61 protein-coding genes and 1 tRNA gene (2 of these 62 cut by a window edge) are annotated in these 57671 nt (G+C 38.6%); 22 read left to right on the top strand and 40 right to left on the bottom strand.

From position 1 onward, the window contains the following. Positions 1 to 1095: the 3' portion of a porin gene (locus tag H5115_RS09705; protein WP_182754976.1), read on the top strand. Its footprint begins 51 nt before the window's first position; only the last 1095 of its 1146 coding nucleotides appear in the window; its start codon lies beyond the left edge, outside the window; the stop codon is at positions 1093 to 1095. A gap of 12 nt (positions 1096 to 1107) precedes the next feature. Beyond that, positions 1108 to 1515: a hypothetical protein gene (locus tag H5115_RS09700; RefSeq protein ID WP_002962772.1), complete on the top strand. Its 408-nt coding sequence runs from the start codon at positions 1108 to 1110 to the stop codon at positions 1513 to 1515. Positions 1516 to 1741: 226 nt separating this feature from the next. Here the strand turns inward: H5115_RS09700 and H5115_RS09695 are convergent, their stop codons facing one another. The 8 genes from H5115_RS09695 to rlmE form a co-directional block, all read right to left on the bottom strand. Next, positions 1742 to 3367: a methyl-accepting chemotaxis protein gene (locus H5115_RS09695; RefSeq protein WP_002962771.1), complete on the bottom strand. Its 1626-nt coding sequence runs from the start codon at positions 3365 to 3367 to the stop codon at positions 1742 to 1744. Between the two features lie 208 nt (positions 3368 to 3575). Further along, positions 3576 to 3660 (bottom strand) — tRNA-Leu (locus H5115_RS09690). A gap of 80 nt (positions 3661 to 3740) precedes the next feature. Then, positions 3741 to 4094, bottom strand: a complete 354-nt coding sequence (gene secG / locus H5115_RS09685) for a preprotein translocase subunit SecG (RefSeq protein WP_182754974.1) — start codon at positions 4092 to 4094, stop codon at positions 3741 to 3743. 1 nt (position 4095) lies between these two features. Then, complete coding sequence (gene tpiA, locus H5115_RS09680; protein ID WP_182754972.1) at positions 4096 to 4845, bottom strand: triose-phosphate isomerase; 750 nt, start codon at positions 4843 to 4845, stop codon at positions 4096 to 4098. A gap of 71 nt (positions 4846 to 4916) precedes the next feature. Then, the gene (glmM, locus tag H5115_RS09675) at positions 4917 to 6266 is read right to left on the bottom strand and encodes a phosphoglucosamine mutase (protein ID WP_182754970.1); all 1350 of its coding nucleotides are present in this window, start codon (positions 6264 to 6266) and stop codon (positions 4917 to 4919) included. Then, on the bottom strand, positions 6266 to 7111 hold the full coding sequence (gene folP, locus H5115_RS09670) for a dihydropteroate synthase (protein ID WP_039484489.1): 846 nt from the start codon (positions 7109 to 7111) through the stop codon (positions 6266 to 6268). The genes glmM and folP overlap by 1 nt, the downstream gene beginning before the upstream one ends. A gap of 79 nt (positions 7112 to 7190) precedes the next feature. Next, on the bottom strand, positions 7191 to 9134 hold the full coding sequence (gene ftsH, locus H5115_RS09665) for an ATP-dependent zinc metalloprotease FtsH (RefSeq protein WP_033022256.1): 1944 nt from the start codon (positions 9132 to 9134) through the stop codon (positions 7191 to 7193). A gap of 66 nt (positions 9135 to 9200) precedes the next feature. Then, the gene (rlmE, locus tag H5115_RS09660; protein ID WP_002963155.1) at positions 9201 to 9830 is read right to left on the bottom strand and encodes a 23S rRNA (uridine(2552)-2'-O)-methyltransferase RlmE; all 630 of its coding nucleotides are present in this window, start codon (positions 9828 to 9830) and stop codon (positions 9201 to 9203) included. Positions 9831 to 9918: 88 nt separating this feature from the next. Here rlmE and yhbY point away from each other — a divergent pair, with 88 nt between their 5' ends. Further along, positions 9919 to 10215 carry a ribosome assembly RNA-binding protein YhbY gene (gene yhbY / locus H5115_RS09655; RefSeq protein ID WP_002963153.1) on the top strand — a complete coding sequence of 99 codons (297 nt, stop codon included), beginning with the start codon at positions 9919 to 9921 and terminating at the stop codon, positions 10213 to 10215. Between the two features lie 82 nt (positions 10216 to 10297). Here yhbY and H5115_RS09650 read toward each other — a convergent pair whose 3' ends face one another. Both H5115_RS09650 and H5115_RS09645 read right to left on the bottom strand, forming a co-directional pair. Then, positions 10298 to 10798: a histidine phosphatase family protein gene (locus tag H5115_RS09650; protein ID WP_002963152.1), complete on the bottom strand. Its 501-nt coding sequence runs from the start codon at positions 10796 to 10798 to the stop codon at positions 10298 to 10300. Continuing rightward, complete coding sequence (locus tag H5115_RS09645; protein WP_182754968.1) at positions 10795 to 11949, bottom strand: serine hydrolase; 1155 nt, start codon at positions 11947 to 11949, stop codon at positions 10795 to 10797. The genes H5115_RS09650 and H5115_RS09645 overlap by 4 nt, the downstream gene beginning before the upstream one ends. 112 nt (positions 11950 to 12061) lie before the next feature. Between H5115_RS09645 and H5115_RS09640 the strand changes: the two genes are divergently transcribed. The 6 genes from H5115_RS09640 (at position 12062) to H5115_RS09615 (ending at position 18065) form a co-directional block, all read left to right on the top strand. Then, positions 12062 to 12865: a hypothetical protein gene (locus H5115_RS09640; protein WP_002963149.1), complete on the top strand. Its 804-nt coding sequence runs from the start codon at positions 12062 to 12064 to the stop codon at positions 12863 to 12865. Between the two features lie 443 nt (positions 12866 to 13308). Continuing rightward, on the top strand, positions 13309 to 14091 hold the full coding sequence (locus H5115_RS09635; protein ID WP_259396366.1) for a MipA/OmpV family protein: 783 nt from the start codon (positions 13309 to 13311) through the stop codon (positions 14089 to 14091). Next, positions 14081 to 14464 carry a DUF3019 domain-containing protein gene (locus H5115_RS09630; protein WP_182754964.1) on the top strand — a complete coding sequence of 128 codons (384 nt, stop codon included), beginning with the start codon at positions 14081 to 14083 and terminating at the stop codon, positions 14462 to 14464. Before H5115_RS09635 ends, H5115_RS09630 begins: the two co-directional genes overlap by 11 nt. 24 nt (positions 14465 to 14488) lie before the next feature. Further along, positions 14489 to 15193, top strand: a complete 705-nt coding sequence (locus H5115_RS09625) for a response regulator transcription factor (RefSeq protein WP_039484510.1) — start codon at positions 14489 to 14491, stop codon at positions 15191 to 15193. Positions 15194 to 15212: 19 nt separating this feature from the next. Next, positions 15213 to 16505 (top strand): HAMP domain-containing sensor histidine kinase, encoded by a 1293-nt coding sequence (locus tag H5115_RS09620; RefSeq protein ID WP_182754962.1) that lies wholly within the window; start codon positions 15213 to 15215, stop codon positions 16503 to 16505. Positions 16506 to 16709: 204 nt separating this feature from the next. Further along, positions 16710 to 18065: a sodium-dependent transporter gene (locus H5115_RS09615; protein ID WP_182754960.1), complete on the top strand. Its 1356-nt coding sequence runs from the start codon at positions 16710 to 16712 to the stop codon at positions 18063 to 18065. Positions 18066 to 18144: 79 nt separating this feature from the next. On the opposite strand, the gene H5115_RS09610 is transcribed toward H5115_RS09615, so the two are convergent. Next, on the bottom strand, positions 18145 to 18594 hold the full coding sequence (locus H5115_RS09610; RefSeq protein WP_182754958.1) for a GNAT family N-acetyltransferase: 450 nt from the start codon (positions 18592 to 18594) through the stop codon (positions 18145 to 18147). Between the two features lie 69 nt (positions 18595 to 18663). Continuing rightward, positions 18664 to 19407 carry a sporulation protein gene (locus H5115_RS09605; RefSeq protein WP_182754956.1) on the bottom strand — a complete coding sequence of 248 codons (744 nt, stop codon included), beginning with the start codon at positions 19405 to 19407 and terminating at the stop codon, positions 18664 to 18666. A gap of 266 nt (positions 19408 to 19673) precedes the next feature. Between H5115_RS09605 and H5115_RS09600 the strand changes: the two genes are divergently transcribed. Continuing rightward, positions 19674 to 21248 carry a cation:proton antiporter family protein gene (locus H5115_RS09600; RefSeq protein ID WP_004335737.1) on the top strand — a complete coding sequence of 525 codons (1575 nt, stop codon included), beginning with the start codon at positions 19674 to 19676 and terminating at the stop codon, positions 21246 to 21248. Positions 21249 to 21598: 350 nt separating this feature from the next. Next, positions 21599 to 21820, top strand: a complete 222-nt coding sequence (locus H5115_RS09595; protein WP_024594942.1) for a DUF3820 family protein — start codon at positions 21599 to 21601, stop codon at positions 21818 to 21820. 91 nt (positions 21821 to 21911) lie between these two features. Here H5115_RS09595 and H5115_RS09590 read toward each other — a convergent pair whose 3' ends face one another. The 6 genes from H5115_RS09590 to ilvY all read right to left on the bottom strand — a co-directional run bounded on the left by H5115_RS09590 (position 21912) and on the right by ilvY (position 27556). After that, complete coding sequence (locus H5115_RS09590) at positions 21912 to 23159, bottom strand: ATP-binding protein (protein WP_182754954.1); 1248 nt, start codon at positions 23157 to 23159, stop codon at positions 21912 to 21914. A 25-nt stretch (positions 23160 to 23184) separates the two neighbouring features. Next, positions 23185 to 23877 carry a response regulator gene (locus H5115_RS09585; protein ID WP_004335729.1) on the bottom strand — a complete coding sequence of 231 codons (693 nt, stop codon included), beginning with the start codon at positions 23875 to 23877 and terminating at the stop codon, positions 23185 to 23187. Between the two features lie 14 nt (positions 23878 to 23891). Further along, entirely contained in the window at positions 23892 to 24272 is a 381-nt protein-coding gene (locus H5115_RS09580) for a DUF3019 domain-containing protein (RefSeq protein WP_024594944.1), read from the bottom strand. Between the two features lies 1 nt (position 24273). Then, the gene (locus H5115_RS09575) at positions 24274 to 25086 is read right to left on the bottom strand and encodes a MipA/OmpV family protein (RefSeq protein WP_182754952.1); all 813 of its coding nucleotides are present in this window, start codon (positions 25084 to 25086) and stop codon (positions 24274 to 24276) included. 401 nt (positions 25087 to 25487) lie between these two features. Then, positions 25488 to 26534, bottom strand: coding sequence for a GGDEF domain-containing protein (locus H5115_RS09570; RefSeq protein WP_024594946.1), 1047 nt, complete (start codon positions 26532 to 26534; stop codon positions 25488 to 25490). Positions 26535 to 26650: 116 nt separating this feature from the next. Continuing rightward, positions 26651 to 27556, bottom strand: coding sequence for an HTH-type transcriptional activator IlvY (ilvY, locus tag H5115_RS09565; protein WP_182754950.1), 906 nt, complete (start codon positions 27554 to 27556; stop codon positions 26651 to 26653). Positions 27557 to 27694: 138 nt separating this feature from the next. Here ilvY and ilvC point away from each other — a divergent pair, with 138 nt between their 5' ends. Further along, on the top strand, positions 27695 to 29167 hold the full coding sequence (gene ilvC, locus H5115_RS09560) for a ketol-acid reductoisomerase (protein ID WP_004335714.1): 1473 nt from the start codon (positions 27695 to 27697) through the stop codon (positions 29165 to 29167). Positions 29168 to 29359: 192 nt separating this feature from the next. Beyond that, complete coding sequence (locus H5115_RS09555) at positions 29360 to 31279, top strand: methyl-accepting chemotaxis protein (protein WP_182754948.1); 1920 nt, start codon at positions 29360 to 29362, stop codon at positions 31277 to 31279. A gap of 94 nt (positions 31280 to 31373) precedes the next feature. Here H5115_RS09555 and H5115_RS09550 read toward each other — a convergent pair whose 3' ends face one another. Then, on the bottom strand, positions 31374 to 31703 hold the full coding sequence (locus H5115_RS09550) for a GIY-YIG nuclease family protein (protein ID WP_182754947.1): 330 nt from the start codon (positions 31701 to 31703) through the stop codon (positions 31374 to 31376). Between the two features lie 107 nt (positions 31704 to 31810). Between H5115_RS09550 and H5115_RS09545 the strand changes: the two genes are divergently transcribed. Then, positions 31811 to 32170: an outer membrane protein assembly factor BamE gene (locus H5115_RS09545; RefSeq protein ID WP_004335706.1), complete on the top strand. Its 360-nt coding sequence runs from the start codon at positions 31811 to 31813 to the stop codon at positions 32168 to 32170. Positions 32171 to 32303: 133 nt separating this feature from the next. Here the strand turns inward: H5115_RS09545 and H5115_RS09540 are convergent, their stop codons facing one another. After that, entirely contained in the window at positions 32304 to 32627 is a 324-nt protein-coding gene (locus H5115_RS09540) for an RnfH family protein (protein ID WP_004335703.1), read from the bottom strand. After that, entirely contained in the window at positions 32624 to 33064 is a 441-nt protein-coding gene (locus tag H5115_RS09535; protein WP_024594788.1) for a type II toxin-antitoxin system RatA family toxin, read from the bottom strand. The genes H5115_RS09540 and H5115_RS09535 overlap by 4 nt, the downstream gene beginning before the upstream one ends. Positions 33065 to 33210: 146 nt before the next feature. On the opposite strand from H5115_RS09535, the gene smpB reads away from it, so the two are divergent. Both smpB and H5115_RS09525 read left to right on the top strand, forming a co-directional pair. Continuing rightward, entirely contained in the window at positions 33211 to 33690 is a 480-nt protein-coding gene (gene smpB, locus H5115_RS09530; RefSeq protein ID WP_004335699.1) for an SsrA-binding protein SmpB, read from the top strand. Positions 33691 to 34116: 426 nt separating this feature from the next. After that, complete coding sequence (locus H5115_RS09525; protein ID WP_182754945.1) at positions 34117 to 36708, top strand: TonB-dependent receptor; 2592 nt, start codon at positions 34117 to 34119, stop codon at positions 36706 to 36708. A gap of 87 nt (positions 36709 to 36795) precedes the next feature. Here H5115_RS09525 and H5115_RS09520 read toward each other — a convergent pair whose 3' ends face one another. Together H5115_RS09520 and fadR are read right to left on the bottom strand one after the other, a co-directional pair. Continuing rightward, on the bottom strand, positions 36796 to 37401 hold the full coding sequence (locus H5115_RS09520; protein ID WP_007378637.1) for a peroxiredoxin: 606 nt from the start codon (positions 37399 to 37401) through the stop codon (positions 36796 to 36798). Positions 37402 to 37763: 362 nt separating this feature from the next. After that, a complete protein-coding gene (fadR, locus tag H5115_RS09515) occupies positions 37764 to 38477 on the bottom strand; it encodes a fatty acid metabolism transcriptional regulator FadR (protein ID WP_182672321.1) in 714 nt (237 codons plus the stop codon). 528 nt (positions 38478 to 39005) lie between these two features. On the opposite strand from fadR, the gene dsbB reads away from it, so the two are divergent. Both dsbB and H5115_RS09505 read left to right on the top strand, forming a co-directional pair. Continuing rightward, a complete protein-coding gene (gene dsbB / locus H5115_RS09510) occupies positions 39006 to 39524 on the top strand; it encodes a disulfide bond formation protein DsbB (protein ID WP_182754943.1) in 519 nt (172 codons plus the stop codon). A gap of 1 nt (position 39525) precedes the next feature. Next, entirely contained in the window at positions 39526 to 39828 is a 303-nt protein-coding gene (locus H5115_RS09505; RefSeq protein ID WP_182754941.1) for a DUF6170 family protein, read from the top strand. A gap of 24 nt (positions 39829 to 39852) precedes the next feature. On the opposite strand, the gene H5115_RS09500 is transcribed toward H5115_RS09505, so the two are convergent. Next, positions 39853 to 40149 (bottom strand): helix-hairpin-helix domain-containing protein, encoded by a 297-nt coding sequence (locus H5115_RS09500; RefSeq protein ID WP_024595349.1) that lies wholly within the window; start codon positions 40147 to 40149, stop codon positions 39853 to 39855. A 314-nt stretch (positions 40150 to 40463) separates the two neighbouring features. Between H5115_RS09500 and H5115_RS09495 the strand changes: the two genes are divergently transcribed. After that, positions 40464 to 40781 (top strand): YebG family protein, encoded by a 318-nt coding sequence (locus tag H5115_RS09495; protein WP_004335683.1) that lies wholly within the window; start codon positions 40464 to 40466, stop codon positions 40779 to 40781. Positions 40782 to 41054: 273 nt separating this feature from the next. On the opposite strand, the gene putP is transcribed toward H5115_RS09495, so the two are convergent. Next, complete coding sequence (gene putP, locus H5115_RS09490; protein WP_149602304.1) at positions 41055 to 42533, bottom strand: sodium/proline symporter PutP; 1479 nt, start codon at positions 42531 to 42533, stop codon at positions 41055 to 41057. Positions 42534 to 42864: 331 nt separating this feature from the next. Between putP and H5115_RS09485 the strand changes: the two genes are divergently transcribed. After that, positions 42865 to 44091 carry an EAL and HDOD domain-containing protein gene (locus H5115_RS09485; RefSeq protein ID WP_182754939.1) on the top strand — a complete coding sequence of 409 codons (1227 nt, stop codon included), beginning with the start codon at positions 42865 to 42867 and terminating at the stop codon, positions 44089 to 44091. 148 nt (positions 44092 to 44239) lie between these two features. Here H5115_RS09485 and H5115_RS09480 read toward each other — a convergent pair whose 3' ends face one another. The 10 genes from H5115_RS09480 to ccmA are packed head-to-tail and all read right to left on the bottom strand — an operon-like array spanning position 44240 to position 51960. Further along, a complete protein-coding gene (locus tag H5115_RS09480; protein WP_002959276.1) occupies positions 44240 to 44971 on the bottom strand; it encodes a VacJ family lipoprotein in 732 nt (243 codons plus the stop codon). A gap of 9 nt (positions 44972 to 44980) precedes the next feature. Then, positions 44981 to 46234: a c-type cytochrome biogenesis protein CcmI gene (gene ccmI / locus H5115_RS09475; protein ID WP_024595353.1), complete on the bottom strand. Its 1254-nt coding sequence runs from the start codon at positions 46232 to 46234 to the stop codon at positions 44981 to 44983. Next, the gene (locus tag H5115_RS09470) at positions 46235 to 46696 is read right to left on the bottom strand and encodes a cytochrome c-type biogenesis protein (protein WP_002959280.1); all 462 of its coding nucleotides are present in this window, start codon (positions 46694 to 46696) and stop codon (positions 46235 to 46237) included. Then, positions 46696 to 47265, bottom strand: a complete 570-nt coding sequence (locus H5115_RS09465; protein ID WP_138488719.1) for a redoxin family protein — start codon at positions 47263 to 47265, stop codon at positions 46696 to 46698. The genes H5115_RS09470 and H5115_RS09465 overlap by 1 nt, the downstream gene beginning before the upstream one ends. Continuing rightward, complete coding sequence (locus H5115_RS09460; protein ID WP_182754937.1) at positions 47262 to 49232, bottom strand: heme lyase CcmF/NrfE family subunit; 1971 nt, start codon at positions 49230 to 49232, stop codon at positions 47262 to 47264. The genes H5115_RS09465 and H5115_RS09460 overlap by 4 nt, the downstream gene beginning before the upstream one ends. Positions 49233 to 49234: 2 nt before the next feature. Then, a complete protein-coding gene (gene ccmE / locus H5115_RS09455; protein WP_002959283.1) occupies positions 49235 to 49714 on the bottom strand; it encodes a cytochrome c maturation protein CcmE in 480 nt (159 codons plus the stop codon). Continuing rightward, on the bottom strand, positions 49711 to 49914 hold the full coding sequence (gene ccmD / locus H5115_RS09450; RefSeq protein WP_002959284.1) for a heme exporter protein CcmD: 204 nt from the start codon (positions 49912 to 49914) through the stop codon (positions 49711 to 49713). Before ccmD ends, ccmE begins: the two co-directional genes overlap by 4 nt. A 2-nt stretch (positions 49915 to 49916) precedes the next feature. After that, a complete protein-coding gene (locus tag H5115_RS09445; protein ID WP_007377928.1) occupies positions 49917 to 50654 on the bottom strand; it encodes a heme ABC transporter permease in 738 nt (245 codons plus the stop codon). Continuing rightward, entirely contained in the window at positions 50654 to 51340 is a 687-nt protein-coding gene (gene ccmB / locus H5115_RS09440; protein WP_002959286.1) for a heme exporter protein CcmB, read from the bottom strand. Before ccmB ends, H5115_RS09445 begins: the two co-directional genes overlap by 1 nt. After that, a complete protein-coding gene (gene ccmA, locus H5115_RS09435; RefSeq protein WP_152609331.1) occupies positions 51340 to 51960 on the bottom strand; it encodes a cytochrome c biogenesis heme-transporting ATPase CcmA in 621 nt (206 codons plus the stop codon). Before ccmA ends, ccmB begins: the two co-directional genes overlap by 1 nt. Before the next feature lie 103 nt (positions 51961 to 52063). Here ccmA and H5115_RS09430 point away from each other — a divergent pair, with 103 nt between their 5' ends. Further along, entirely contained in the window at positions 52064 to 54517 is a 2454-nt protein-coding gene (locus H5115_RS09430) for a flagellar hook-length control protein FliK (protein WP_182754935.1), read from the top strand. Positions 54518 to 54519: 2 nt separating this feature from the next. Further along, entirely contained in the window at positions 54520 to 54828 is a 309-nt protein-coding gene (locus H5115_RS09425; protein ID WP_182754933.1) for an EscU/YscU/HrcU family type III secretion system export apparatus switch protein, read from the top strand. A 29-nt stretch (positions 54829 to 54857) separates the two neighbouring features. Here the strand turns inward: H5115_RS09425 and H5115_RS09420 are convergent, their stop codons facing one another. The 5 genes in view from H5115_RS09420 to H5115_RS09400 are tightly spaced (at most 24 nt apart) and all read right to left on the bottom strand, a layout consistent with a single transcriptional unit that may run on beyond the window. Beyond that, entirely contained in the window at positions 54858 to 55259 is a 402-nt protein-coding gene (locus tag H5115_RS09420) for a DUF2802 domain-containing protein (protein ID WP_024595394.1), read from the bottom strand. 17 nt (positions 55260 to 55276) lie between these two features. Further along, positions 55277 to 55774, bottom strand: coding sequence for a chemotaxis protein CheW (locus H5115_RS09415; protein WP_002959294.1), 498 nt, complete (start codon positions 55772 to 55774; stop codon positions 55277 to 55279). 24 nt (positions 55775 to 55798) lie between these two features. Continuing rightward, positions 55799 to 56590 (bottom strand): chemotaxis protein CheW, encoded by a 792-nt coding sequence (locus H5115_RS09410; RefSeq protein ID WP_024595393.1) that lies wholly within the window; start codon positions 56588 to 56590, stop codon positions 55799 to 55801. Positions 56591 to 56593: 3 nt separating this feature from the next. Then, positions 56594 to 57364, bottom strand: coding sequence for a ParA family protein (locus H5115_RS09405; protein WP_002959298.1), 771 nt, complete (start codon positions 57362 to 57364; stop codon positions 56594 to 56596). 12 nt (positions 57365 to 57376) lie between these two features. Beyond that, positions 57377 to 57671: the 3' portion of a flagellar motor protein MotB gene (locus H5115_RS09400; protein WP_024595392.1), read on the bottom strand. It continues 665 nt past the right edge of the window; only the last 295 of its 960 coding nucleotides appear in the window; its start codon lies beyond the right edge, outside the window; its stop codon occupies positions 57377 to 57379.

Here is a 57671-nt window from a genome sequence, read left to right as displayed (position 1 = left end):
TATGCAAGCGCTGAAGTACGTATTAATGGTTTTGCATCTATAGTGGGTGGTAAAAGCCTAGACAGTGATCAAACCTTATACGGATATGACGATGATATCTCATTTAAAAATGAGAGTGTATTTGCATTACAATTATCTGCCGATCTTCAGGAAAAGCTCAGCGCAACAGCGCAAATTGTGGCTCGCGGCGAGAATGATTTTGATGCCGATTTTGAGTGGGCGTATTTAACTTATGAGTTTAGTGATGAATTACAACTCAGCGCTGGTAAAATGCGTGCGCCATTTTACAAATACTCTGACTTTCTAGATGTAGGTTACACTTATCGCTGGGTTCGCCCTCCTCAATCGGTTTATAATTTACCATTTTCTACTTACGAAGGGTTGAGCTTACTATATACCTCACAAATCGGTGATTGGGACTCAAGTCTTCAAGTCATATATGGTAGCTTTGAAGATAATATCTCAGTAGTGTCGGTCAATGGCGAAACTGAGCTTAATGATATCGCTGGTCTTAACTGGTCACTTAGTTACGATTGGTTTAGCGCACGTGTTGCCTATTTTGTAGCAGAGACCACCATTGACATTGAAAATGATACTGATGCAGGTATCGCCCTTAATGGCCTAGAGGCAACTCTTCGCAGCTCGGGTTTCACAGATCAAGCTGATAGCATTGCTGTAAATGAAGACGATGGGGCATTTTTCGCACTTGGCTTTTCAATTGACTACAACAATATTTTATTTGATGCAGAGTATACTCAGTTTGAAGTCGATAACAGCGCTTTAGCTGAGCAAACTCAATACTATACCTCTCTAGGCTATCGTATGGATGAGTGGCTTGTTCACGTTACCTATGAAAACAACGACGATAAACACGATAACAACCGTTATGATTCACTTACAGCTGTGCCGCAATTAAATGCAGGTATAAATTCAGCATTAGAAGGCTCTAAAGCAAAAAGTAATGTTTACACAATTGGCGCACGTTATGACTTCCACCCTTCAGCTGCATTTAAAATTGACTTTAGTCGATTTGATGATGACATCACTGACACTGAAACGGATATAGTCGCCGTTGGTGTTGATTTAGTATTTTAATTGGAGCGGAATATGAAAAAATTAATCCTAGCTAGTGCGCTTTCATTATGTTCTTTCGGTGCTTTGGCTGAAGTTGCAGTAATTGTAAATCCTGGTAATGCAAATGCACTTGATGCAGAGACTATTAAGAAAATTTACTTAGGAAAGGCCAAGTCGTTTGATAACGGCAATAAGGTCAACCCAGCAACTCAAAACGGTACCGCTATTGCTGATGAATTCAATTCTAAAGTGGTAGGTAAATCGAGCAGCCAATTAAATGCCTATTGGTCAAAACTTGTTTTTACAGGTAAAGGGACACCGCCTGAAAAGTTTGATTCAGATCAAGCTGTCATTGACTTTGTTGCCGCTAATGGTGATTCAATCGGCTATATAGATAGCAGTAAAGCAACTGATAAAGTTAAAGTAATTGCTACCTTTTAATTGCTATTATTAAATAAAAAAAACCACCTAATCGGTGGTTTTTTTATAACTTAACTTTAATAACAATACGCTCAATTAAGTGAGATATTTTGAAGGAGAAAAACGGTGTCGATAGCAAGGCAAAAAAATTCTTATTTAGTATTCTAAATAAGAAATTTTAACGCGGCTAGCGTCTGACCTGCCCTCTCAAATTGAATAAGCATTACTTCGAATTGATTTAGCTACGTTACTCAATTTTAAATTTAGCCGTGGCATCTAATAGGTTGTCTGAAAGGTAATGAAGGTTTTTAGCTACATCCCTCACAGCCGTTAGCGAGTCCATTGTATCTTCAAATGATACGTGCATATTTGTCACGTTTTCTACAACCATAGCAGCAACTGATGTTTGCTCTTCTGTGGCAGCAGCAATTTGTGAGTTCATTCCATTTATTTCTAACATTTGCTCTGCAATTTTCTCTATAGAAATACCCGTTTTTTCTGCTGCAGTTGCATTATCTGTAGCCATATCTCTTGCAGTCGTCATTGCAGTAACTGATTCGTTAGCCGCTTCAGTTAAAGTAGTCAACAGCTCTCGAATCTCATTTGTAGAATGAGCAGTTCGCGATGCAAGCTCTCTAACTTCATCAGCGACAACAGCAAAGCCTCGGCCATGCTCACCAGCACGGGCAGCCTCAATGGCAGCATTAAGTGCAAGTAAATTTGTTTGCTCCGCTATTGATGTAATAACATTTAATATTTGCGACACATTTTTTGTATCGTCTGCTAATTTATTGATAGTTGTAGCAGCGTGATTAATCTCATCACTTAACGTACGAGAAGCGGTTACTGATGTTTGTACTTGAGTTCTACTTTGCTCAACTTCTTTCTCTGCCGTTTGCGCTGCATGAGAAGCACTTGCAGCTGATTGAGAGATATCTCCTACACTCTGTTTCATTTCTTCCATTGATTGCTTTACAATCTCAGCATCAGTGGTTTGTTTAGTCGTTGCACGCTCCGCTTGTTCCATCCCCTGCACTAAACGAGTAGAGTTTTCCATTAACGGTTCGCAAACTGCTATAATTTCTAACACCGTTTTTTTCAATATGCCAATAAAAGAGTTGAAATTTATAGATACTTGACCTATTTCATCTTCAGAGTTAACTGTCAATTTAGTGCTTAGCGAGCCTTTACCGCTTGCTAATAAGCTTAAATTATTTGCCGCATCACTTGCCGAAGAAGCAATTCGCTTAGCTATCCAAATAGCCATAAAGAGTAATAAAATAAGCGATACAATAGAAACAGCTAACATTAACGTAAGGGCGTAATCAGAACGGTCCTTTGTGCTTGCAACAAGTTCAAAAAAGCGATCGTCAGCTTTTACTTGTGCTGCCTTAAACTTTTCTAAGACATCGGTATAAAGCGCTGTTTTCCTCTGTGCTTGTTGTTGAATTTTACTAAAATCTGCTGTTCCATTTACCATGCCATTTGCGATAGTCGCTGATATTTTTTCGTAATTTGCGAGCTGCTCTTTAGTGTCACTGTGAATGTAAGAGGCATTTATTTTTTCTATCGCAATAATATTCAACTCAAGTTGCTTGTATGTGTCAGATGCTTTCTCGACTAAATCTTGCTCACCAAATGTTACGGCTTGGGTGTAAAGTTCGTCCAGCTTCTCTAAAATGCCAACATTAGCAGATGTTAACTTAACAACTTTGTAGGATGATTTTTCCATTTCATCAAGTGCAATTCTATTATCATTCATAGCAAAATAGTTGATCAGAACAATCACTAAAAATGCAACGACAGCAATACTCGTAATCGCATGTATTTTTTTACTTATGCTGAGATTTTGAAAAGTGAAGCCTGAAGCCATTGTGAATACCTTATTTTATTGTCTAAATCTATTATCGGCTTATTACTCATAAGTGTTAACTAAATTTGTAAAATTTCTAGTTTTTTTACAAACAATTCAAAATTCTACATAACTAATTGCCCTTTAAAAAAAGAAAGTACAAATAACATTCAATTTAAATCGCAGGCACAAAAAAACCAGTAACATTTCTGTTACTGGTTTCTAAATTTGGTGCGGATGGGGGGACTTGAACCCCCACGCCCGAAAGCACCACCCCCTCAAGGTGGCGTGTCTACCAATTCCACCACATCCGCATTTTTAAGCTTTCGCTTATTTGTTAAACATATGATTTATTTGAGGAGTATAAATCGTTTAACGATAGCATTACGCTAAATTAGTTCGGTACGTCAGAGCTTTGCTCTTTCGTAGAAGTTACCGGAACATCTTCTTCAACAGGAAATACAGTTTCCACTGCAGGAGCTGCTTCTAGGTTTTCCCACTCGTCAGTCTTTTTAATTTGACCTGCAGTTAGGTTACCTAGCACAATGCTTAAAACAAAAAATACTGTTGCTAAGCTTGTGGTTGTTTTTGTCATAAAGTTACCAGCACCTGATGAACCAAAAACCGTGCCTGATGCACCAGCGCCAAATGAAGAACCCATATCTGCGCCTTTACCTTGTTGAATTAAAACCATTCCAACTAGAGCTAAAGCCACAACTAAATAAACTACTAATAAAATTTCGTACATCTTATACAGTCCCTTTTGCACTGTTACAGATTGCAGAAAAAGATTCTGCTTTTAGACTTGCGCCGCCAATTAAGCCGCCATCTATATCTGTTTGTGCAAATAATAATTCGCTATTTTTTTCATTAACGCTACCACCATATAAGATGGTAAGCCCTTGTGCTAAAGTGCTATCAAGTGCAGCAATTTTATCACGGATAAATTTATGAACAGTTTGTGCCTGCTCTGGCGATGCAGTCTTACCTGTGCCTATGGCCCAAACGGGCTCGTATGCTATCACAGAATCTTTCAGTGCTGCTACACCTAATTTTTCAATTACTGCATCAATTTGTGCAGCAACTACTTGTTCGGTTTGACCGTTTTCTTGCTCACTTTCACTTTCGCCAACACATAAAATTGGTGTTAACCCAACTTCTTGTGCTCTAGCAAACTTTTCAGCGACAGTTTCATTACTTTCGTTATAAATACTGCGGCGTTCAGAGTGACCAACGAGTACGTAAGTTGCACCTAAATCTTTTAGAAGCTGTCCATCTACTTCACCGGTAAACGCACCAGGTGTATTTTCAGAAACAGTTTGAGCGCCTGTAGAAACACCACTAGCTATCATCGCTGGTACAAGTGGGAATGGAGGAAATAAAACAATGTCCGTCTCTTGTGATTTTACATCGTTAATAGCATCAGACATTTGTTTAACTAGCTCTAACGAACCATTCATTTTCCAGTTGCCTGCGACCATCGCCTTGCGTATTGCCATTTTCCACTCCACATTAGAAAGCGGGCGAGATATTAACTTTTCTCGCCCAAAGTTACAAGAGGTTATTGTTATTAATCAGTCTGTTTGCTCATAGATTCTACAACAGCTGCAATTTTTTGAGCGCTGTCTATTACAATTTTTTCTTGCTCGGCTTCAACCATAACACGAACAACAGGTTCTGTGCCTGATTTGCGCAGTAAAACTCGGCCTTTGTCGCCTAAAGCAAGCTCAACTTCTGCTACAGCTGAAAGTACCTCTGGCGCTTTTGTCGGTTCTGTTCCAGCGGTATAGCGCACGTTAATCATTTTCATTGGATATTTAGTAAAACCAGCACCCAAATCTTGTAGTGTACGGTTTTGTGCAACCATAGCTGCAAGTACTTGCAAACTTGATATAATGCCATCACCCGTGCTAATTAAATCTAAATTTAATACATGGCCTGAGCTTTCACCGCCAATTTTCCAGCCTTTTTGCTGTAGTAATTCCATTACATAGCGGTCACCCACTTTACTGCGAGCAAACTCGATACCTTTCGCTTTTAAAGCATTTTCAAGACCCATGTTAGACATTACAGTGCCAACTACACCTCCACCCAACATATCATCTTCGGCAGCTTGGCAAGCAATAATATAAACTAAATCGTCACCATCAAATACACGACCATTATGATCAACCATCATTACACGATCGCCATCCCCATCGTATGCAATACCTACGTCAGCTTTAAATTCAAGCACTTTGCGTTTAAGGGTATCTACATGAGTAGCGCCACATTCATGATTTATATTAACGCCATTAGGCTCGCATGCATGTGTTATAACTTCAGCGCCAAGTTCGCGCATGACAGAAGGAGCTATATGGTATGTAGCGCCATTTGCGCAATCGACAACAATTTTAAGCCCTTCTAAAGATAACCCTTGGGGGAACTGGCTCTTACAAAACTCTATATAACGGCCGTCTGCACTAACTAAACGCGAAGCTTTACCTAGTTTATCTGAAGCAACACATGTCATTTGCTCATCAAGCATCGCTTCAATTTGAAGCTCTACTTCATCGTCAAGCTTTAGACCCTGCCCATTGAAAAACTTAATACCGTTATCGTAATAAGGGTTATGTGAGGCACTAATTACTATACCTGCCTCTGCACGAAATGTTTGCGCTAAATACGCAACTGCAGGTGTCGGCATTGGACCCAGTAATACAACATCAATACCAGCGGCAATTAAACCAGCCTCAAGTGCGGTTTCAAGCATGTAGCCCGAAATACGCGTATCTTTACCTATAATTACTTTTTTAGTGCCACTTTGTGATAATACGCGTCCCGCAGCCCAACCCAACTTCATTGCAAACTCAGGATTAATAGGTGGCGTTCCTACTAGACCACGTACGCCATCAGTACCAAAATATTTTCTTTCTTTCATTATGCAATTCCTTTCTCGCAGGCTTGATATACACCAAGTACATCTGCGGTTTCTTTAACGTCATGTACACGAATAATTTTTGCGCCATTTTGCGCCGCGATTAACGCACCCGCTAAGCTGCCCGCTAATCGCTCATTTGTTTCTCTATTTAATAGATTACCTATCATCGACTTACGAGATAATCCAGCCAATAATGGCAAACCTAACTTGTTAAAATCATCAAACTTAGCCAATATTTGATAGTTATGGCTAAGTGTTTTTCCAAATCCAAAACCAGGGTCTAGAATAAGTCGTTCAAACTTAATCCCTGCTGTTTCACATGCTTTAATACGTTCACTAAAAAACATATTTATATCTGCAAACAGATTGTCGTAATGAGGTGCGCACTGCATACTGCGAGGTTGCCCTTGCATATGCATTAAACAAATTGCTACATCTTCATACTGCGCAACCGTTTCTAAGGCGTTTATTTCTTGTAGAGCTCTTACATCATTGACTATATCTGCCCCAGCGAGTATTGCTTGCTCCATAACTTGCGCTTTACTAGTATCAATTGAAATAACGCAATCACTGTACTCACGTATCGCTTTAATAGCGGGGATTACTCGGGCAAGTTCATCTTTCAAACTCACATCTGGCGCGCCGGGGCGGGTAGACTCCCCCCCGATATCTAAAATTTGCGCACCATCCTCTAATAATTGCATTGCGCGTTTTAGCGCTATTTTGGGGTCTAAAAACTGCCCGCCGTCAGAAAATGAGTCTGGCGTTACATTCAATATTCCCATAATAACAGGCTTTTCAATATTGAGCGTACGTCCTCTGGGAAGCTTTAATATATTAGTCATTGCCAACCTTTATTCTTTTTCTAAATAGCTGATACAAAAAAGCCCCGAAATTCGGGGCTTTCACTAGCTATTTTAACGATTATTCAGCTTTATCATCAAGGTTTGTTTCATCTTTTTTCGATGAATCATCAGTCTTTTGACTTTCATGGGCAACTGGTTCTTGAGGTTCTTGCTCTTTTACCGGTTTAGCTTCATGACGGTCATGAGCATCGCGCGGCTCACGCACTGGTTGGCGCGCCATTAAATCATCAATTTGCTTAGCGTCGATTGTTTCGTATTTCATTAACGCGTCTTTCATTGAGTGAAGAATATCAATATTTTCTTTTAATATTTCTTCTGCTCTTTGGTAGTTACGATCTGAAAACAAGCGTACTTCAGCATCAATTACTTTAGCAGTATCATCCGACATACTAGATGCACGGCTTCCGCCACCACCCATATACATCTCGTTTTGATCTTCAGCGTAAAGCAATGGACCTAGCTTTTCACTTAAACCCCAATGTGTAACCATTTTACGTGCAATATCAGTTGCGCGCTCAATATCGTTACTTGCACCCGTTGTTACTTTGTCAGCACCATAAATAAGCGCTTCAGCAATACGGCCACCATAAAGGCTTGAAATCATTGATTCTAAAAGCTCTTTTGAATGACTAACACGGTCTTGTTCAGGCAAGTACATTGTTACACCTAGCGCACGGCCACGTGGAATAATAGATACTTTGTAAACCGGATCATGTTCAGGAACCATACGGCCCACAATTGCGTGGCCTGCTTCGTGATATGCTGTCATTTCTTTTTCTTGCTCGCTCATCACCATGGTTTTGCGCTCTGCGCCCATCATGATTTTATCTTTAGCAGCGTCAAATTCAGCCATACTTACAACACGTTTATTACCACGTGCAGCATAAAGTGCAGCTTCGTTTACTAAGTTCGCTAAATCAGCGCCAGAAAAACCGGGTGTTCCACGTGCTATAAGAGCCGCCTCTACGTTATCGCCTAATGGCACTTTACGCATGTGTACTTTAAGTATTTGCTCACGACCACGTATATCAGGTAAACCTACTTCAACTTGACGGTCAAAACGACCTGGACGAAGTAATGCAGGGTCGAGAACATCTGGTCGGTTAGTTGCCGCAATAACGATAATACCTTCGTTACCACCAAAACCATCCATTTCTACTAGCATTTGGTTGAGTGTTTGCTCACGTTCATCGTTACCGCCGCCCATACCTGCGCCACGTTTACGACCAACCGCATCAATCTCATCTATAAAGATAATACAAGGTGCCGCTTTTTTAGCTTGTTCAAACATATCACGTACACGTGACGCACCAACACCGACAAACATTTCAACAAAATCTGAACCAGAAATTGTAAAAAACGGTACTTTCGCTTCACCCGCAACAGCCTTTGCAAGTAACGTTTTACCAGTACCAGGAGGACCAACCATTAGTACGCCTTTAGGAATACTACCGCCAAGCTTTTGAAACTTAGAAGGGTCACGTAAAAAGTCTACCAATTCGGTAACATCTTCTTTCGCTTCATCACAACCAGCAACATCTGCAAACGTTGTTTTAATTTGATCTTCGCTCATTAAACGAGCTTTACTCTTACCAAATGACATAGCGCCTTTACCGCCGCCGCCTTGCATTTGACGCATGAAGAATATCCATACACCAATAAGCAGTATCATCGGGAACCAAGAAATAAATATACTTGCTAAGAATGATTGTTCTTCAGGTTGTACACCCTTCACATTTACATCATTTTTAAGTAAATCATTTATTAAGTCTTCATCGTACATTGGCATCGTTGTTTGAAAACGCTCACCACTGCTTTTAGTACCAGTAATATTTCCTGTACCGCGGTCGATAATAACTTCTTGTAAAGAGCCACTGCGGACATCTTTAACAAATTGAGTGTAACTTGTTTGACGATCAACTTGCTCGCCACCATTAAAGCTCTGAAAGACTGACATCAGCACAACTGCAATCACCAGCCATAGTATTAAATTTTTCGCCATATCGCTCAAGGGGTTAACCTCTTGTATCCAATTAATTTAAATTCAACTAAACGCCAAGCAACTGTACTACAGTTTGTATCCAGTCGCTACTATATATACTTCCCGAGAACGGGCACGTGAGGCATCAGGTTTGCGTATTTTCACTGCTTTAAAACTATTACGTACATCTTGCAAGTATTGATCAAAGCCTTCACCTTGGAAAACCTTAACAATAAATGCGCCATTTTTCTTTAGTACTTGACTACACATATCCAGCGCAAGTTCTACCAAATACATACTACCCGCTTGATCTACTGAGTTATTACCACTCATATTTGGTGCCATGTCAGAGAGTACCACATCAACATTTTTACCATCAATACGTTTTAGCAACGCATTTAACACAGCTTCTTCACGAAAGTCACCTTGTAAAAAGTCAACACCCGCAAGTGAGTCCATAGGTAATATGTCACAGGCAATTACTTGACCTTTGTCACCTACTTTTTCTGCCAAATACTGTGACCAGCTTCCTGGAGCTGCTCCTAAATCAACAACGGTCATACCAGGGCGAAGTAACTTATCTCTATTTTGTACTTCATCTAATTTAAAAACCGCTCGTGAACGCCAGCCTTTTTTTTGCGCTTCTTGAACATATTTATCATCAAAATGTTCTTTCAGCCATCGCTGTGAACTGGCTGACTGTTTTTTATTTGTCATAAATTAACACGCAACTAATTAGTAATATTCTCTAGATGGCGTTAGAATACCCTTAATTCAAGCCATATTCAGCAAAATTTGTATAAACATGACATTATCAAACAAACAAAAGCAGTTTTTAAAAGGTCAGGCACATAGCCTCAAGCCTGTAGTTTTACTAGGTTCTAACGGTTTAACCGAAGGCGTAGTAGTCGAAATTCAAAGTGCATTAGAAATTCACGAATTAATCAAAGTTAAAGTTCCAACTGATGATCGTGAAACAAAAGCACTTATTTTTGAAGCAATCGTACGTGAAACTGGTGCGACTAAGCTACAAACGATAGGTCACACTATTGTGCTTTATCGTCAAAGTGTTGAGAAAAAAATACATTTACCACGTAACTAATTAATCCTATTTAAAGGATTTAGTACGTTTAAATTAAAAAACCAGCTTAATGCTGGTTTTTTGTTATATAACACTTTTTAATTTAAAAGCTCATTGTATGGTGCGTTACATCATAATCAGTGCCATTACTTCTGGGCTTATTATGCAATATAAAATACTGAGTAAATTGTGTCTCACTCATAGCTGGCACTTTTTCATTGGAGAGTAGTTCAGCCAGTTGCGGCGTCGTATTACTGTGCCCAATAACAACAACTACACCCTTTAGTTTGAGTAACTCATTTTTTAAATCACCTAGCTCACCTGCGTTATACACATTTAATTTGGTATTAAAATGTGCCTGCAAAGGTGCGGCTGTTTGCAACGTGCGTTTATAGTTGCTGCTAAAAAGATGTATATTTTGATGTTCTTTAAACAAAGTAACTAAATTATTTGCACGTGCCTTCCCCTCTTCTGAGAGCGCTGGGTTTTTCCCCGTTAACTTTTCGCTATGACGAAACAAATATACCTCGTCAGGGGCGGCAAATGCCAAACTACAATTAAATGACAAGGCTAAAAAAGTGATTGCTAATATTATTTTATTCATATTTTTTTACCTCGTTTGTATTCTAATAGCCTGTCGATAAATTCAGTTGTTAATTCATTTATTACGCCGGTTTCAGCATTAACGATTAAACTAAAACCAACATTTAAGTGGGGAAACACAACCACATCGCTTCTATATCCTTGCACCCAGCCACTATGATAGTAAAGCGTTTCGTCAGCGTAATTATAAACCCGCCAACCTAGTCCGTAATAAGCCTCATTAAGGTGTTTTTTCCACACCCTGCGATGCATTTCTTTTTTTGTATGTGTATAAGGACGCGTTTGCTTTGCTAGAGTATCCAATGACAAAACATCTGGGTATTGCCCTAGCTGGGCTTTTAACCAAATGGCCATGTCACTTGCACTTGCGTTTACACCCGCTGCAGGTCCCACTTTATAATAATTTTTTTTAAGCTTAGCGCTATACCAACGTTTTGTACCGCGCACGTGTGGTAATGCGTAATTTTCATCCTGAACCATAGATTCATAACCTAAGCTGGCATCACTCATTTTTAAAGGCGCAAAAATAGTTTCCCGTAACCACTGCGCGTAACTTTTACCACTGCTTTGTAATATCACATTACCTATAAGGCTAAACATAACATTTTGATAACCATAACATTCGCCTGGTTTGCAAATAGGTTTAACACTAAGTAATTTTTCAACAATACTGGGGTAATCCATACGAGACTCTATCAAATTATCGTACGCATTAGGCACTAACCCACTTGCATGACTTAGAAGGTGAAATACCTTTAAATCATCTTGATAAACAGTCCCTTTGAACTCAGTTATGTAATCGCTAACAGCTTTATCTAATTTAAGTAAACCCTCATTGGCTAATTTAGCAGATAACGAGCCTGCAAATGTTTTAGAAACAGACGCGAGCCTAAACCGGGTATGCTTATCTACTTTTTGTCCATTTCGGGTTTTAGTTACACCCATCGTATGGATGTAGTCTGAGTTGTTTGTACTTACAATCGAAAGTGCAGCGCCTGGTATACCTTTATTTTTCAGTTTTTTTTGCGCATAACGGCCGTACTTTTTTACAAATGCATCCCAATCAGGATCTGCTTTTGCTGCAAAACTCACAGAGCTAAACAACAAACACAAAGCAGGTAGGCTATACAATAAAGATTTGAGATACTTCATTTTTATAAATTTTATCTTTTTAACTACATCTATGTAGATAATATCATGAAGTTTTGTTTGGACTAACGTACAATACGACGATTATTTGGTTTTTAGTGAGTGTTTAGTACTTATGCGTTTTTTAGTTGTGTCACTTTTTGTTATATTATCAACTGGTTGTACTCTTACAAAGCAGCCGGCCGAGCCACTGGCTATGCCATTAAAGCCAACATTAAAAAGTCAGACCTACCAGCTTGAGTACACCACAGAACACTCATCCCCAAAAGTTAAATCCGTTCAACTTCCTGCACATAAGGTAGTTAGAAACCAAACAGTAAAAATTATTACCGATAAGGCAAGTGTAACCGATAAACTTTTATCACAAATTAGCCAAGCACTTAACGATAAACAGCTAAAAGTAACCACTAAAAATAACAGCGACTACACACTAACTATTCAGCAACTTGATTTAACTTTCACTGACGATGTTAAGTACGCAATAAAGCAACCTGAGAACCCTTTTACATTATATTCAGATATTGCTCAGCAATACCCAACTCAGGAATGTGCTGCAATATTTGCACAAGTAAGTATGCGCCTCACACACAAAGCATCAGGTGATGTTGTTTGGTTTGCTAAATCTTCTATTGATAGTGCAAGTTTTCATCGTGAGCCACTAGTTTATAGTTTCACCGAAGAGCAAAAAATAACTAATGAGCTTGAGGTTGTCGCTTTTGTCCATCAGCAAAACACTGATGAAGCTCGCATGGAAAGACTTGGAAAAGACATTCAAATTCCTCAGTACAAAACATTGTCAAAGTTATCTAGCCTTGCCAAGCTTAGTGGTCCATGTAACAGAACAGAAGTAAGCGCATTAACGCCTATGATGCAGTTTTACTTAAGCAGTATATTAATCGATAAAATTAAAGTTCAGTAAATTAGGGTCTGTTGATCTTTACGGATTAAAATTTGTTCAAACTAGGGGCTATTTAATCGCGGCGCTCGGTTTTTACTTATTCTTACATCCATGTAAGAATAAGTAAAAACCGAGCAACAAAGCGTAAATAGCCCTTAGGAAGAACCCATTGGGCAGCGCCTGTTTGGCATTAATGATACGTTATCGCCCATTTATGGGGAATAGCCACACTGCATAGGCTCTGCCTTGCCTATATACCAAACAGAATGCTGAAAATTTAACCTTGAAAGTTCAACAGACCTAACACTTACTACATTTTTTTACAGATTAAAGGACCGAATTAACAATATACTACGCTTAATAACAAATAATAATTAGGCCCCATAGGGATGAGAAACACTTTGCTTAACCATACTTTAGTTAGCATAACATTGCTTTTTTGCTTTATTTTTAGCACCACAAGTATGGCAAGTAATCGCTATTATGCAGACAATACGTTAGAGCCAACCCAAGGCTTTGCCTGGGATTGGAGTGCAGGTGCGGGCTTTTATATTGAAGATTCTTACCTAATCGGTATCGAATCTTACGATAAGGGCGTTGAGCTTGATTTAAGTCTTGCTGTTTCTTACGATAAATTTTATCTTGATTTTGATCACAATCAACTCAGCGGTGGTCTTGTAATTGGTTACAGCCTTATAGATAAATTTGATTGGGGCTTAGATATACTTGGCACAAATACTCAAGCCGGGTTTGACGAAAAAGGCCTCGGGTTTTATAACCATGGTGTTATAAAAGAACTCCAAGGTATTAAAAAACGTAATTACGATTTTGATGTTGGTCTTAGGCTCTCGCGCCGATTTGAAAACTCACAATTCTCCTTTGAATACCTTCATGACATATCTGGTGCCCATAATGGTTGGGTTATAAATAGCTTTTTTAGCCACATTTTGCCATGGCGAAACTGGGAGTTTAGGTCTGGTGTTGGTTTAAGCGCCTACTCTGCTGACTTTACCAATTATTACTTTGGCATTGATAGCGATGAAGCCACCAGCCTTCGCCCGATTTATAACAGCAATGCCAGTACTAGTATTATCTTTGAGTTCCATGCTGAATATCCAATAAGCCAAGATTGGGTGTTTTTATCCGGTTGGCTTACTACATGGTTTTCAAAAGAAATTGACGACAGCCCAATTATTTCCCAAGGATATCAACATAAAGCCAAGGTAGGCCTACGTTATGTATTTTAGATGGATCTGGGTATTACTGATCTTTCCCAGTACCTTTACTGTTAAAGCGCAGGACCCCCCTGAAGCACTCATAGCACTACCCGACACTTGTGTTGCACTGCGCGAAGGGCGTAATTGCTATGCCGATGTCACACTTACGTGGGAGCAACCTATCATTGGCAATTACTGCCTACGCGATGCAACTTCAAAGTACATTATGCAATGTTGGCTAAAGCAACAAAGTGGTACTTTTAATTATGCTTTTGACTCACAGAGAAGCATTTCATTTGAACTATTTGATAGCAATACATCCAAAGTCATCAGTACAGCAGAAGTAAAACTACAATGGGTTTATCAAAACAGACAAAAAAAACGCCGCTGGCGACTATTTTAATACCAATCGCATTAGGGATATTTTATGGATAACTACGGCACTATTTTACTTGTTGAAGACGATGCATCACTAGCGCAATGGGTTGCTGAATATTTAACAGAGCAAGGCTATACAACGCATGTTTGTCATCGTGGTGACGAAGTTGTTAGCAAGGTCAAAACGTTAAACCCAAATATTGTGCTCCTTGATATTATGCTCCCGGGGCAAGATGGTATCAGCGTATGTAGAGAGCTTCGTAGCTTTTATAATTCGCCTATTATAATGCTCACCGCACGCGATGAAGAGATGGATGAAGTTATTGGTTTAGAAGTTGGCGCAAGTGACTACATAATGAAACCGGTGCGTCCACGTGCATTGCTAGCGCGCATAAAAGCAGCACTGCGTCAAAACAATGAGCCAAATAAGCCACAGGTTAGCCAAAGCGTTATTCAAGTTGGTGCACTTAGTATTAATACCGAATCTAGAAATGTGACCCTTAACGAGCAAGATATAAACATATCAAGCGCCGAATATCTATTATTACACTACCTAGCGAGCAATGCAGGTCAAGTTGTCTCACGCGATGCCGTATTTAAAGCAACGAAAGGTAGAGAGTACGACGGGCTTGATAGAAGTGTTGATGTACTTATTTCTGCACTTCGTAAAAAATTTAATGATGATCCACAAAACCCTGAGAAAATTAAAACTATTTGGGGCCGTGGATATTTACTTGTTTCTACCGCGTGGTAATAGAGCGATGAATAAATAAATGAAAAAGTTTTATATATCGCTTCTAGGCAGTGCACTTTTATCTATTGTGGTATTGGGCTGGCTTATTGATGCTTTTAGTCAACAAGCGCATACCCCACAAGATGAGTTTAGTCAGCAAAGTAAAATGATCATGGGTTTTAATAAGCAGTTAGCTAACATACCTACATCTGAGCGCAGCGATTATGTAAAACAACTAGCCCGAGAGTTTGATGTATTAATTGACTACAAGCCAAATGAGTCACTCGCTTTACCACCTTCACTATTGTTACAAATGCACACGCCAGGTGGGCTGATTTTAGAGGATCAGCAAGGCTTTTATATGCTCTATAGTAGCGACGTTTTAAATCCTTTTCACTTATCAATGCGTTTAGATAAAATCTTTGATAGCGAGCAGCATAACGACATTATATTAACCCTACTATTTTACGCAGGCTTGTGTGTATTTATGGGGTTTATTATCGCGCCCTTAGCTAAACGGCTGACTGTCTTAAACGAAGCCGCTAAAAAGTTTGCCTCTGGTAATGTTCAAGCCCGAATAAAGGTATCGCACTTTACCTATATAAAAGACGTAGAACTCACCTTTAATCGCATGGCTAGCCAAATAGAGAAACTTGTCGCCGAAAACAAACTAATGGCCTCAAGCTTGTCTCACGACATACGTACCCCTATCGCGTGCCTGCGATTTGGTTTAGATGCGGCATTAGATAGCCATGATGAGCAAAAAGTAAAACAGTATTTAACCCGTATGGAGAACGATTTAGATCATATGGAATCGATGCTTAGTAGCTATTTAGCATTTGCTACTTTAGAGCAAAACGCGAACAAACTGACCTATTCATCAACCAATATTAAATCCTACCTTGAAGATATTTTAGTTCAACTTGCACCAAAACTTGAAATGCAAATGCTCAACGTACAACTCAATAGTACAGATAAAATAATAAATGCAGATCTTCACTGGTTGGCTCGTGCAATTACTAATTTATTAACTAACGCATGTGATTTTGCAAACCAACATATTTACCTCAGTGCAAGGTTACACGAGCAACAGCTTATAATAACGGTAGAAGACGACGGCCCAGGTATCGCACAAGAAAACTTTAGTAACGTATTTAGCCCATTTTTTAGAGAGGAAGATCACCGTAACAGAGCCGATAAAAGTTACGGCCTTGGCTTAGCCATTGTTACCAAAGTAGCTGATTGGCATCATGGCAGCGTTAAAGTAACTAAAAGCACCCAGCTAGGTGGTGCGTGCTTTACTCTCACTATTGCACAGCACCATAATCCGTAAAGCAATAGTTACAGACTGTAATTAACAATTATTAAACAAAATCAACTCGTTATTTTAAACGACTTAATAACAACAATTAAAATCGATGGTTATAACATACACTTTACTTATTAATTTGTGCTAGATCAGCAAATAAGCACTTTTTATTTTTTTACATTTCCAGTAGATTGTCACCGCCGTCACACAATAGAGAAGTACAATAATATGAGCGCAGTTAGAGGCGAGTTTAGCTCTCGCTTTGGTTTTATTATGGCCGCCGCGGGTTCTGCCGTTGGTTTGGGCAATATTTGGGGATTCCCTACACAAACAGCCAGTAATGGCGGTGCTGCATTTTTAGTCGCATATTTAGTGCTTGCGTTCTTTTTAGCCTACCCCGCTTTAATGGCTGAACTTATGATTGGACGTCATGGCCAAGCAAACGCAGTGTCATCTCTTCAAAAAATATCTAATAAGCCATGGCAAAAACACTTTGCCTTTGCTGTTGGTTTTGGCGGTATTTTATGCGCTGGCTTTATACTAAGCTTTTACGCCATTGTTGCCGGTTGGATGCTCAGCGCCACAGCTGAACCAATAGCCACTTTAGTTGGTGCCAACACAGCATCTACATGGTTAAGCGAGCAATCACTTACTCGAAATATTATATTCACCATGATCTTTATCGTTCTAACTGTCGCCATTATAAGTAGAGGCGTTGAAAACGGTATTGAGAAGTGGTCTAAGCGTTTAATGCCTGCACTTTTAGGCATTTTATTTGCACTTATTGCTTACGTAATGACGCAAGATGGTGCTATGGAAGGCTTAAAAGCCTACTTAGTCCCTGACTTTTCATCTATTTTTGACGCAAAACTATTAGTAAGTGCATTAGGGCAAGCTTTCTTCTCATTATCGCTTGGCACTAGCGTAATGATTATTTACGGCTCGTACATTAGTAAAAAAGAAAACCTCGTTTCTTTAGGCGCGTATGTAACCCTTATTGACGTATTTATTGCTTTTGTTGCAGGCTTACTGATCATCCCAGCAATGTACGTAGCACAAGCACAAGGCGTTGAAATATTCTCGGCCACAACGGGTAAGCTACTCTCTGAAGATACATTAGTGTTTCAGGTACTCCCCGCTTTATTTGATGGAATGGGCGACGTAGGTCTGTTTGTGGGTTTTTCATTTTTTGCGTTAATGAGTATTGCCGCTTTAACATCATCTATTTCAATGTTAGAGGCGCCAGTATCATACACCGTAGAGCGCTTTGGGATGAAACGCGTTCAAGCAACGTGGTTAATTGGGGCGCTAATCGCTGTCGTCAGCATTACAATTGTGTGTAACCTTAGCAGCTTATTTGGCTTAGTAATCACTCTCACTACAAAAGTAGCTCAGCCTTTACTTGGCCTTATGTGTTGTATATTTGTAGGCTGGATTTGGTATAGAGGCTCATTACTAAAAGCAATTCAAGAGGGTAATCCAGAGGTTCACAATACACTGTTTTGGAAAATATGGCCTTGGTATACCAAGTTTGTATGTCCACTGGCTATTGGTATGGTGTTTTTACACTCACTATTGAGCTAAATGATACCTTAGCCTTAAAATAGTTTTAAATTAAAATAGCCCACATTAGTGGGCTTTTTTATAGCTGCTTAAATTGGATTTATTGAGTGAGTTTTAAAATCATATCTTGATGAGGTATGCCGTCTTCTAGATATTCACTTTTGTAATCTTCAAAGCCAAAAGAGCGGTAAAAATCAAGTAAGTAGGTTTGTGCGCTAATATAAATATCTCGCTCAGGCCACTGCTCTTTACAGCACTCTATAGCTTTACTTACAAGTAAAGTGGCGTCGCCTTTGCCACGCGCACTTTTACTTACCAGCACGCGCCCTATTGCGCTGTATTGCTCATTTTTTTCATAGCATCGCGCATAAGTGTGTAGCTGCCCACTGTCTAATGTATATAGATGCTGTGTATTTAAAGCTATATCTACATCATCAAGTTCAGGATAAGGACATGCTTGTTCTACAACAAATACGTCCACACGTCCTCGCATAATAGTAAAAAGAGTATGCGCATCTAAAGCATTAAACTGCTCACATTTAAATTGCATTTTAAATCCTATAAACAATAAACCCAGCCTAGGCCGGGTTTAATAAAATTATTCACTTGTTAGTTTATATTAAGCAAATAAGCGCTCTAGTTGGTCGCACAACTGCGATAAATTCACGTGGTCATGCTCTATGGTTAAATCTACATAACCATCGCCTCTAAAAGCTCTGTCTAGTTCTATGAGCACATGTGTTTTATGTGCCTCTGGAACAAATGACAACTCAATCTCTTGAATGCCAAATAAACTACGGCTATTTGGTTTATATTCAAGCTCCTGATAACAGCCCGATAACGATTGAAATGTAGGAGCGCGCAAATGACCTTTTTCTACATCAGCTTTCATTAAGCTAAAGCCTAATTTTTCCATCGCCTGCATGCACGTTTTAACAGCTTCATTAGGGTAAATATGTAAATGGTCTTTATCGCTCGGATCAAGTGCTAAATCAATATCTAAACCCGTTTCAAGCCACACATGAGATTGATTGTAACCTGCATTAATTTCTGTAATAGGAGTTTCAGAATGGAGGCGTGCTTCAAAAGGGATACTTTTAACTTCGCCCGGCTCAATTGTACCTATATCTGTAATTCGCCATTGGTCAATCACATGATTGGTAAAATAATCGCCATCATCACCTGCCACTTTAACACGGGTCATAAGTAATAAATCTAAGCCTGCAATATCTTGGCTAACATCACCTGCGGTAATAACTATTTGTGCGTTAAAAAGCTGACCAGGTTGTAGGTGTTCAGTCTCTAAAACAGTATCTACTTTTGCAGCACCAATACCTACCGACGCTAAAATCTTTTTAAACATATATTTCTCCTTAAGCTGAGCGGCTCTATTATTTGCTCTCGCTTAAACTTCTTCGTTATCGCATCTTAACCATATTTAAAAGCCAATGTCAGTGAAAAAATGTTATTTACATACTATTTACGATTAAATGTATGTTTGATGCGCATTTTTTATACATAGCTAGGCATGTATTTGATTAGACGCGTTCATTTTTAGGTCTATTTTTATTTTCAATGGTATAAATTTTTCGTTACACTGCAACCCCAAATGAAGTGATATTAAGAATTATGGAACTAATCTATTTTGCCGCCGCGTTTGTGTGTGGTTTTGCTGTTTATCAGTTAAAGCTGCCTCCTCTTATTGGATTTTTATTAGCAGGTTTTGCTTTAAATTTATCGGGTTATAAAAGTACAGAGTTGCTCGATACAATAGCTGCACTTGGCGTAACCCTTCTTCTTTTTAGTATTGGTTTAAAGCTAAAGGTAAACAGTTTAATTAAACCCCAAGTGTGGGCGCCTGCAACATTGCATATTATTTTTAGCAGTGCGCTTTTTAGTGGTTTTATGTTATTGCTTGGTGTTTTCGCTATTCCACTGTTTATTGATTTAAGTTGGCAAAGTGCTTTATTAGTTGGGTTTGCGCTTAGTTTTTCAAGTACTGTATTTGCAGTAAAAGTGCTTGAAGAACGCGGAGAAATGGCAAGCCTTCACGGTAAAATAGCCATTGGTATACTAGTCATGCAAGATATCTTTGCTGTTATCTTTTTAGCGATTAGTACAGGTAAAATTCCAAATGTATGGGCAATTGCATTAATAATTGCTCTGCCTTTATTACGACCTGTCATGTATGGCGTATTAAATCGCTCTAAACATGGTGAACTATTACCATTATTTGGTTTTTTCTTTGCTTTAGTTGCTGGTTATCATGCATTTGAATTTGCAGGATTAAAAGGCGACCTAGGCGCACTCATAATTGGGATGATGTTTGCACCACATAAAAAAGCAGGAGAACTATCAAAATCTCTGCTTAATTTAAAAGACATATTATTAGTCGGTTTTTTCTTAAGTATTGGCTTGAGCGCAGAGCTAACCACTAGCTCATTAATCGTTGCTATTATACTTGTTTTAGTTTTACCTATTAAAATAGCGCTTTATTACGTGTTCACAAATATATTCAAACTACGCGCACGTACATCATTACTTACCGCCTTTAGTTTATCTAACTACAGTGAATTTGGGTTAATTGTATGTGCAGTAGCAGCTAGCACAGGCATGATCACTTCTGAGTGGCTGGCCGTAATGGCAATTGCTGTTTCTATTACCTTTGTAATTGCCTCGCCGTTAAATAAGCGCTCAAACGAGCTATACGTAAAAATAGAGCACTGGCTATTAAAGTTTGAAAGCAAAACTCGTTTAGCTGAAGAGCTACCTGTTAACCTAAACGATACTAAAATAGTCATTTTTGGTATGGGACGTATTGGTACTGGTGCTTATGAAACAATCAACGCGACTCACCCAAATGTTGTTGCAGGCATAGATATAAAACCTGAAGTGGTAGATAAGCACGTTAACAGAGGCCGCAACGTATTAATTGCTGATGCAACAGATCCTGACTTTTGGCAACGAGTAAATCATTCGCAAGTAGAAATGGTCATGCTTGCAATGCCAAAGCATATGCAAAATATTTTTGCGCTAGAGCAACTACAAGCCTCAGGTTATAAAGGCCAAGTAACAGCTATTGCAAACTACCCTGATCAACAAAAAGAGCTAGAAGAAATGGGTGTTCATTCTACTTATAACTTTTACTTAGAAGCAGGTAGTGGTTTTGCAGAGCACGTTAAACAGGAGCTATTTAACGAATAATCACTTTTTATAACGTCTATAAATAACAAAGCCTTAAAATCATTAAGGCTTTGTTATTAGTTTTTAAATGAAAAGCAATTCTATTTACATTCCTTTACAAGCCATTTCACCACGACCATAAAAAACAGGTAGACTATCCATGTTGGTTAAATAAAACCCCATGTTCTAATAATAACTTAATTAGATCCCAGCTAATTAAAGTTCAACTAGGTTTATATTAATCAACAAAAAATTATTAAATCAGAGGGCCTACTCCCTCGCAAAATAGGCTGTTTCTTGCCCGTCACAGCCTATTTTATATTTCTAAAATCCCTTACACTTACGCAGACTTTAAAACCTAAGTAACTCTTATGGATCCAAAACAATTAAAAATAGCTGTAAATACAACAATGCCTTTTGGGAAATATGCTGGGCGCCCTTTATTACTACTACCAGAACCTTATTTGGTGTGGTTCAAACAGCAGGGATTTCCTAACTCGAAACTTGGTAGCCAACTAGCGATGATGTATGAGGTTAAACTAAATGGCCTTGAGCAAATGTTAATGCCATTACTTGAAAAAAATAAAAAATAATTGAGAACTTTTTTAAATACTTGCGGTCTATTATATTGCTACTTGTTGATTTTGGTTTTTAACCGCAAAAAAAGCGCCTTAGGCGCTTTTTTTATGTCTTAAATTTGAGAGGTAAATATACAATAAATTTAGCACCACCTAAGCTTGAGCTTTCTGCTTTACACTCTCCTTGGTGCCACGACACAATTTTAGCAACTATAGCAAGCCCTAAACCAAAGCCACCAGTGTCCTTGCCTCTACTTTTATCTAATCGAGTAAAAGGCTTAAATACGTTTTCTCGCTCAACGGGGTCAATCCCTTCACCATCATCTTCAACAATCAATACGATGTGAGTTGCCTCTTGTAGCAATGAAATTTTGACTTGTTGATGAGTGTATTTGAGCGCATTGCCAATTAAATTTTGAAATACTCGCGCCATAAAGTGGCTATCACAGTAGTAATTTAAATGCTCAGGGAGGTTTATAGAGAGCGTTGTTCTAGCTTCAAAATTTAGCTTTTCAATAGTGGTTTTTACCAGCCCAGCTAAATCGCAGTTTATTGGCTGTAAACTTGGTTGTTGAGAGTCTAATCGCGCGTATTCAAGCATTTCAGAAACTAGTGACTCTAGCTCACTAATATCTGTTTGCATGTTTGTTAGGTATTTTTCGCCTTTTTCGTCAAGCATTTGTTCTTGTAGCATGACTATTGCAAACTTTAAACGTGCTAGTGGTGTTCTAAACTCATGCGACACCGATGAGGTAAGTTCTTGCTGCGCACTAAGTAAAAACTCAATACGTTGCTGCATTACCTTTAATGTATCAGTTATAGGTAAAAAGAAAGACTTAGAAGAGTCATTTAGTTGAAAGTCTTGCAAACCATCTACCGCTTCACACGCTTTGCGTAGCTTTGCAAAGTCACGCCAGAGTAAAAAGCTCCATAGCCCAACTGGTATACCTACAATAATAAGTAGTAATAAATACGGCCAAACAGAAGATGATTGCTGCGTTAATACGCCTACCGGTCCTACTTGAAGTAATGAATCATTACCGAGATCTACATACCAAACAATGCGTTGTTGCTTATCATACAAATATAAGTAGTGGTTTTGATTTAGCTGCGATTGTTGTTTTTGAGGAAGTATTAAATCACGTCGTTCAATCACTTTACTTTCAAAGTTATGCTTTAGTTTTTTAAGACCATTTGGAGTTTGTGAAAGCAACCACAGTGATTGCCCAAACTCATCGTCCAAGAAGACCTGCTGCTGCGACTCTTCATAGGGCCACAGCTGCTCAATAACACCACTTACAACAAATAATGAAACAATGATATATAAGTATAAGCTGGTAAACAGTTTTCCCATTACAGCCGATTAACCTTAAATAGTTCTAAAGATCCCATGCATCAGAAACAAATAAATAGCCTTGTCCCCATACGGTTTTTATACGATACGGCTTATCACTATTATCACCTAATTTTTTACGAATTCGTGATACGCGTACATCCACTGTTCTATCAAGTCCGTCGTATTGACGGCCAATCATATGTTGGTGCACATGTTCTCTGCTTAGTACTTCACCCGCATTTGACGCTAATAGCCATAGTAGTTCAAACTCGTGCGAAGTTAATACAATCTCTGAATCACTTAGTTTTACAATACGGCTTGTTTTATCGATGACTAAATCACCAAACTGCAGTTCTTCACTAGATTTTACTATTGGTTGCCCACGTCGTAGTAATGCATTGATCCGCGCTAGTAATACACGTGGCTCTGCTGGTTTTATTACATAATCATCAGCACCAAGTTCTAAACCAAGCACTTGGTCGAAGTCTTCACCTTTAGCAGTCAACATTAAAATTGGTAGAGTAAATTTATCTCTTACTTGGCGGCAAACGCTAAAGCCATCTTTACCTGGCAGCATAACGTCTAAAATCATTAAATCGGGTGTATTGTTTTCTAGGTAATTAAACACTTCGTCACCGCGGTCTAACACTTCGACTTCAAGGCCATTATGTTCAAGGTAATCTTTTGTTAGCTGTTGTAAACCGAGATCATCTTCAACAAGTAAAATTTTTGGCATTAGTTGCTCCTAAATTAAAAAAAGCTCCACGGAGAGCGAAGCCTACGCCTATTTTTTTTAGCATGGGCGCTTTGTACTTCAACCTGTGTTTTTGCTATTAACACACCCGTATGAGGATTGATTAAGGAGTATATGGTCTCCACCTGAACACGCGCTTTATAATTAAATTGCCCAGAACGCTGCTGCTGCCAGCATTGAAGTAGTTGTTCTTGTTGATACAAACAGACATCACTATAGGTGTTTAATAGCCATTTAAACTGTAAATCAAGATCGCAAAAATCCTGCTGTTCGGAAACCACGCAGACTTTTGGAGAAACACTAAAAACAGGGGTTTGTGCCACACTAAAACCACTAAAAAAAGTGGTAATAAACACAACTAATATTGAATACTTCATATTAAAAAGTACGATCGAATCCTATAAATGCAGTCATTGAATAAGTACGTTCAAAGAGCGGACTGCCATCCATAGCCGAATAGTCGTAATATGCTACATGAAAACGAAGAGAGTCAGCCTTACTCAGTGGCCAACGGGCGTCGATTTTAGCATAAGGTTGCCAACTACTACCAACGTCTATTTTGCCAAATTGAGTTTCACCCTCATTAAGTCCATAAAAATAGCTATTTAGTTCCGCAGATTTATAGTTTATTCCAAGTGTTGGCTTTATTTTAAGCTTTCCTAGCACAGTATGATATTGCCACTGCAATGCACCGCGTACACCTCGATAAACATCGGTTATATCATGCAGAGCCTGAACTGAAAAAACATGGTCATCATTTACATAGTGATACGCAATACCCGCATCCAAGGCAATTTGCCGTTTATGCAAATTATCAATATCAGCGTAGCGAGAGGACGAGGCTTCATTTTGCATTACAAACTGATTATTAAGAGCACTACTTTGCAATGCAAATACATTTTTAGGGTGCCAGTCTATAAAAAAGCGAGATTCAGAGTTGAGTTCACTAACTAGATTAAAGTGATGCTTTGGGGATTGTGAAAATGAATAGCCAAGGCGGCCATTATCAAAAAACCATTGCTCTGCATAAAACGCAATTTGTGGAATAAGCACAAGCGGAATATGATCTCCACCATGCAAAGGGTTGGTTATAACTCCAGCCCCAACGCTTAAACTCAAATGCAGGCGATCAGTTGTTATATCTTGCTCTGTATAATCGTCAGCATGCTTGCTTGCCTGTGTTGCTTGCACCGAAAGGCAAGCAAACAAAGTGCTAAAACATAGAGCAGTTAATAAGGAGAAGGAATACCGCATCAGCGTACATCAAAGTATTAAATTAAGTAAGTTCCCCATACTAGCAAGGTCTTTTTAAACTAGCTCTAGCTGGTTACAATTATTCACAATTTGTATACACAAATGTTAACTTTTGTGTTTTTGAAGTGACAAACCCTTCAAATTAGTTATGTGCGTTGGCTAAGCTGGCACTGCTTTGAGAAACTTTGGAAATGAGGGATAACCTCGCAAATGCTTTAATTCAAATAAAATCTGCAGGAAGCCAACTCTAACAACTTTTTTTTATTAACCTTACAAGCTACTAGGTTACCAAAGTTAATAGCGGCTTTAGCCGTAATAAATCAAGCTTCTGATGCTTATTAAATATCAGGGGCTATTTCTATTCGGTTTCGGCCATGTGTTTTTGCGATATATAAGGCTCTATCTGCACGCTCAACTAAAACTGAGCTATTAGTAAATGGACGTAAAATAGCTAAACCAAAACTTGCAGAAATAGCACGTTTAGCTGTTATATCATGCTTTTTACGAATCGCTAATTTCGCAATAGCTAAACGTATACAATCGGCAAACGCTATTATATCGTTAATAGTGTCAAAATAAGCTGTTATACAAAACTCTTCGCCACCGTATCTATATATATTTGCTGTTTCAGTTGTATTTTCTCTCACTTTTTTGGCAACTAACCTCAACACTTCGTCACCCTTTTGATGACCAAAGTCATCGTTAAAACGTTTAAAGTGATCAATATCAAACATAATTAGTACGGCAAGAGAATCTTCCTGTGCTTTCTCTGAGTATTCAAAACAAAATTTTACGATATCTGAATCAAACTTACCTCGGTTATAAAACCCCGTAAGCGTGTCGGTATCAGCTGCTTCTTTTGAAATATTAAGTGCTTCTTTTAAATCTTTTATTTCGTTGTAAGCAACAGCTAACTTAGTTTGAAATTCTCTAGCATAATCCTGCATAGCAATAGAATCGTCGGTTAAGCGCTCTACACAACCTAATATTTCATTATAAGAATTTACATCAGCAAGCATATTTAATTCATTTTGTGAATCAACTAAACTTGTTGTAAAGCTTTTGGAATGCTCAAGCGTGGTGCTTATATCTTGCTGGACTTGCTCCATAGTTGTATGGAACTTTTCAGTCATTTCTTGAAAGAAAGCCAGATCGTCTTGCGTTAAATGCTTATCAAAAATTTCTTTTGCTTTGTCTTGTGAGCATGTTTGTTGCTCAGCAATAACATGGTCTAATTCAGCATTTAATGAAGGGTTACTCCCTTGAATGTAACAGTACCAAATTGCATAGTTGATAGGCGTAACCGGCATGCGGTATTTTACCATCAAAGGAATCGCCTTTTTAAGGCATTGAGCAGAATGAGCAAGTGATACGGCATGGTTCATAAATAAACTCTCAAGCGTCATTGTTTTTATTATTAGCACTCAATGTTAAGTAATAGTAAACTCATACGCAACCTATATTAATACTATTTAACTAATTTGCTTGCTCTGTGTGCATATTAAATTGCTTTTGCTTCTAAAGTTTGCGCAATATTCCACAACGCACTGATTGCAGGGTCATTTAACTCTTTTCTTAATACCGCCAAACCGATATCAAACCCTTCAGGTGCTTGCATTTTTGGTGTTAGTATTTGTACCTTATCCTGCAGCGGGCTATTATCTAGTACTATTTTAGGGACCATTGCGACGCCTAGCCCTAAGCTCACCATAGATACCATTGCTTCATGTCCTGCAACTTGAGCGTAGATTTTTCCGTGAATATTATTTTTGCGCCACCAGTGCTCTAACCTTTGGCGAGAAAAACCTTGTTCTGGGACAATAAACTCTAAATCAGACCAATTAATGCCATCACTATTTTGTGTAAGCTTTTGTGTGATCTGACATTGAATTTTTGGGCCAATTAATAAAAGTGGTGAGTGCCCAATATCAACAAAGGCAATTTGCGACGGTAACTTATTAGGCTTAGCTGCAATTGCCATTAATTCGTGGCCATCAAGTACACGATTTATAGCAAGTGCTGGGTCGCCTGTATTTAATGTTATCTCTATGTACTGATGCTGCGCACGAAGTTGTTCTAATATTTGATGTAAAAAACTATAAGATGCAGTTACAGAACAATAAATACTTACTTTGCCGTAAATATGCTGTTGTGGGTCTTTTACATTCGTTTTAAAACGTTGCCAATTAGCAAGCGTTGCCGTTGCGTAATCAATAAAGGACTCCCCCTCACGCGTTAATTTAACGCTTCGGTTATCGCGGATAAACAATGCTACTCCAACTTCTTCTTCCAAATGTTTTATATTTCGGCTCAAAGTGGGTGCGCTTATGTGGCAAAGCTCACTTGCGCGCCCAAAGTGAAGTGTTTTAGCCAACGCTAAAAAGTAGTTTAAGTGCTTATGTTCCATCCAACCCCCTGCATTTCATATTGTGAAACACTTTAATTCAAATATATCATTTTACGCAAGCAACGATTTTACATATGGTGTTTGTAAGCGCAGTAAACATAGCGCATCTAACAAACATGACTTTATAGGACACTAACAATGGCGAATTATTTCAATACCTTACCTTTACGCGAGCAATTAGCGCAATTAGCGCAATGTGAATTTATGGACGCAGGCGAATTTGCCGATGGCGTTGATGCACTTAAAGGTAAAAAACTAGTTATTGTAGGCTGTGGCGCACAAGGTTTAAACCAAGGCTTAAACTTACGTGACTCTGGTTTAGATGTTTCTTACACATTACGCGCATCAGCTATTTCTGAGCGTCGCCAATCATTTTTGAACGCATCTGAAAACGGCTTTACTGTTGGCACTTACGAAGAACTAATCCCAACAGCTGATGTAGTACTTAATTTAACACCAGATAAGCAACATACTGCTGTAGTAAGTGCAATTATGCCGCTTATGAAAAAAGGCTCTACACTTGCCTACTCTCATGGCTTTAATATTGTTGAAGAAGGCATGCAAGTACGTGAAGACATTACTGTAATCATGGTTGCGCCTAAGTGTCCTGGTTCTGAAGTACGTGAAGAATACAAACGCGGTTTTGGTGTACCAACTCTAATTGCTGTTCACCCAGAAAATGATCCTCAAGGTCATGGTTTAGCACAAGCTAAAGCGTATGCAGCAGGGACTGGCGGACACCGTGCAGGTGTACTTAAATCATCATTTATTGCTGAAGTTAAGTCAGACCTAATGGGCGAGCAAACCATTTTATGTGGCATGTTACAAACTGGCTCTATTTTATGTTTTGATAAAATGATAGAAAAAGGCGTTGATGCGGGTTATGCATCAAAGCTAATTCAATACGGCTGGGAAGTAATTACCGAAGCACTTAAGTACGGCGGCGTTACAAACATGCTTGACCGCCTTTCAAATCCTGCAAAAGTAAAAGCGTTCGAACTAAGCGAAGAGCTAAAACTAATTATGCGCCCGCTTTATAATAAGCATCAAGATGACATCATCGACGGCACTTTCTCACGCACTATGATGGAAGACTGGAATAACGATGACGTAAACTTACTTAAATGGCGCGCTGAAACAGCAGAGACTAACTTTGAAAAGACCCCTGCTGGCGATGTAGAAATCTCAGAACAGGAATTTTTTGATAACGGTATTTTAATGGTAGCAATGGTAAAAGCAGGTGTTGAACTTGCTTTTGAAACCATGACAGCAGCCGGTATTATTGAAGAGTCAGCTTACTACGAGTCTTTACATGAAACGCCATTAATTGCTAATACTATTGCACGCAAAAAGCTTTTTGAAATGAACCGTACAATTTCTGACACTGCAGAGTATGGATGTTACCTATATAACCATGCATGTTTACCATTACTTGCAGATTTTATGAAAAAAATTGATACAGATGTTATTGGTAAAGGCCTTGGCGAGCACAGTAACCAAGTTGATAACCAAACATTAATTCAAATTAACGCCGCCCTTCGTGAACACCCAGTTGAAAAAGTAGGTGCTAAATTACGTGGCTACATGTCAGCAATGAAAAAGATTGTTTAACCCTAAACGATAAATGTTTCGCTTGTTAGAAACCAAGCCCATATGCTCTGCTTATGGGCTTTTTTATGCATATTCATAAAACTTTAACCATAACACGCTACCTTCTATTCATTTCACAGTAGGCAATATCTAGCTCTAAATAAATAATGTGCTAGTATAGTCCTCTACTCAGTTGTAAAATTAATTAATATCATGACGATACAAAACCTTTCTATTACTCAAAAAATCACAGCTTTAGGCAGTGTTATTGCTATATGCGTAGCGGCACTGATTGGCTTGACCTCTTTATACAGCTCTAAAGACATAATTGAGCAACGTATGATCGAGTCAGAGCTACCTAGTAAACTGCAAACAATCAGTAATCATATAGGCGGTGAAATTAATGAGTTACTTGGTGCTGCTCAGCAACTATCATCAAACGAATTTGTTTTACAGTGGGCTCAGACTAGTAATCAAGACGACACCTTATTATTAAAAGAATTAAATCGTGTTGCCCAGCAATACGATTTAGCAACAGCATCTTGGGCAAATAGAGACACTGCACAGTACTGGAACCAAAATGGTTTTTTGCGTGTGTTAAAAAACGATTCAGCTGATGGCTGGTTTTTTGCTTTTAAGCAATCAAAACAACCTTATTCTATCAGTATTTATCAAGAGTCAGCCAATGATGTGAAAATGTTTGTAAATCATCAGCAGGCTAATGGTACTGGTTTAGCAGGTCTTGCAAAAAGCATCACTGATATGCAAAAGCTATTACAGCAATTTAAAATTGAGCAAACAGGTTTTGTATTTATTGCAGATAAAAATGGATTAATTCAACTTCATAAAGATGCCAATAAAGTAGCAAAAGCAAATATTGACGATTTATATACTGCAAATATTCACAGCCAACTATTTAATAGTAATGGCTTTGCACTAGAAGAAATTAACTTAAATGGCGAACCTACTCTTATAGCTGCAACCCCAATTAAAAACACTGACTTATATGTTGTAGCTCAAGTACCAAAAAGTGAAGTATTCGCAAGTGTAAACACCCTACAATGGCAAATATTTACTTTTACAGTAATCACCGCGTTAGTTGCTAGCTTGATTAGTTACTTACTTGCTCGCTCTCTTTCATCTCCACTTTCTAAAATGGCTGAGTTATTTTCACGCTTAGGCTCTGGCGATGCAAACTTAGCGTACCGCTTACCAGAATCAAGCCAACCAGAGCTCAACAATCTAAGTAATGGCTTTAACCAGTTTATAAATAAAATAGAAACAGCGATTACTCAAGTTGCCAGTGAAAGCCACGATATTCGCCAAAGTTCTGATCATGTATTTGAACAGGCAAAACGAAACTCGCAAGCAATTGATAATCAAAAAGAGCAAACAATATCTGTCGCAGCAGCTATCAACGAAATGGGCGCTACAGTGCAAGAAATAGCACAAAGCGCAGCGAATACAGCTAAGTTAACCGATAACAGCCGTGAGAACACCATTCAAAGCCACAAACAAGTATTACAAAGCCAGGCAACTATCTCAGCCCTAGCTAGCGATATTGATGGCATAACAGAGCAAGTTACTTTGCTTTCTAAAAAAACGGTTGATATAGCAAGTATTGTGGATTCAATTAGAGGGATATCGGATCAGACTAATCTACTTGCTTTAAACGCGGCAATTGAATCTGCTCGCGCAGGTGAGCACGGTCGAGGCTTTGCTGTTGTTGCTGATGAAGTACGCGCTCTGGCAAACCGTACATCGCAATCAACCACCGAAATTCAATCTATGATTGAAGAGCTTACAAGAATATCTGATGATGTAGTTAACGATATTAGCCAATCAAAAGATAAAGCGCAGCAAAGCGTTGGAGCCATGCAAAGCTCAGTAGAATTACTCGATGCGATAGCCGAAACAGCTAATCAAATAAACGATATGGCTACGCTTATTGCAACTGCAACTGAGCAGCAAAGTAATGTGGTTGCTGATGTAGGTCGTAACATAGAGCAAATAAGTGAAATTAGCGATAAAGCAATGAGCGAGCAAATCAATACAGAGCAAGCTATTCGTGACTTGGCAAACAGCGCTCAAACACTCGATGCACTTGTCGCTACCTTTGAAAAACATCGCTAAGCAGCTATAACGGCTATATTTCCTTTGTGAGCAAAAGCTATATTAAAAGCTAGCTTTTGCCCACAGCGAATAAGGTTTAATCTAAGTAAATTAACTAAATGATTTTAGTGTCGCTGGTATTAAATGCTAAAACGTATGCTTCTTTTTTGGTTCTAGAAAGCTTTTTTAATTGATACTCAAGTTTACTTGCTTCACTTTTATTACCAACTTGTTGTTGATGGATAAGTACAAGCGGCCCTTTCCCTCTAAGGTTTTTAGCCCCTTTGCCGGCTTGATGAGTTGCAAAGCGTTTTTCAACATTAGTCGTGATCCCTGTGTACCAATGACCAAATCGTGTCTCAACTATATATAAAAACCAAGTAGACTCCGTTTTTAAAATATTCGTTTCGATGTGCTGTAAACTTTTTTCATTATTAATGGTCAAAACATTACCTTAACGCCCTTAACATAAAACAATTGCTTAAAAGGGTTTTACCTTCAGTGACTAATCGGTATCATGCAGATTATAAAAAATAAGGATCACAACTAACAATGCAGTCGTTAAAAACTTTTTCTCTTTGGCTTATCGTTGCTTTAACACTTAGCTCAGCAGCAGGTTGCTCTAGCTGGGTATACCGAATTAACATCCCCCAAGGAAACTTTTTAGAGCAATCGGATGTTGAAAAACTTCGTGTAAATATGACTCGAGAGCAAGTTGTTTACGTATTAGGCAGACCTATTGCCGAGGACGCCTTTGATAACAATACTTGGCGTTATATTTACAGCTTTAATAAGGGCCGTAAAAACGAGCAAAATAAAGAGTTAGTAATTAACTTTGAAAATGAAAAGTTAGTTTCAATCTCAGGGGATTATGACCAACCTGAAAACTTTACTACACCGCTCGAGCAATAAATTTCTCAAGTGGTAAAAAAAGGTGAGCATGGCTCACCTTTTTTATTGGTTTATTTAAAAGCTTTTACCATTTTAAACAACGTTAGCGTGTGATTTAATCCGTTAAATTTTTCCACGTTTATACCGATTTGCGTTACTTTTCGAGTGGGCGGCCACCCGTTATTTTATTTGCACGCCCCTCTTCTTTAGCTTTTTCTGCACGCTTTCTACGCGCATCTTTAGGGTCTGCAATTAATGGACGATATATTTCTATACGGTCACCGTCTTTTAATTCATAGTTAGCTTTTACAGTTCGATTCCACACACCTAACGTTAGCGATGTAGCATCTATCTCAGGGCACTTTTGTATAATACCTGACTGAATAACAGCTTGCTCGACTGTAGTCCCTTGTGGCACTTCAATTGATAAACACGTGGCCGTGGTTGGTAACGCAAATACCACCTCAACATTAATCATGCTCTAGCTCCATAAACCTGTTTTGCACGTTGAGTAAATGCACTCACCATATTTTTTGCAACATCGTTAAAAATCTTACCAAAGGCAAGCTCTATTAACTTATTTGAAAATTCAAATTCTAGTTGCAAGTGAACTTTACATGCTTTGGCGTCAAGCTCTTGAAAGTGCCAACGTCCTTTTAACATCTTAAATGGTCCATCAACAAGGCTTAGCAACACTGTTTGCTCATCAACAAAGGTGTTTTCGGTGGTAAACCACTTTTTTATACCCGCCTTGGATATTTCTAAACTCGCGGTCATGTTATTATCATGCTGTGAAACAATTTTTGAGTCTGAGCAATTTGGTAAAAACTGCGAATAAGCTTCTACATCATTAACTAGATCAAACATCTCTTTAGTGCTGTACATAACCAGCGCACTTTTTTCTATTTGTGGCATACTCACTCCCAACTGTGTGGGCGAATTTTAGCAAGCTTTGCGCGTTTCCCCAAATTTTCATGCTGCTTAAATTAAAGCTTAATTTTTAAAAGCATTATTAAAAAATCGATGTAAAACATCTCACATTACGTATATTATAGGGCACTATGGCTAAGAAAAATTCATCAAAATCGACAAGTAATACCATCGCGCTAAACAAAAAAGCGCGACATGAGTATTTTTTACACGATAAGTTTGAAGCAGGTGTTGAACTACAAGGCTGGGAAGTAAAAAGTATCCGAGCAGGTAAGGTAAACATCACCGAAACTTATATTCATCTTAAAAATGGCGAAGCATTTTTGCTTGGCGCGCAAATCCAGCCACTTAATAGTGCATCAACTCATGTAATTTGCGATCCGTTGCGTTATCGTAAGTTACTATTAAGCAGACGCGAACTTGACCGCCTACTCGGTGCAACAGAGCGAGATGGCTATTCATTAATAGCTACAGCTATGTACTGGAAAAAATGTTGGGTAAAACTTGAATTTCATCTAGCAAAAGGTAAAAAGTTGCACGATAAACGTGACGACGGGAAAAATAAAGATTGGTCTCGCGAAAAAGAACGTTTAATGAAACACAAAGTATAAGCACAGCGCCTAACTAACAAGTTAGGCGTTTTTTTTATTAAAAAACCAACTGTTATTTGTTTTATTAATATACAACAAGATTACTATTCATTCAGACTATACATGTAAATAATTTATTACAATTTTATTGTGAATTAATTAATTTAATTATTACTCGCATTTAGGCTGTATTTTTTATTTCCAAAATAAAGCATATGCGCCTATTTCAACCTCCTTCAGCGCATAACATCTGTTTTAAAATCATCCAAAAACATACAAAAAACCATACTAAAATCACATTTCAGCCTAATTGCTAACACTTAAGTTACATGATATTAATGTCGTCGCTTGTTATATCAATCCGCTTAAATATGGGGTTTATTTAACAATTTAAAAAGGATTGGTATAGAGCAACTAAATTTATAACATATCAACAAGGACTTAAGGATGAAGCAATCAACTGCATTTACACCTAGCTTAATTGCAGGTGCTACAATCGCACTTTCAGCAGGTTTTACAACAACAACTTACGCTGCTGAAGAAGCTAACAAAGTAGAGCGCATTGAAGTAACTGGCTCACGAATCAAACGTTCAGATATCGAAGGACCTTCTCCGGTTCAATCAATCGCAAGAGCTGATATTGAGAACATGGGTTATGACAACCTACAACAACTCCTCGAAAGAATGCCTGTCGCGGGTAGCGGTACTTTCTCAACACGTGGTAACAACCAAGATTCAACTGCAAATGGGTCTGCTGCAGTTAGTTTACGTGGCTTAGGTGCTGATGCTACGCTCGTACTAATCAATGGCCGTCGTGTATCTATTAGTGCATTTGCCGAAGGTATCACAAACTCATTTGTAGATATTAACAGTATCCCAGTTTCTGCCATTGAGCGAATCGATATACTAAAAGATGGTGCTTCAGCTATCTACGGCTCAGACGCAGTAGCCGGTGTTGTAAACGTTATCTTGAAAAAAGACATTGACGGTGTTGAAGTTAATTTGGGCTACGGTGGTACTGATGGTCCCAATTATGAAGAAACAACAGCAAGTTTAGTATGGGGTACTACTAGCGAGAAAAGTAGCGCGTCAGTTATTATCGATTACTTTAAAAATACATCTCTTTCTTCTGATGAAATGGGCAGCTTAGGTACAGCAAATCAATCACCTTATGGTGGTGAAGATTTTCGCTCATCTCGTGGCTTCCCTGGATATTTTTATGTAGACGGTGTTAAAACAATTGATCCGGCTTGTCCTGCTGAAAATGCAACTTCAAGCGGCAGTTGTTTATTTGATTACGGCCCTTACGGTTATATCGCACCAGCGTCTGAACGCGTGGGTGCTATTTCTCAATTTGAATATAACTTTGATAATGGCATTACGGGCTTTTTAGAAATGGCAGTACAGCACAATACGTCTGTTGCGGCCGGAGCCCCTACCCCACTTGATGAAGATGCAGGCTTAACTGTCCCAGCTAGCCACCCTAACAATCCATTTGGTGAAGACATTCAAATTGGTCGTTACCGTACAGTTGATGCTGGCGCACGCCAATGGGATATTGAATCAGATACTCTTCGCTTTGTTGCAGGGCTTAGAGGTGAGTTTAATGATTGGAGTTGGGAAACCGCTGTACAAAAAGGCCGAAGTAAATCTTTGCAAACAGGTGATAGAACACAAGGTTGGGTGCGTACTGATTTCTTACAACAAGAAATTGATGCAGGAAACTACAATCCATTTGGTGGCACATACAACGACCCTGCTGTAATTAATCGTATTACAACAAGCTTAGTGCGTCGTGGTGAGTCTCACATGACTTCCTTTGATGCAAACATTACAGGCGAAGCATTTAGTTTTGGCGATGATGTAGTAATGATGGCTGCAGGTATTGAGTACCGTGAAGAAGACGTTAATGACATTCCTGATGATCAATTTCAACGTGGTTTAATATTTGGCACAGAGTCTGTATCTGCATCTGCAGATCGTGAACAATACGCTGCCTATGTCGAGTTTTCTATCCCTCTTGCTGATAATTTAGAGCTACAACTTGCTGGCCGTTACGATGACTACAGTGACTTCGGTACAACAACAAACCCTAAAGTAGCTCTTCGCTGGGCGCCTACTGATGAAATCACAGTGCGTGGCTCTTGGGCACAAGGCTTTAGAGCGCCTTCTTTGGCACAAGTTGGTTTAGGTCCATCTCAAGAAAGCCAATTCTTTGTAGATACATACCGATGTGAAGCAACAGGCCTTGATTGTGATGCACTTGATTACAACATTGAATTTGCTGGTAACCCTGACCTTAAAGCTGAAGAATCAGAATCATGGAATGTCGGCTTTATTTGGGCGCCTTCTGCTGAGTTTGGTTTAAGTGTCGATGTGTGGAGCATCACTCAAGATAACAAAATTGATGAGCAAGAGTTTGGTCCAATTTATAACTCTGAGTGTAATAACCAAGATAGTACTGTATGTGTACGCTTAACACCTACAGGTGGCGATAGCTTAGGAACAATTCAAAAAATTTACAGCACATTTGAAAACGTTTCTTCGCAAGAAGTATCTGGGGTTGATGTTTCAGCTAACTACAATCACTCACTTGATGACTTAGGTTTATTGAAATTTAATTTAGAATGGGCATACCAAGATAAATTTGAAAAAGATGGCCGCGATTACACCGGTGAGTATGGCTATCCAGAGCACCGCTGGATTTTCTCTACAAACTGGGAAATTGGCGAGTTTAATACAAACGTAAACATCAGTTATGTAGGTGAGTTTGAAGATACCCCAGATATTGATTTTGACGGTAATTTAGACTTTGATAGCAATACATCACGTATGGTTGATTCGCAAACACTGGTAGATTTACAAACATCTTATCGTGTTACTGACTCAACTAAAGTATCGCTAGGTGTAAATAACTTATTTGATGAAGAGCCACCATTTGCAATTGGTGATGGCGACGCTGATCTATACGGTTATGCTTCAGGTGTACACAACCCTAGAGGCCGATACTTTTATACTAAAGTTAGTTTCTCGTTTTAACTTTGCGAGCTTATTTTAAAGTGAGCTAACGCTACAAATAAAAAAACCGCCAATTGGCGGTTTTTTTATTTAAAACTAAGGGCTAAATTATAGCTCGCCTTCGTTTTCAGATAAGAACTTAGCAACGCCTTCAGGGCTTGCGTCCATACCTTTTTTACCTTCAGTCCAACCAGCAGGACATACTTCACCGTGCTCAGTGTGGAACGCTAGCGCGTCAACCATGCGAAGCATTTCGTCGATGTTACGACCTAGTGGTAAATCGTTCACTACTTGGTGACGTACGTTACCTTCTTCATCAATTAAGAAAGAACCACGGAACGCAACACCCGCTTCTGGATGCTCAACGTCGTATGCTTTACAAATTTCGTGTTTAACGTCTGCAACTAGTGCGTATTGAACTTTACCAATACCGCCGTCTGCTACAGCAGTGTTACGCCATGCGTTATGTGAGAATTGTGAATCGATAGAAACACCAATTACTTCTACGCCACGCTTTTGAAACTCTTCAAAACGCTTATCAAATGCAATAAGTTCAGAAGGACATACAAACGTGAAATCTAGTGGGTAAAAGAAGATAACTGCTTTTTTACCTTTAATTGTTTCATGAAGGTTATAGCTATCTACAATTTCACCGTTACCAAGAACAGCTGCAGCGGTAAAGTCTGGTGCCTGGCGGCCTACTAATACACCCATTTTATTCTCCAAATATTTTGAGTTTGTTTTCAATTGCTTTCGCAATGCTGGTACTTATATGGGCGCTAAAAATTAAAAACCAATAGCGCATACATATAATTAATTGGCATTCTAAAGTTATTCACTGCAAAAGAACAATCGCATTTAACGATGTGAGCAATCGAAAATAACGAACACTTGCAACTTGCGCTAATATGCTTAAATAATAGGTCTAATTTAAAGTGTAAGTTGCGTTGTAACTAAGTAGAAATTTTAAAAATATCGAAGTGGTTTATACATTAAACTTTTTAGAATTTCATATACGGTGGCGCTAAATTTTACAGATATAAAAAAACCTGCAAATGCAGGTTTCTCGCTTAGACTTAGTCCATTATATCTGAGGGCATATCACCACGGATTTTTTGCCAAATCTCACCCGTTTGATGACCATATTTACGCATCATAGAAATAGCACCATCATGCTCTTTCTTTTCTGCCAAAATGGTTAAATCTTTATAAAACTGACGAGCAAGTTCACGAGTTCCGGCATCAGAGAAGTAATGACAACCAATCTTTGAATAAAAACCTCTAAAGCCGTTAAGTATTAATACATAAATACGGTTATTACCCGCAACGGCTAATTCGTGATGCACTTTATAATCATAGTCAGCAAATGCTTGAGCGGTGTCTTCTAGCTCATTGCTTTGTGATAAAATTTCAATCACGCGTTCAGGATTTAACTTAATTGCAGCACGTGTATAAATAGCACTAATATTAGTACGTGCAGATAAAAGCTGATCTGTCAGCTCTGGCATCTTGTCTTCATCTAAGCGCGCTAATGTTTCAAGAATGTTTAAGCCAGACGTTTCCCAAAAGTTATTTACTTTTGTAGGTTTACCATGCTGAATTGTTAGCCAACCATCACGCGCTAAACGCTGTAATACTTCTCTCAAGGTTGTTCTTGTAACACCAATTAACTCTGAAAGTTCTCGCTCGGCAGGTAAAATTGAACCTGGAGGGAAATCGCCGTTCCAAATGGACTCAACTATATATTCTTCAGCAAATCCTGCTGGGCTTTTCGCTTTAAAAATTCTCATCCAGTTCCCACTCGAATTAATCAACACTCATCGTTTTACACGAATAACTGACTGATTGTACCAGACGAAGCACAACTAACAAGTAAAGTAATATATTAATAAAGCAAATGAGTAGAAATTGAAAATTAATAAATAATTAAATTTGGGTTTCTCTAATTTAGCTACAATTCATGAATATCTAGAGTAATATTCATTGTAGGTACATTGTTATTATGGAGATATTTTTATTTACGCAGCGCCTGAGCTTAATTAACTTATCCCGCACTTGCCATAAGAAAAAGTACAAAAAAGTGCAACCATAAAAAATTCTTTAGATGATGCATCACCTTAGTATAAGTAAGCAATATAGCTGAGCTTATGTATCGATGGGGAAATAATAGAGCGTCATTTAACCTTTGCTAAGGCTGTATTGATTTGTCACTAATTTCATCTTATAAAAAGTGACTTCGGTAGCTTTTTTTTCCTTTTTGTTGCTGCATACTTTATCCTACGTCATAATCTAACGTCCTATTAAAACGCGGAATTTTTATGAACTGGCTTGCACAATTACCTACCCAACGAACCCCGTGGCTTTTATTTACAGCTATCGTTTTTTTACTTGAAGTTACCGCTCTTTTCTTTCAATACAAAATGGGGTTAGCGCCTTGCATAATGTGTATATATCAACGCACTGCAGTATTGGGGTTATTAGGCGCAGGGATTGTAGGCTCGAGTAAACCACAAAATAAAACTGTGCGTATGATAGCGTATGCTATTTGGGGGATATCGAGTGTTTGGGGATACTTAATTGCTCGCGAACATATTGAGATGCAAACCACCACAGACCCTTTTGCATTTAGCTGCGAGTTTGAACCAAATTTCCCATCATTTATGCCACTACATGAATGGATACCTAGCTTTTTTCAAGCTACCGGAGATTGTGGAAATATAGATTGGCAGTTTGTTGGCATGAGCATGCCTGCTTGGATGGAAGTGATATTTGGGATTTTCTCACTAACGCTATTTATTATAATTATTGCCCGTTTATTAATTAAAAAGTCGATTTGATATGTTTACATTTTTTTCAAGCCAATTAGCCCAGCTTAAGCATTTAAAAGTACGCCAGCGTCAAGATGTAATTGCGCTTGCATTAAGTAACCTATCGCCAACTGATAAAGTTTTATTGCGTATTATAAAATTGCTATTACTTAGCCCACTATTTTTAATATTCACTGTATTTAAAGGTTGGATATTAATACCATTTTTGATACTTGGCGGATTGTGCTATCCACTATTAACTACACCTATTGAGATTAACTTTGCTAAAAAGCACTTAAGCGATGCACTAAAACAATTTAATCAGGGCGCCTAGCACCCTGATTACTATTTAGAAATATTAAAGTGTAAGTTTCCCCTCTAATTTAGCTAAAAGCTTTTTGCCAATCCCTTTAACTTGCGATAAATCACTAACGCTTTTAAATTCGCCATTTTCTTCACGATAATCCACAATTGCCTGCGCTTTTTTCTTACCTATACCAGGTAACTTAGCAAGCATCTCTGCATCAGCATTATTTATACTAATTGTCTCAGCTTGAGGCATTTGCTTAGTTACTTCTGATAATTGTGCATACGCGGTAGTCGCGGGTAGTAAACATAATAAACTTATGATGAGTAAATTTTTTAACGTTTTCATTAAACTTGTCCTTATTCTTCTTTTCTTAATTTTGAGTATTGCTCAGGAAATCAATAAATAAGGAACTGTAAAGTTCATCACTTAAAGTGTACCTAAACGCATTATCACTATGATCCGAAATCCTGAAAATGCAGCTGGTACAACAAAGTGATTGCTTAACTAAAGTAAAGTTACCGTTTTTTGTCAAATTTAAGACACCTAAAAATTAATACTTCGCGCTTGCAAATTTACTTACAAACCATTACTGTACATAAAAACAGTAATCTAATGGTTTTTTAAAAACCACGGTGCCAAGCAATTTTGCAGGAGAAATCATGGCTGTTGTTGTTAAATATGTTGTAGAACGAAACGGAGTCGAGCGTATGACGTTTACTACCAAAAAAGAAGCTGATGCTTATGACAAGATGCTCGATATAGCAGAATCACTTGAGCTGATGCTAGAAAAGGTAGACGTACCGCTTAGTGAGCAACAAATTGAATCACTTGCTTTAGAAATAGCGAAAAGCAAAGATGATTTTATGACCATATTAAAAGGTGGCAAAGATCCAGCTGTTACCAAAGCGCCAGCAAAAAGTAAAAAGTCAGATAACGTTGCATCAATTGAAGATAACAACGATAAAAAAGTAAGTTAATTCATAGAATGTTCCCTCCTCGAACGGGACAAACTAAATAAAAAAGGGAGCAACTAAGTTGCTCCCTTTTTTATTATACCAATTCGCTTAATTAAGTGATCTCTTTGAGGGTGGAAAAACGTGTTGATAGCTAGGCAAAAATTCGACATTTAGTTGTACTAAATGAGAATTTTTTAACGCCGGTAGCAACACGTTTAGCCCCGCAAAATGATTAAGTATTATTGCGGATTGGTATTAATTACTACTCACTTTAAAATAAGTAGTAATTGCTAATTAAAGCTCTTTTTCTACTTCATCAAATAAAGCAGTGATGTTTTGCTCTGGCTCTTTTGTTACTAAGCTAACAACAACAATTGCAATACTCGCTAAAATAAAGCCAGGTACTATTTCGTACATAAAGCTACTTAAGCTTTCACCATTGATAGTAAATGGTCCATATATCCAAATTAGCACAGTAAATGCGCCTACTAACATACCAGCTAACGCACCAGCAAAGTTCATGCGTTTCCAATAAAGGCTAAACAATACAAGTGGTCCAAACGCAGCACCAAAGCCAGCCCACGCATTACTTACTAGGTCTAAAATAGAGCTATCTCTATCGTAAGCTAAATAAATAGCGAACATAGCAACTACGGCAACACTAATACGGCCAACAGCAACTAGCTCTTTATCACTGGCATCTTTACGTAAGAATGTTTTATAGAAATCTTCTGTTAATGAACTTGAACTAACCAATAATTGAGATGAGATAGTACTCATAATCGCAGCCAAAATTGCAGCAAGTAAAAAGCCAGCAATAAGTGGGTGGAACAGCAACTCAGAAAGAATTAAGAAAATTGTTTCAGGGTCTTCAACTACAATGTTGTTCTCATAAGTATAAGCTGCACCAAATATACCAGTACCAACAGCACCAATGGCAGCAACAATCATCCATGTCATACCAATACGGCGTGCTTTAGGCATATCTTTAACACTACGTACCGACATAAAACGAACAATGATATGTGGTTGGCCAAAATAACCTAAACCCCAGGCCATTGCAGAAATAATACCTAATGCAGAACCTGCACCAATCCAATTAAGCATATCTGGATTTACGCTATGTAAAGTTGATTCTAAAGGTTGTTCAAGCAAAGAGTATGCAACCGTTGGTACTAGAATAAGTGCAATGAACATAATACAACCTTGCACAAAGTCAGTTAAGCTTACAGCTAAAAAACCACCAAACAAGGTATATAAAACAACTACGCCCGTTGTAATGTATAAACCCATTTCATAAGTTAAACCAAATGAACTTTCAAACAATTTACCACCAGCGACAACACCAGATGAAGTATAAAGAGTAAAGAAAACAATAATTACCACAGCTGATACAACACGTAATAGGTTGGATTTATCATTGAAGCGATTTGAAAAGTAATCTGGGATGGTTATAGAGTCATTTGCTTTTTCAGTGTAAACACGTAATCTCGGTGCAACTAACAGATAGTTTAACCAAGCACCAATCACTAAGCCAATTGCTATCCATGTACTACTAAAACCAGTAACAAACATCGCACCAGGTAGGCCCATTAAAATCCAGCCACTCATATCAGATGCACCTGCAGACAGTGCAGCTACACTTGGAGATAGATTTCGTCCACCTAACATGTAACCAGATACATCGTCAGTAGATTGCTTATATGCATATAGTCCGATACCTAACATTACAATAAAATATAATGCTAGTGAAATAATCATTCCTGTTTCCAAATTAGCCTCCGCATAATTATTAATAATAGGCTTTAATCCAAATAATGACTCTTAAAATTTTATAGTTAAGACACTATTGGGGTAAAAACCATTCTCGCTGACTATATCATGCTTGATAATAAAATCTCCAACTTGTTGCCCTCACCTGATACAAAAACACTCATGTTGAATGATTTTAAAGCGAATTGGTGAAATATAATAAATTAAATACTAGAAACACCTTAATTTTTAATGATAATTTATTAATCTAGCAAATATACGTAATGCTATTTTGAGTCTTTTGCCATATATTATTACAATACCCAATTACATTACTCTTACGGAACTGTTTATGTATTTTTACGCTGCACGCCAACCTATTTTAGACAGAGATAAAAAGCTCATCGGATATGAACTTTTATTTCGCGATGGCGTTGATAACGTATTTCCTGATATAGATGGTGACGAGGCAACTACACGACTAATTGAAGGTAGTCAGTTTAATTTCGGCTTAGAAGATTTAACCGACAATAAACCCGCCTATATAAATTTCACCCTAGAAACGCTATCAAAGGGCTACCCAACACTACTGGGCAAAGATACTGTAGTTGTAGAAATCCTTGAAACTGTGCAACCTGGGAAGCGATTATTAGCCATAGTGAAAGATCTAAAAGATAAAGGTTACACTATTGCTCTTGATGACTATATTCATCAGCCTGTTTGGCGCCACTTTTATCCATTTATTGATATTATTAAAATAGACTTTTTAGCATCTGATATAGATACAATAAAAACGGTTCTTAATGATTTAAAACTGCACTCGCATATTAAGTTACTTGCCGAAAAAGTAGAAACCTATGAAATTTACCAACAAGCCCTAGAGCTTGGTTTTGATTATTTCCAAGGATTTTTCTTCTCAAAACCTGAAATGGTACAAAGTAAGGCTCTACCGCCTTCAGAAATGGCATTAGCTGAATTACTTTACGAAACATCAAGCGTTGATATGGATCTTAAAAAAATCACTGATGTGTTTGAGCGTGATGTAAACCTATCTTACAAATTACTTAGGTATTCAAATTCTGCTGCCTTTGCAAGGCGTGCTGAAATAAGTACCATTAAGCAAGCCCTTATAGTGCTTGGTGCTAACGAAATTAAAAAACTATTATCATTATTATTTGCAGCGCAAGTATCAGCGGATAAACCTGTAGAGCTAATTAGGCTATCGCTTACGCGCGCTCGTTTTGGTGAGTTACTCGCTATATCCCATGGACAATTTAAAGATACCGGCATGGCATTTTTAACCGGTATGATGTCTCTTATGGATGCTATTTTAGATGAGAGAATGGAAAGCGTTATGAAAAAGCTTCCACTTTCGAATGACATAAAAGCAGCCTTATTAAACGATGAAGGCTTGCTGGCAAAATATTTAAACTTAGTTAAGTATTATGAACAAGCTAACTGGTCAGCCGCAAACGAATTAACGAAAGAGCTAAACCTAGGTGAAAAAGTTCCTGATGCCTATCATGAAGCACTCACTTGGGTTAATGAGCAAATGCAGTTAATAGTTAACGAAAAATAAGTAACCCGAACTCTGGTTAAGGTATTTACTAATATATTGAATCATAATGATACTTAAGTTTATTTTTCTCTAGCCAAAGTTCAGATTATATATAAACAGTCAATAAAAAACGCCAGCATTTAGCTGGCGTTTTTATCATTGGCTTCAATTATAAACTTTCTAAAAAGTCTTCATCAAAATCAGCTGGCTCTTCTTTTATAGGTGGGTTGCCATCGTACAGCTCATAAATTTGACGCTGGAAGTAAATATCTTTTACAAATAAGTACGGATCAAGTGAATCATTTAATAGCCCTTCTTGTGGGATTAATGATGCACGCGCCTCAACTGCTTTTAAAACAAATACTAAAATAGTTTGTGGAGTCGTTAGCGCAACTTCAGGTAATACAAAGTTATCGACTACATCACCGGTCAGGTTACGTGCTGTTGTTGGCCCCATACCTGGTAGCATTAAATAGGCGCCATCACCTACGCCCCATACACCCAATGTTTGCCCAAAGTCTTCATCGACTATTTCAAGACCTAGTGAGCTTGCAACATCAAAGATACCAAACAGACCGACAGTAGAGTTAACTAAAAAGCGTGCTAAGCTCACGCTTGCATTACCCGGTTTACCTTGCAAACCCGCATTGATCATATCTACAGGTGCGGTGATATTACCTGTAAAATTAACAATACCGTTTCTTACCGGTACAGGCGTTACTTCAACATAACCTACAGCAACTGGGCGCAATAAATAAGCATCCAGTACATCCATATTAAAGTCATATAATGGACGATTAATACTTTGCAGCGGATCTCTGTCATCTACTTTGCTTTGAGGTACTTGAGCACAGCCGGCTAGTATCAATAAACATAAAAAAGTAAAACTGTGTTTTAACATCTAACGTCCTTAAGGTATTAATGTATCAATTTGAAGTTGGTAGTCACTTACACTTTCACGCTTTAACGCCTGTGAATGACCTTCTAGCTCACCAGAGCTTGGCATAACAGAGTCATCGATAGAAATACGTGCCGAAATAATAATATTTTCTGCACTAGATAAGTTAAGCCCTGCAACCATTGCACTACTATCACTCAACTCAACTGTAATTGGAAATGAATATTTAGTCAGCTTAACAGCAGCCAATGGCATAGGTGAGCCAGTTGCAGCTTTTGCAAATATAAACAAAATACCGTCTTTTGGCTGTTTATCAATAAGCTCTTTTGCAATGTCGACTGTAACTGCAATAGCACCCGTTGTAGTAGTAACTGGCATAACTGAGCCTTCACTTTGCATTTGCTGCTCAATATCAGCAATACGTTCTGAGATCATGTTATAACGTGAATCATTTTTTTCCATGCTCGCCAATAAAACTTCAAATGCAGTTTTAGCTTGCGGCCAATCTTTACGCTCATACGCTATCAGCGCTAGTAACGAAATAGCATCTAAATTAGTAGGCTCAACGTTTAGCACTTTTGAAAGCATACCTGCCGCGCGAGTCATATTAGCTTCGCTACCTTCAAGTAATAAAACCTGACTGTAACTAATAAGAACCTGCATATTATCAGGGTTCATACGTAGTGCTTTATCAAATGACTGCTGCGCCATGTCAAATTCATTAAGCGACATAGCCACTCGACCAAGTAGCATCCAAGCAACTTCATCATCGCCAGAGCGGCTAAGTTTAGTACGAAGCGCCAATGCAAAAGCCTGCAGCTCATTTTGACTAAGCGGCTCACCTTTTTGCATTACAGCACGCTCGCCATAATCAGCTAAATTATCCATTGCATCATGCCAAGCCGAAATTTGCTGCTGACTGCCTGTAAAACTATAAAAAATCCCTGTAAGCGCAAGAACAAATGCACCGCCTGTTAAAGCAAAAATACGATTATTACCTTTGCTGTTAAGTGATTTCTCTGGTGATAGCTCGTTCAATAAGCGACGTTTTAATTCAACAATTGATTCTGCGTGATTTACGCTATCAATGCGTTGATTATCTAAATCAGTTTGCAAATCGACTAAACGCTGCTCATAAATACTAATTAATTCAGCATTGGCGTTATGAGTAATCGTTTGAACACGCTCTTTTTTTAAAAAAGGTATCATAACAAAGCTAAGAGCAACCAGTGTGAGTAAGGCAAAACACGCCCACATTAAAATCATTTAGCTTTGCTCCTGACGTTTATTTTGTTCAATTAGCTTCGCTAGCAGCATTTCATCGTCGCTGCTCCATGTTTGTTTTACTGATGCTTTTCGTTGGCGAATAACAATAAAACCAAAGCCAACAATTACAATTAACACAGGTAGTACCCACAGCACTAAAGTCGCTGGTGTAACAGGTGGGTCGTAATGAACAAAATAGCCAAAGCGGTCAATCATATAATCAATCACTTCGTCTTTGCTTTTACCTTCTTTAACCAATACGAGCACTTTATCGCGCAAGTCTTTAGCAACAACAGCGTCGGAGTCCGCAATGTTTTGATTTTGACACTTAGGGCAACGTAGTTCTTTGGTTAACTCTTCAAACAATATTGCTTGTTTGTTGTTATCAAATTGATAGCGATCTTGCTGTGCAAACGCACCCATGCTTACAAAAAGGCTAAGCGTAAGTAGTAACCACTTCATTATTTAAGCTCCTGCATAATTGGCGCAAATTTAGCTCGCCATACTCGCGGATTTATATCACCGGTGTGATGCAACAAAATAGTGCCTTTTTTATCGACTAAAAAAGTTTCTGGCGCACCCGACACGCCTAAATCCAACGACAAAGTACGGTGTAAATCTAAAATATTAAATTGGTAAGGGTCACCTGCACGTTGCAGCATATCAGTGACTTCGCTGCGAAGTGATTGCATATCAAACGGGCCATCAAAATCAGCGTCGTAACCTTGTACGTAATATAGTCCAATAATTTTAACGCCTTGTTCACGTAACTTAGTTAAATAACCAAGTTCGACTAAACATGTTGGGCACCACGTACCCCATACATTTAATAAGTAAACTTCACCTTTTAACGACTCGTTAGTCCACTGCTTATTGTCTTGCATTAAATCAGGTAAATTAAATGCTGGCATTTCTTGACCTAACCGCCCTGTTTGAATTTCACGAGGGTTGGCAAAAAGACCTTGGTATAAAAATACACACACAAAAGCAAACACTAAAAGCGGAGCAATAGCTAAAATTTTACGGTTCATAAAACACTCTCCGGAACATCTTTACGGGCTGTTTTAGCTGATGTACGGTAACGTTTATCAAACAAAATCATGAAACCTGCTAATGACATAAGCACGCCACCAATCCATATCCAGCGTACAAATGGTTTATGATAAATGCGAAGTGACCATGCATCACCACTTAATTGCTCACCTAATGCTAGGTATAAATCACGTTTAAAACCGGCATCTATTGCCGCCTCAGTCATAAACTGCATACCAATGTCATATTTACGTTTTTCGGCGTGTAAACGTGTTACTAGCTCATTATTTTTAAGCACAGATACAACGCCCGCATGACCGCTGTAGTTTGGCCCACGAATAGTTTTAACGCCATCAAAGCGATATTCATACTCATTAAGCTGTGCTGTTTCACCCGGTTTCATCGATACATCACGCTCTACTGAATAAGCCGAGGTAAGTGTTACGCCCGCAATAATAAATGCAATACCAATATGCCCAAGTACCATAGCCCAGTAACTTACAGTAAAGCGTTTTAAGCCTACTTTTAAGCTCCCGTGTACAGCTGCTTTGGTGTAAATATCAATCCCTGTTGATATTGCAATCCAAACCGCCAGTGTTGTCGCTAATAATGTAAGTGGTTTTACTAAATCGTAACTTGAGAACAACCAAGCACAGGTAATCACAACACTTGCTAATACCCCCATTAATATTTTGTTTTGCAAAAAAGCCCACTTGTTTTGCTTCCAACGTAAAAGTGGTCCAATACCCATCAAAATAGCAAACGGTACTAAAATGATTGCAAACATTTTATTAAAAAACGGTTCGCCAATAGAAATGCTACCTAAGCCCATTTCTTTATGAACCATTGGCAACAATGTACCTAACATAACAATTAATGTAGCAACCACTAAAAATATATTATTGAGCCATAACGCCACTTCGCGCGATACAAACTTATAACGCCCTTCGCTGTGTACCTGCGATACACGCATTGCATATAACGCCAAGCCACCACCAACAACAATGCCTAAAAAGGCGAGTATAAATAAGCCTCTATCAGGGTCTGTAGCAAACGCATGTACCGATACAATAATACCCGAGCGTACAATAAATGTACCTAGCAAGCTTAAAGAGAATGCTGCAATTGCGAGTAATACTGTCCATGATTTAAATATGCCGCGCTTTTCTGTCACACTTAATGAATGCAGTAATGCGGTTGCAACAAGCCAAGGCATAAGCGCTGCGTTTTCTACTGGATCCCAAAACCACCAGCCGCCCCAGCCTAATTCTGAATACGCCCACCAGCTACCAATAGTAAGACCTAGACCTAAGAACCCCCAGGCAGTCATCGTCCACGGGCGTGACCATTTAGCCCATGTGTTATCGAGTTTACCAGTTAACAATGCAGCTATAGCAAAGGAGAAAGCAACCGACAGCCCCACATAACCCATGTACAATAATGGTGGATGAATAATCATACCTGGATCTTGAAGCAGCGGATTCAAATCACGCCCTTCTACCGGAAAATAAGGAAGTAGGCGTTCAAACGGGCTTGAAAGCAGTAAGGTGTACATCATAAAACCTACACCTAAAAAACCAAGTACACCCAGTACGCGAGCACGTAATACCCAAGGTAATGATTTAGAACGCGCTGCTACAGCAGCAGTCCAACCCGCTTGCATTACTAACCATAATAAAATAGCACCTTCATGACCGCCCCACGTAGAGGTGATTTTATAGTACCAAGGCAGCGTACTACTTGAATGATACGCTACGTAAGATACGGTAAAGTCGTCTGTTAAACTTGCATAAATAAGTGCAGCAAAAGAGATTAGTACAAAAGCAAACTGGCCTATTGCTAAAGACGGAGCCGCACGCATTAATCGAAGATTACCGGTATGCGCGCCCCAAAGAGGAAAAATACACAGTAAGACGCTTAGCACCATGGCAAGCGTTAAAGAAAAATAACCAATTTCTGGGATCATAGCTAATTACCACTATCTAAGTTGTATTTTGGTTTTTCGTGCTTAATACCTTTAACTGCCTCTGCAACTTCTGCTGGCATATATTCTTCGTCATGCTTTGCAAGCACTTCAAATGCTTCAATAACATTAGGTTCGACTAATACGCCCTGCGCTACAATGCCTTGCCCCTCACGAAACAAGTCTGGCAATATGCCTTGATAACGCACAGTCACTAGTGGACCTGTATCTATTAGCTTAAAGCTTACTTGTAAGCTTTGTTCATTACGCTCGACCGTGCCTGGCACAACCATGCCGCCAATACGTAACTTTTGACCTATATGTGGCTTTTCTTTGTTAGGGCCTTTGCCATCAATTAATTCGCTTGGCGTATAAAAAAGATTAATATTTTCTTGCAGTGCATAAAGCACTAAACCAATTGACCCACCAATACCAAACAGTACGGCAATGATTACCAATAGGCGCTTTTTACGTCTTGGATTCATGAAATTTGTTCCTGCTTAGCTTTTTTAATTCGCGCTTCACGTATTATTTGTTGCTCCACTGAAGCCATAATACGTTTGGTGTCTCTCAAAGAGTTCACTAAAATACCGAGTAAAATAAGTGCGCATGTACCAAAAGAAAGCCAGACATAAAATCCATAACCTCCCATTGCAATAAAATCAGAAAAAGAGTCAAACTGCATAATTACCCCTTATTTAACAACGAGCGTACCCACGGTCGGTGCTTTTCTCGTTGCAAAATTTCATTTTTAAGACGAATTAAAGTCACTGTTCCAACAAAAGCAGCAAAGGCTAAAATATTAACCATAAGAGGCCAAAACATACTTGGATCTATCGCTTTTGTATCCAGCTTTGTAATGCTTGCACCTTGGTGTAACGTATTCCACCACTCAACAGAGTAATGAATAATAGGTAAATTAATTACGCCAACAATTGCTAAAATAGAAGCCGCACGCCCTGCTGACTTCTTATCTTCAAATGCATGGTAAAGCGAAAGCACGCCAAGATATAAAAATAATAAAATAAGCTCAGACGTTAAACGCGCATCCCATACCCACCAAGCACCCCACATAGGTTTGCCCCATGCAGCGCCAGTAATTAGCGCTATAGCAGTAATACATGCACCAACAGGCGCAATAGCAATAACAGCAAGCTCGGCATTTCGTAGTTGCCATACAAGTGCAACAACAGCTGCAATAGCCATTGATGAGTAAGCCCCCATAGATAAAATGGCAGAAGGCACATGAATAAAGATGATACGGTAGCTGTCTTTTTGTTGGTAATCGGCAGGTGCAAAACCAAGCCCCCATACCCATCCAACAATCATACTAACTACGGTAACTACGGCAAAATAAGGCAGTAACGTATTGCATAACTGGTATGCACGCTCTGCTTTAGCATAGGGATGTAACCACTTCCACATTAACTTACACTCACTTTTAAAGCTGACGATATGGCAATTGGTGCGCTAATAATAGCAATAAGTAACATTGCACCAAGGATGGCAAGCTGCCCACTATAATCCAGCGACATTGTACTGGTATCGATAGCCGACGTTGCAAAAATCAAAACAGGAATATACAAAGGCAGTACGAGTAAACTCATCAAAATACCCCCTTTTTGTAATCCCACAGTAAGCCCAGCGCCTATTGCGCCAATAAAGCTCAATAATGGTGTGCCTAATAATAATGTTAAAACAGTCGCTGTTAACGCCGTACTTTCTAGGTTTAACAACAACGCAAACAACGGGGTCATTAATACAAGCGGTAAACCTGTTACCACCCAATGAGCAGCCACTTTAGCAAGTACGGTTAGCGATAATGGATAAGAGGATGCAATTAACTGCTCCAACGAGCCATCGTTAAAATCATCCCTAAACAACTTATCTAAACCCAACATGGTAGAGAGTAATGCGGCAACCCAAATAATACCTGGCGCCATTCTCGCAAGTAGACCGGGCTCAGGCCCTATTGCTAACGGAAATAATGAAATTACAATTAAGAAGAATAAAATAGGATTTACAATTTCGGCGCGCTGGCGAAACGCAAGTTTTACATCTTTGGTAAATACCGCACTAAATAGCAACCAATAAGAGTGTTGACGAGTCATTAGTGGCGATACTCCAGTGTAACCGTTTGTAAGTTACTAAAGTGGGTCGTTAAGTCTTGGTGGGTCGTTAATAAAATGGCACCACCACTTTGTAAGTGTTCAGTAAATCGCTGCTGTAAAAAGGCGACACCGCTTTTATCAAGCGCGGTAAATGGCTCATCAAGTACCCATAATTTAGCATCACTTAACCAAAGCCTAACAAGCGCTACACGTCTTTGTTGTCCAGCAGATAACATTCTAACGGGTACGTCTTCAAGTCCAACAAGGCCAAGTTGCGCTAAAATAGGATATAAATCAGGCTCATTTATGTAGCCATTAATTTGTAACCAGTGGCGAACATTTTCAACTGCACTAAGCTGAGTACTTACACCTGTTTTATGCCCTATAAAAAGCAGCTCTCTGGCATACTCTTCATAGTACTTAGATATAGGTTGATCTTGGAACAAAACAGACCCTTCATCAGGCACAGAAAAGCCAGCAATAATACGCAATAGCGATGTTTTACCAGCCCCATTAGGACCCGCTAATTGCATGATTTGACCGCTATTAAGGCTAAAATTAAGATCCGCAAACAAACAACGATCTTGCTTGATGCAGGTGACGGACTTAATGTGTAACAAGATGACGATTCTCTCTGCCAAAAATTAGGCGTTAGTCTACCATAATGATAGGGTAATACGAATATTGCTTTATAATCGATTAACAAAAACTTGATTTAAAATAATGAATACACCAACGCAAATAACATTATCTAACTCATTGGTTATCAATCAATCTGCTCACAGCCAGACCAATGAGTTACCACAGTTACCTAGTGAGGTACTTGCGGCTAAAAACATCCAATTTTCGAAAGACTCGATTACGCTTGATGTATTTATTGATAAGCATTGGCAAACATTAAGGCTTGGCACTACAAGCGCACCACAAAACCTGCAAAAAATAGTCAGTGCTAACATACAAATCAGCCCTGATGGTAAGCAGCTCAACATATCGCCAAACAGTACAACCCTTACTTTAAATCAGCCGGTACAATTGCAGCGCTTGTTAAATTATGTAAGCACGGGCACTGAGGTACAAAGCCAACCAATGGATGTACAAGTTGCTGTATCCCCGTCTCCCAAGTTAGTTATTGATAAACTCAACGCAAGTATTGCCATAAATAAAGACGTAGCCCAGTTACTTACAACAGAACAGCCTTTAAAAGTAGTTGTTAGTACGACTAATAAAGGCGCGCAGATTAATATTATTAACCGCTTTGCTGATACGGTTCACTCGCAACCACTTAGCCAAACTAAACTTACTAATTTGCTCGCGGCCTTATTACCCAGTGCACAGCTTCAAGCAACACCAAAACTGGCTATTTTAACTCATCCTCAAAAGTCAGGTTCGTTTACAACACCTATTACCAATCAACAACTTGCCGAACTACCTAATACACCTATTAAAGTAAATTTAGTAAACCAGGCAGATAAATTATTTATTAAAACCGATACAAACAATATAAAAGTAACGCTTAACAACTCATTCTCAAAACCATTTAACGAGTTACTTTTGGCGCAAAAAAGCAATGCACCTGAAGTAGCCGTTTCTGCGAGTAATATTAAAGTAAATCCATTATTGACCCTAAATAGCCCAATAAAATCGTGGCTACAAAATAGTTTTAGTGATTTAAAAACGCGAATTAATGATGCGGTTAAATATTTTGAAAATAAGCCTTTTGCTGCAATAAGTAAATCTGAGTTAACGCAGCTATCAACTTCGCCCACGCAACAAAAAACGTCTTTAGCTATACAACTGAGTGAATCACCGCTAAATAGAGTTAACATTACTCAAAGTGTAAGTACTGCGTTAAATAACAATACGAGCAATATTTTGCCAGAGCATTTTTCAAGGCTCCCGCCTATTGTACAATTAACGCAACTAGTAAAAGGAAGTGTTAGTGTTTGGCAAACACCTACAAACACAGCAGCAACGTACACGCCAATAACAAATAATTCTACTCCAGGTGAAGTGGCGAGCGCTATGCCAAGTGATTTAAAAGCAAGCCAACCAAAACCCCTTATTACTAGTGAAAGCAGTAAATCGAACACTTTGCTTAACCCTACCAATGAAGTAGCCACTAAGGGACTTACCACCTCCTCAGCACAGCTTGCAATAAACGATAACAATCAAAACAACACAAGCACAGTGAACACTAAAAGCATTACCTTGTTAACTGAGCCGTTATCTAATGCGCCCTCTCGTAGTCAAATGCTACAACCAATAGAAGCAAAACTATTAAGTACATTATTAAAGCTTCCTGATGCCACAACCCCTACAGATAGGCTGGCTTACAATAAACAACTTTTAAGCAGTCAAATTACTGATATTACAAATAAGGCAACAAAAGACACCCCTGATTTAACTCGCTTAATTAATCAAGCATTTAACCGTATGGTTTCAAGTAATAACATAAACCCTGCAACCATACAGCGTGAGATACTTGCAACTTTACAGCCCACTCAACTAGCGGGTGATATGCTGCAAAGTAGTTTCACTAAAGGGCTTGAACAGGTGGCTGTGAGTATTTTAGCAGCCCCTATAATTAGCCAATCAGTAACGCCTATCAGTTTTAATAATCAAACTGGCTTAGATGCTCTCTTACAAGTACTTATACCTACTTTTAAAATGGGTAACACGGGAGCAAAAATGCTTGAACAGCTTCAACAAGCTCAAGTACAAGCTTTGGCCAGCGAAATCGTACACGTTAAAAACACACTTACCCAAGTAAGTGTCTCAACACCAAATCAACAGCCAGACACAAACCCGCTTGCACAATTTTTATTACCGATGAGATTACCTCCAGAAGCAGCCCAAACAGAAATAACACTTGGACAGTATAAAAAGCCAAGCGCCGGTAAATTAGAAGATAAAAATGTATGGTTTGTCAGATTAAACTTTGATTATGCCCAACTTGGGCAGCTACAAATTACTGCAGAGTTAATGGATAAAGCACTCGATTGCCAGCTATTAGCCTCGAGCCAAGAAGTAAGTGCAATTGCTCACCCTCACTTAGATAATTTAAGATCAAAACTAGCTAAACATGGCTTACAAGTTGGCGAGCTCAATTTAAGGCGAGGCGATGCCAACAATCAGGCATTCTATAAATCTCACGCAATTATTAATATTAAGGTTTAGCTATGAGTGGAACACCGATTAATAAGTCAGCCATTGGGCTTTTGTACGAAGCTGGTAACACACCCACTGTAAGTGTTAAGGGGTTTGGTGAATTAGCTGATGAAATAATAGCAGCGGCTAAACTAAAAGGAATTATGATCCACGAAGATGCAGCACTTGCTAAAACGTTGTCGCATTTAGAGTTAGGAGAAGAAATTCCTAAAGAACTTTATTATGTTATTGCAGAGCTTATTGCGTTTTCGTATGTATTAAGAGGTCAATTTCCGCCAGGTTGGCAGGATTTTCAAGGTAAATTAAATATTAAGGCTTGAGCCAATTTATCCGCACATAAAAAAAGGCGCTAAGCACCTTTTTGTTTATGTAATGAAAATAGTAATTCGGCTTCTGCTCGTGGTAGTTCGCACTCGCGTATTACTTCATCAAGGTCTGCACCTAACTCAACCATTTTTACTGCACGGGAGTAAATTTTAGCATCAGGGTCATCGTATTTTTGCGCCGCTTGCTGTTGCATTAAATCTTGGTTTTGTTGTTCGACTTCAAGCACTCGCTTACCAATACTTAAGAGCCCGGTTCTAATCTCCGAAATTTCACTGCGCAAAATATGAGTCTGCTCAGAGCTATCTTTAAGCTGCTGCGATACAGCATTAATTTCATTCGCGTGTTTATTTTTTAATGCAATAATTAACGCCAGCGATATAAGTCCTACCGCTAACGCTGATATAGCTATACTAAGTAACACCATAATTTATTTGGTAAAGCTTATATATCGCTTAACTCATCCCATTCGTCATCACTGAGTAACTTATTTAAATCAACCAAAATCAGTAATTCATTATCGCGGTTACAAACACCTTGAATAAACTTAGCGCTTTCTTCAGTACCAACATTTGGCGCACTGTCGATTTCAGAGCTGCGCAAGTAAACCACTTCCGATACGCTGTCGGCTAAAATACCAATAACTTGCTCTTCTGCTTCAATAATTAAGATGCGAGAGTTGTCAGTTGCATCAGCAGCTAGCAAACCAAAACGTGCGCGAGTATCAATAACGGTAACAACGTTGCCGCGTAAGTTAATAATACCAATCACATATGAAGGTGCACCTGGTACAGGAGCTATCTCTGTATAACGAAGTATTTCTTGTACTTGCATTACATTTACGCCGTAGGTTTCTTCCTCTAGCTTAAACGTAACCCACTGTAAAATTTCATCGTTATTATCTGCGTTTTTATTTGCTGACAGTAATTTATCTTGATTCATGCTATTACCCCGTAATGGTCATTACTACTGACGGCTATCTAAGCCTTTCTCTAATAATATATTTAAATTATCTACGTCTATCAAAGCACACATTTTTTCTTTTATAACGCCAGCAAGCCATGGGCGCTTGCTTTTATTTGTACGCCATTTTACATCTTCTTTACTCAATGTAATGTTATTTATCAACTTTTCAGCTAATAAACCCCACTGGCTATCACCTAGTGTAATCAAATATTGATAATCTAAAGATGCCTCTAATTTATCATCATATTTTTCTGGCATAACCCAACGCGCAGTATCAACAACATTAAGCTTTTCTTCTCTGTTGAGCATAACGCCTTTAAACCATTTCGGCTTACCAAACAAATGATTTACTTCACCTAATTGATGTATTCCACCAAGTGCTTTTAATGGCACAGCCAAGGTCAAGCCAGCAACTTCAAAAAACAATGCCTGAAATTCACCATCAAAATAGTCTGATTGGCTAGTAGTTACAATCTCCAGCTCTGGCTTTTCTATAGTAGTAATTGCAGGTGCTATTACTTCCTCGTCAACCACTTCATTAACTTTTTCAGTTTCAAACGCTGGCTCAGCTATTGGCTCAATTTCAACATTGAGCAAGTCATTATCAAATGTACTCTCTGCTGCTTTTAATTGTTCTTTAGGTTTTGAATGAATATGCTGTTGTGAATCATCTGGGATTTGCTCAAGTAATTTTGCAACTGGCTCAAGGTTATCTACAGGCTCATCTTCACATAACAAAGCCCCGAGGTATTGTTTCATTACTTTTTCATTAGCAAACAATTGCTTACTCATTCATTAACCTTGTTCAATTAAATATTCTAGCAGTGCTTTATATGCGTATACACCGCGCGAGCGAGGACAATACTCTACAGGTACTTTTTGTGCAAAGCTTGCATCTCTAAATTTGGTATCCACCGGTATCACACCTGGCCAAACTTTATCACCATATGTACTTTGCAATGTTTTGTATGCTTCTAACGATGCTTTGGTACGTTTGTCGTACATGGTAGGAATTATAGTATATTGATAATCTTTTGCTTGAGAGGATTGCATCAAATCCATAGTACGCATCATTCTATCAAGCCCTTTGAGTGCTAAAAACTCCGTTTGCACTGGCACTAAAATTCGCTCACTTGCTGCAAGCGCATTGACCATTAACACCCCTAAAACTGGAGGGCAATCTAAAATGGCATAATCGTAATGTTCGCTAATTTTTGCAAGCGCTTTTTTTAGTATTAACCCCATCCCTGTTTTATTACCCATACTTCGATCAAGTGTAGCTATTGCCATAGTCGCAGGTAAAATATCCAGGTTTTGAAGTGTTGATGGACACAAAGCTTGGAGTATCTCTTCACTTTGCATACTTGTACCACGGGCAAAAATATCGTACACACTGACTTCTAAATCCTCTGAGTCAATGCCAAAGTAATAAGTGAGTGACGCATGAGGGTCTGTATCTATAAGCAACACACGTTTACCTTGTAATGCCAAAATACCGGCAAGGCTCACTGCGGTTGTTGTTTTACCAACCCCTCCTTTTTGATTAGCGACAGTCCAAATCTTCACATTACATCCTAATTACTGTTCATTGCGCGTTGTTATGCGAATACCACCATGAGGCAAACGAATTATTTTTATTGTATCGTCATCTGAAGGAAGTTCAATTTCAGGTTCAATCACTGCAGGCTCATCAGCTTGCCCGTCACTTTTAACCTCTTGTTTTGGCGGTAATCCATACTTAGAAAGTGCGATAACAACTTTACGATTTTCTGCGCGCCCTTGTTCTGTATCGTTACTTGCAAAAGGTGAATATTGGCCATAACCTTCTATCGCCATTCTAGCTGAATTAATGCCTAATGCTTCCAGCTCTACT

Source organism: Pseudoalteromonas sp. SR44-2 (assembly GCF_014163745.1).
In the GTDB taxonomy this organism is placed as follows: Bacteria; Pseudomonadota; Gammaproteobacteria; order Enterobacterales; family Alteromonadaceae; genus Pseudoalteromonas; species Pseudoalteromonas distincta.
The sequence above is the reverse complement of the archived record's forward strand: the minus strand, read 5'-3'. Positions and strand labels throughout refer to the sequence as shown.

Excerpts from the sequence above, each read along its gene's own strand:
- H5115_RS09700 (WP_002962772.1), top strand. The coding sequence starts at position 1,108 with ATGAAAAAATTAATCCTAGCTAGTGCGCTTTCATTATGTTCTTTCGGT.
- H5115_RS09695 (WP_002962771.1), bottom strand. The coding sequence starts at position 3,367 with ATGGCTTCAGGCTTCACTTTTCAAAATCTCAGCATAAGTAAAAAAATA.
- secG (WP_182754974.1), bottom strand. The coding sequence starts at position 4,094 with ATGTACGAAATTTTATTAGTAGTTTATTTAGTTGTGGCTTTAGCTCTA.
- tpiA (WP_182754972.1), bottom strand. The coding sequence starts at position 4,845 with ATGGCAATACGCAAGGCGATGGTCGCAGGCAACTGGAAAATGAATGGT.
- glmM (WP_182754970.1), bottom strand. The coding sequence starts at position 6,266 with ATGAAAGAAAGAAAATATTTTGGTACTGATGGCGTACGTGGTCTAGTA.
- folP (WP_039484489.1), bottom strand. The coding sequence starts at position 7,111 with ATGACTAATATATTAAAGCTTCCCAGAGGACGTACGCTCAATATTGAA.
- ftsH (WP_033022256.1), bottom strand. The coding sequence starts at position 9,134 with ATGGCGAAAAATTTAATACTATGGCTGGTGATTGCAGTTGTGCTGATG.
- rlmE (WP_002963155.1), bottom strand. The coding sequence starts at position 9,830 with ATGACAAATAAAAAACAGTCAGCCAGTTCACAGCGATGGCTGAAAGAA.
- yhbY (WP_002963153.1), top strand. The coding sequence starts at position 9,919 with ATGACATTATCAAACAAACAAAAGCAGTTTTTAAAAGGTCAGGCACAT.
- H5115_RS09650 (WP_002963152.1), bottom strand. The coding sequence starts at position 10,798 with ATGAATAAAATAATATTAGCAATCACTTTTTTAGCCTTGTCATTTAAT.
- H5115_RS09645 (WP_182754968.1), bottom strand. The coding sequence starts at position 11,949 with ATGAAGTATCTCAAATCTTTATTGTATAGCCTACCTGCTTTGTGTTTG.
- H5115_RS09640 (WP_002963149.1), top strand. The coding sequence starts at position 12,062 with ATGCGTTTTTTAGTTGTGTCACTTTTTGTTATATTATCAACTGGTTGT.
- H5115_RS09635 (WP_259396366.1), top strand. The coding sequence starts at position 13,309 with ATGGCAAGTAATCGCTATTATGCAGACAATACGTTAGAGCCAACCCAA.
- H5115_RS09630 (WP_182754964.1), top strand. The coding sequence starts at position 14,081 with ATGTATTTTAGATGGATCTGGGTATTACTGATCTTTCCCAGTACCTTT.
- H5115_RS09625 (WP_039484510.1), top strand. The coding sequence starts at position 14,489 with ATGGATAACTACGGCACTATTTTACTTGTTGAAGACGATGCATCACTA.
- H5115_RS09620 (WP_182754962.1), top strand. The coding sequence starts at position 15,213 with ATGAAAAAGTTTTATATATCGCTTCTAGGCAGTGCACTTTTATCTATT.
- H5115_RS09615 (WP_182754960.1), top strand. The coding sequence starts at position 16,710 with ATGAGCGCAGTTAGAGGCGAGTTTAGCTCTCGCTTTGGTTTTATTATG.
- H5115_RS09610 (WP_182754958.1), bottom strand. The coding sequence starts at position 18,594 with ATGCAATTTAAATGTGAGCAGTTTAATGCTTTAGATGCGCATACTCTT.
- H5115_RS09605 (WP_182754956.1), bottom strand. The coding sequence starts at position 19,407 with ATGTTTAAAAAGATTTTAGCGTCGGTAGGTATTGGTGCTGCAAAAGTA.
- H5115_RS09600 (WP_004335737.1), top strand. The coding sequence starts at position 19,674 with ATGGAACTAATCTATTTTGCCGCCGCGTTTGTGTGTGGTTTTGCTGTT.
- H5115_RS09595 (WP_024594942.1), top strand. The coding sequence starts at position 21,599 with ATGGATCCAAAACAATTAAAAATAGCTGTAAATACAACAATGCCTTTT.
- H5115_RS09590 (WP_182754954.1), bottom strand. The coding sequence starts at position 23,159 with ATGGGAAAACTGTTTACCAGCTTATACTTATATATCATTGTTTCATTA.
- H5115_RS09585 (WP_004335729.1), bottom strand. The coding sequence starts at position 23,877 with ATGCCAAAAATTTTACTTGTTGAAGATGATCTCGGTTTACAACAGCTA.
- H5115_RS09580 (WP_024594944.1), bottom strand. The coding sequence starts at position 24,272 with ATGAAGTATTCAATATTAGTTGTGTTTATTACCACTTTTTTTAGTGGT.
- H5115_RS09570 (WP_024594946.1), bottom strand. The coding sequence starts at position 26,534 with ATGAACCATGCCGTATCACTTGCTCATTCTGCTCAATGCCTTAAAAAG.
- ilvY (WP_182754950.1), bottom strand. The coding sequence starts at position 27,556 with ATGGAACATAAGCACTTAAACTACTTTTTAGCGTTGGCTAAAACACTT.
- ilvC (WP_004335714.1), top strand. The coding sequence starts at position 27,695 with ATGGCGAATTATTTCAATACCTTACCTTTACGCGAGCAATTAGCGCAA.
- H5115_RS09555 (WP_182754948.1), top strand. The coding sequence starts at position 29,360 with ATGACGATACAAAACCTTTCTATTACTCAAAAAATCACAGCTTTAGGC.
- H5115_RS09545 (WP_004335706.1), top strand. The coding sequence starts at position 31,811 with ATGCAGTCGTTAAAAACTTTTTCTCTTTGGCTTATCGTTGCTTTAACA.
- H5115_RS09540 (WP_004335703.1), bottom strand. The coding sequence starts at position 32,627 with ATGATTAATGTTGAGGTGGTATTTGCGTTACCAACCACGGCCACGTGT.
- H5115_RS09535 (WP_024594788.1), bottom strand. The coding sequence starts at position 33,064 with ATGCCACAAATAGAAAAAAGTGCGCTGGTTATGTACAGCACTAAAGAG.
- smpB (WP_004335699.1), top strand. The coding sequence starts at position 33,211 with ATGGCTAAGAAAAATTCATCAAAATCGACAAGTAATACCATCGCGCTA.
- H5115_RS09525 (WP_182754945.1), top strand. The coding sequence starts at position 34,117 with ATGAAGCAATCAACTGCATTTACACCTAGCTTAATTGCAGGTGCTACA.
- H5115_RS09520 (WP_007378637.1), bottom strand. The coding sequence starts at position 37,401 with ATGGGTGTATTAGTAGGCCGCCAGGCACCAGACTTTACCGCTGCAGCT.
- fadR (WP_182672321.1), bottom strand. The coding sequence starts at position 38,477 with ATGAGAATTTTTAAAGCGAAAAGCCCAGCAGGATTTGCTGAAGAATAT.
- dsbB (WP_182754943.1), top strand. The coding sequence starts at position 39,006 with ATGAACTGGCTTGCACAATTACCTACCCAACGAACCCCGTGGCTTTTA.
- H5115_RS09505 (WP_182754941.1), top strand. The coding sequence starts at position 39,526 with ATGTTTACATTTTTTTCAAGCCAATTAGCCCAGCTTAAGCATTTAAAA.
- H5115_RS09500 (WP_024595349.1), bottom strand. The coding sequence starts at position 40,149 with ATGAAAACGTTAAAAAATTTACTCATCATAAGTTTATTATGTTTACTA.
- H5115_RS09495 (WP_004335683.1), top strand. The coding sequence starts at position 40,464 with ATGGCTGTTGTTGTTAAATATGTTGTAGAACGAAACGGAGTCGAGCGT.
- H5115_RS09485 (WP_182754939.1), top strand. The coding sequence starts at position 42,865 with ATGTATTTTTACGCTGCACGCCAACCTATTTTAGACAGAGATAAAAAG.
- H5115_RS09480 (WP_002959276.1), bottom strand. The coding sequence starts at position 44,971 with ATGTTAAAACACAGTTTTACTTTTTTATGTTTATTGATACTAGCCGGC.
- ccmI (WP_024595353.1), bottom strand. The coding sequence starts at position 46,234 with ATGATTTTAATGTGGGCGTGTTTTGCCTTACTCACACTGGTTGCTCTT.
- H5115_RS09470 (WP_002959280.1), bottom strand. The coding sequence starts at position 46,696 with ATGAAGTGGTTACTACTTACGCTTAGCCTTTTTGTAAGCATGGGTGCG.
- H5115_RS09465 (WP_138488719.1), bottom strand. The coding sequence starts at position 47,265 with ATGAACCGTAAAATTTTAGCTATTGCTCCGCTTTTAGTGTTTGCTTTT.
- H5115_RS09460 (WP_182754937.1), bottom strand. The coding sequence starts at position 49,232 with ATGATCCCAGAAATTGGTTATTTTTCTTTAACGCTTGCCATGGTGCTA.
- ccmE (WP_002959283.1), bottom strand. The coding sequence starts at position 49,714 with ATGAATCCAAGACGTAAAAAGCGCCTATTGGTAATCATTGCCGTACTG.
- ccmD (WP_002959284.1), bottom strand. The coding sequence starts at position 49,914 with ATGCAGTTTGACTCTTTTTCTGATTTTATTGCAATGGGAGGTTATGGA.
- H5115_RS09445 (WP_007377928.1), bottom strand. The coding sequence starts at position 50,654 with ATGTGGAAGTGGTTACATCCCTATGCTAAAGCAGAGCGTGCATACCAG.
- ccmB (WP_002959286.1), bottom strand. The coding sequence starts at position 51,340 with ATGACTCGTCAACACTCTTATTGGTTGCTATTTAGTGCGGTATTTACC.
- H5115_RS09430 (WP_182754935.1), top strand. The coding sequence starts at position 52,064 with ATGAATACACCAACGCAAATAACATTATCTAACTCATTGGTTATCAAT.
- H5115_RS09425 (WP_182754933.1), top strand. The coding sequence starts at position 54,520 with ATGAGTGGAACACCGATTAATAAGTCAGCCATTGGGCTTTTGTACGAA.
- H5115_RS09420 (WP_024595394.1), bottom strand. The coding sequence starts at position 55,259 with ATGGTGTTACTTAGTATAGCTATATCAGCGTTAGCGGTAGGACTTATA.
- H5115_RS09415 (WP_002959294.1), bottom strand. The coding sequence starts at position 55,774 with ATGAATCAAGATAAATTACTGTCAGCAAATAAAAACGCAGATAATAAC.
- H5115_RS09410 (WP_024595393.1), bottom strand. The coding sequence starts at position 56,590 with ATGAGTAAGCAATTGTTTGCTAATGAAAAAGTAATGAAACAATACCTC.